The sequence below is a fragment of the Pirellulales bacterium genome (assembly GCA_035939775.1).
Classification (GTDB): domain Bacteria; phylum Planctomycetota; class Planctomycetia; order Pirellulales; family DATAWG01; genus DASZFO01.
Window position 1 is genome coordinate 1 of the sequence record DASZFO010000378.1, and the last position, 50,218, is coordinate 50,218.

Consider the following 50,218-nt stretch of genomic DNA (forward strand, 5'->3'; position numbering starts at 1 on the left):
CGTCTAGCGCCTCGTCGGCGACTTCCACTTCAAGCGCGACCGATTCCGAAAGCAAGCCCGGCGATCTGAAGCCCGCCGATTCAGCCCTTGCATCGAATGACGCCTCGGTGAATCCGTCGGCCTCCGCGAGGCCAAGTGGCGATCAACCGGCCTCCAAAACCATCGATCCGCTCGATTGGCCGAACTGGCGCGGCCCTGAGCAGAATCGAATCTCGCGAGAGACGGGGTTGATCGACCATTGGGATCCCGATCCGAAAGTCAAGGACAACAATGTCCTATGGGTCAGCGAAGAAGCGGCGGGGCGTTGCACGCCAATCGTGATGAATGGCAAGCTTTATACGATCTGCCGCCACCTGCCGGGCGACAAGCACGAACAGGAGCAGGTGCTCTGTCTCGACGCCGCGACGGGCAAAGTCCTCTGGCAGAGTCTGCGCAATATGTACCTGTCGGACGTACCTGCCGAGCGGGTCGGCTGGGCCAGCGTCGTCGGTGACCCGACCACCGGGCGAATCTACGCCTACCGCAGCAACTGCCTGATGGAATGCCTCGACGGCGAAACGGGAAAGTCGATCTGGTCGCGCCCGCTGCACGAGGAGTTCGGCTTCCTCAGCGTCTTCGGCGGGCGCACGAATTTCCCGATCGTGTTCGAGGACGTGGTGATCGTCAGCGCGGTGGAAACCGGCTGGGGCGACAAATCGCTGCCGGCCCATCGGTTCATGGCGCTCGACAAGAACACCGGCGAAATCCGCTGGTTCAACGCCGGAACCACCGAACGCCCGGAAGATACGACCTTCAGCACGCCGACCGTGGCGGTGGTCGACGGCGAGTTGCAGCTCATCGAGGGTTCCAGCGACGGCGCGGTTTGGGGATTCGAGCCGCGCACCGGTAAGCCCCTGTGGAAATATCAGATGTCGCGTCGCGGGCTGAGCTGCTCGCCCGTGGTCGATGGCGACACGATCTACATGTGCCAGAACGAAGAAAACCTCGACAACCGGACCACCGGGATGGTGTCGGCGTTCAGCGCCAAGCGGGAAGGCGTGGCGGGCGAGAGCCCCAAGGACCTCACCAAGACGAATAGCATTTGGAAAGCGCCCGGCAAGATGATCAATAAGAGCACGCAGAGTTCGCCGCTGCTCGTCGATGGCCGGCTCTACGCGCCTGACAATGCGAGCAATTTCTATGTGTTCGATGCCGCGAGCGGAAAGCAGATCAAGAAGGTCAAGTTGATGGGGGACGAAACCGTCGGCAGCCCGCTCTATGCCGACGGTAAAATCTACCTCTGCACGACCACCGGCTGGCACGTGTTCCGCCCGACGGCGAAGGGCTTGGACGTGGTGCAGCAATTCCGCTTCGATTCGAGCCTCGCCGGCGAGGTGCTCGGATCGCCGATCGTTTCGCACGGGCGAATTTACGTTCCGACGACTGACAAGCTGTTCTGCATCGGGGCGGCCGAACAGAAGCCCGCCGCCACGCCGATTCCGCCGCTGGCAGCGAGCGAAAAACCCGTTGCTACCGCCGACCAGCCGGCCCAGGTTCAAATCGTGCCGGGCGAAGTGCTGCTGACGACGGGCCAAAAGCAGCAATTCCGCGTTCGCTTGTTCAATGATCGCGGACAGTTCCTTAAGGAGGCGGACGCCGAGTTCGCCCTCGCCGGTGCCGGCCAGATTGACAAAGCCGGGTTGTATCAAGCCCCCGCCGACGGCGCCCACACGGCTACGATCGTCACGGCCAAGGTCGGCGATGCAACCGGCCAGGCGCGGATTCGCGTCGTGCCGCCGCTGCCCTGGAAATTCGATTTCCAGAACGTCCCGCTGGTCGCGAATCCCAAGACGAAAGTGCTGGAGGGCCAGCCGCCGGTCACGTGGGTCGGCATGCGGTATCGCCACGTGATCCGCGACCTCGACGGCCGCAAGGTGATGGTCAAGGTCAACAGTATTCCCAAGGGAACGCGCAGCCAAGGCTGGATGGGTCCCTACGATCTGCACGACTACACGATCCAAGCCGACGTGCGGGCGACGAGCAACCACCCGGAAAATCCGGAGAGCGGTTTGCCGGACATGGGGCTGATCGCCCAGCGTTACACGTTGGTCATCATGGGCGAGCATCAAGAACTGCAAATCCGCTATTGGCCGCCCCAGGTCGCCACGCAGTTTTCCAAGACGGTTCCCTTGGCTTGCAAGCCGGATGTCTGGTATACGATGAAATTCCGCGCGAGCACTGAGGGAGATAAGGCCGTATTGAAGGGGAAGGTTTGGCCGCGCGACGAAAAGGAGCCGGAGGCCTGGAGCATCGAGGTCGAGGACGATCGGCCGAACCTGATGGGCAGCCCCGGCCTGGCGGGCGATACGACCAACAAGGGAGCCTATTATTTGGACAACATCCAGGTTTATCCGAATGCCGATTCGACCAAGACCGCCGACGCGAAATAAGTATCAATAACCAGGGGAGAGAAAAGATGACCCGCCATCATTGGAAATATGCATTGACTTCGAGTATGGCCATTTTGCTGGCGACGTTCGGCGTCGCGCGAATGTCGCGCAGCTCCGCCGCGCTGGCTGCCGACGCCTCCGCAGCGGGCAACGCCTCCGATGAAAAGCTCCCGATCGATCCGGCGTCGTCGCAAATACGGCCCGGCGATTGGAATCAATGGGCCGGCTCTCCCATCCGCAACAACACGCCCGAGGGAAAGAACATTCCCACCGACTGGTCGGTCGGCGACTTCGATGCGAACACGGGCGTCTGGAAAAAGGAGACGTCGAAGAATATCAAATGGGCCGCGCCGCTCGGCTCGCAGAGCTACGGCAATCCGGTCGTCGCCAACGGCAAGGTGTTCATCGGCACCAACAACGGCAACGGCTACCTGAAGCGCTATCCGTCGGCAGTCGATTTGGGCGTGCTGCTGTGTTTCAACGAAGCCGACGGCAAATTCCTGTGGCAAGATTCGAGCGAAAAGCTGCCGACTGGCCGCGTGAACGATTGGCCGCTACAAGGCATCTGCTCGACGCCGCTGGTGGAGGGGCATCGGCTGTGGTACGTGACCAGCCGTGGCGAAGTGAAGTGCCTCGACACGGATGCCCGCAAGGACGGAACGACCGACGAGCCGAAAGTGATCTGGACGCTCGACATGATGAAGCAGCTTGGCGTCTCGCAGCACAACATGTGCGCCTGCTCGGTCACCGACTCCGGCGATCTGCTCTTCGTCAACACCGGAAACGGCGTCGATGAAGGGCACATCAACCTTCCCGCGCCCCACGCCCCGAGCTTCGTCTGCCTCGACAAAAACGACGGCAAGATTTATTGGACCGACAACACGCCGGGGGCGAACGTGTTGCACGGCCAGTGGTCGTCCCCTTCGTATGCCATTTTGGGCGGAGTGCCGCAGGTGATCTTCGGCGCCGGCGACGGCTATGTGTACAGCTTCCTCGGCACGAAGGAAAACGAGAAGGGCCATCCCAAACTGCTCTGGACGTTCGACTGCAATCCCAAGGAATCGAAGTATGTGCTCGGCAGCAAGTCCGACCGCAACCATATCATCGGCACGCCGACGATTTATAAGGGGCTGGTCTACGTCGGCGTCGGCGAAGACCCCGAGCACGGCGAAGGAGTCGGGCATTTTTGGTGCATCGACCCGACCAAACGCGGCGACGTCAGCCCCGAACTGGCCTTCAACATCAAGGACCCCGAGCACCCGATCCCGCACCATCGCAATCAGGCCGTAGTGAAGGAAAACGGCGAAGTGGCTCGGCCGAACCCGAACTCCGCCGCCGTCTGGCACTACGCCCAGTACGACTTGAATGGCAACGGCAAGCTCGACTTCGAGGAGATCATGCACCGCACCTGCGGCACGGCCACGATAAAGAACGACCTTTTGTTCATCCCCGATTTTAGCGGCGTCCTGCACTGCCTCGACGCCAAGACGGGCAAGCCCCACTGGGGCTACGACCTGTTGGCCGCGTGCTGGAGTTCGGCCTTGATCGTGGAAGACAAAGTCTACATCGGCAACGAAGACGGCGATGTCTTCATCTTCAAGCTCTCGCCGAAGATGGAGCTGATCTCGAAGAAAGACGACGGCACGCCCGGCGGCATCAGCATGGGCAGCGCAGTGTACAGCACGCCGATCGTGGCCCACAACGTGTTGTACATCTCGAACAAGATGTATCTTTTCGCGATCGCAGCGTCGCCGCAGATCGCGGCGAAGTGAATGACTGTCAGAACGCCATCATTCGCTTGTATTCGGCCAGGCGGCGGTCGAGGTCGCGGCGGTCGATCTGTTGCAGGCGATCGAGGCTGAAATCCTCGACGGCGAAGCTGGCCACGACGATGCCGTAGGCCATCGCCTCCTTGAGCGTGCGAGGCTCGAAGTTGTCCTGTTCGGCCAGGTAGCCCATCATCCCGCCGGCGAAGCTGTCTCCCGCCCCGGTCGGATCGACCACATCGGCGGTTGGAAACGCGGGCATGACGTAGGTCTCATGTTCGCCGAAGAACATGGCCCCGTGTTCTCCCTTTTTGATGATCACGAATTTCGGTCCCATGCGGCGGACCTTGTGGCCAGCACGGACGAGGTTTTCATCGTCGGTCAGGAGCTTCGCTTCGCTGTCGTTGAGCACCAGCCCGTCGATCCGGCGCAGGAGTTGATTGAGCTGGTCGCGCTGGATGTTGATCCAGAGGTCCATCGTGTCGGCGACCGTGAGAACGGCACCGGCGACCTGGTCGAGCACTTTCATTTGGAGCGTCGGGGCGCCGTTGGCCAAGAAGAGGAACTTGCTCTCGCGGAATTCCTCCGGCAGCACCGGATCGAACGTGCCCAGCACATTGAGATGGACCTCGAGCGTCTCGCGGTCATTCATGTTCGGCTCGTATTTGCCGCGCCAGCGAAACGTCTTTCCGCCGGGGATGATCTGCAGCCCGGAGACATCGATCCCGCGGCCGGCAAGCATCCGCGTATGCTCGCTCGGCCAATCCTCGCCGACCGCTCCAACGAGCCGCACTCCGCAGAAGAAGCTGGCCGCGTACGAGAAGAAAACGGCTGAGCCTCCCAGCACGTCGTCGCGCCGCTGGCTCGGCGTTTCCACGCTATCCAAGGCAACCGATCCGACAACCAAGAGCGGCATGGGAAGGTGGTTCTCTTAATCTGGAATCCGACGCGAATGGACACATGGCCGACGCTGCCAGCGTCGGCACAATCCGGCCCAGCGGCGAACTGCGAGGCATTATCCGGCATCTATACCGAAACGCAAGCCGGCGACCCCAAGCGACTCGCTTCGCCCCGAATCTTGTTGTAGTATGGCTCGATGCCAGACCCTATCGCCCCGTTGAATCGACACCTTGGGAAGAGACCTCCAATGAACCGCCCATTCGCCACGTACTGGTCGTTGACAACGCTTCTGATGAGCCTGTCGATTCTCATCGCCGCCGAACAGCGGTGCCGCGCCGATGGCCCCGCGGACAATGTGCCGAGCAAGGTGCGGCCGGTCCCGCCGCCGGGGATCGAAGTTCCCAAGGCCGATCGCGACGAATTGGAACAAGGCTTGAACGCGCTGGGCGATTCGGTCGAGCAATTGACTGATCGCAAAGACGCACGCATTCAGCGGCTGCTCCCCGACGTGCAAGTCTTTCAGAAAGCAGTACACGACGCGCTCACGTATCAAGAATTCTTCAGCAAGGACGACATCGGCCGCGCGAAGAAGCTGCTCAAGGAAGGGCGCGAGCGGGCAGAGCAGTTGTCGGTGGGCAACGCCCCCTGGGACACGGCGACGGGGTCCATCGTGCGCGGCTATGTCTCGCGGATCGACGGCTCCGTGCAACCCTATGGCGTGATCGTGCCGGAGTCGTACGCGGCCCATGCGATGCCGCGCCATCCGCTCGACATTTGGTTCCACGGGCGGAACGAGGATTGGGGCGAGGTGAGGTTCGTCGAAGATCATCTCCATTCGCGCGGCGAGTTCACGCCGCCCGACACGATCGTGCTTCATCCTTACGGCCGGTACTGCAATGCCTTCAAATTCGCGGGCGAGGTGGACGTGCTCGAAGCGCTTGAGTCGGTCAAGCAGCACTATCGCGTCGACGAGGACCGGATCGCCGTGCGCGGCTTTTCGATGGGGGGCGCCGCTTGCTGGCATTTCGCCGTGCATTATCCGGGGCGGTGGGTCGCGGCCAATCCGGGGGCGGGCTTCGCAGAGACCCCCGCGTTTCTTAAGGTTTTCCAGAGCGAAGATTTCCATCCGAGCGAGAGCGACCTGAAGCTTTTGCACCTCTACGACTGCACCGATTGGGCCGTCAATCTTTACAACTGTCCGACCGTGGCCTACAGCGGCGAGATCGACAAGCAGAAACAGGCGGCCGACATCATGGCCGCCGCGCTCGACAAGGAGGGGATTACTCTCCGGCACGTGATCGGCCCCGGCACCGCCCATAAATATCATCCCGAGGCCAAAAAGACAGTCGAGCGGCTCATGGCCTCGATCGTCGAGCGCGGGCGCGATCGCTCGCCGCCCACCATCCATTTCGAGACCTACACGTTGCGCTACAACCAACTCGCCTGGGTCACGATCGACGCGCTCGATGAGCACTGGGGGCGGGCGCGAATTGATATCGACGGCGCGACGATCACAACGCGAAACATTGCCGGGCTAACGTTCGACGTTCCCGCCGGCGGCTGCGAAGAGTTGGGCTTCGACGTCGCCGAGCCGGTCACGCTCACCATCGACAATCAGGAAATTGAAGGCCCGCGCCCGCTTTCCGATCGCTCGTGGTTTTGCCAGTTGCACAAGGACGACGGCGGGAATTGGGCGCTCGGCCCCGTCCCCGGCGACAAGCCGCGCAAGCGGCACGGCTTGCAGGGGCCGATCGACGATGCTTTCATGGATTCGTTTATCTTCGTGCGGCCCACCGGGCAGGAATCGCAGCCAGCCGTCGCGAAATGGGTCAAGAGCGAAATGGACCATGCGATTTACGAGTGGCGGCGGCAGTTCCGCGGCGAGGCCCGGGTGAAGGACGATTCGGCCATCGACGATGCTGACATCGCCGGCGCGAACCTTGTGCTCTGGGGAACGCCCGAGAGCAATGCCGTGCTCAAGCGAATCGCGGATAAGCTGCCGATCCGCTGGGAAGACGGTCAGATCGTCGTTGGCGAGCAGAAGTTCCCGGCCGATCAGCACGCGCTGATCCTGATTTGCCCGAACCCATTGAATCCGAGCCGCTACGTCGTGCTCAACAGCGGATTCACGTATCGCGAATACGATTACTTGAACAATGCCCGGCAGATTCCCAAGCTGCCGGATTGGGCCGTGATCGATCTGCGCACTCCGCCGGATGCACGAGCGCCTGGCAAAGTCGCCGCCGCGGACTTTTTCGACGAGCGTTGGCAATTGAAAAAGTGACGGCGAGGCGGCGAGCGTCAAAAACGCCGTAGCCGGCAAGCTTTGCCAACGGTTGGTAGACCCTGGGGAGCTAATTGGCCGGCGGCCGTTTTGATTCAGCCGCTTCTGCCTGATCGCCGAGTTGAATTATGCGCGATCGATTCGTACTTGTTTCCCTATAGTTCACACTTGCACATGGCGTTGCTATCAATTTCGGTTGACCTTGAACCTGGTTTTTGTGCCGCGCCCTCCGGTGAAACACTTGCTTGGGCTGCGCGACAGCTTGTCGATCTATTAAGCGGCGAAGGGCACGCAGTGACTTGGGTGGCTAGCGACCCGGTCAACTTACAAGCGGTCGGCTGGGCCATTGAGGCCAATTGCGGCCACGAAGTGGCTTTGTTGGCCGGCGCGGATTGGTCGGGGCAGGCCAATGGCCGGAGCCGATTTGCCACCGAATTCCTACGGCGAAAGCAACGGGCCGAACGAGCTGGGATTTCGCTCACCACCTTGGCTGTCGGCGGGGAAAATCCGCGCGAGCATTTCGAGTTGCTCGTTCGCCAGGGGATCACGGCCATCCGCGCCGATCGCTCTGCGGAGCCAAACGGCCGGCGCCACCGCGCTCCGTCGCCCGGCATCGGGACATTGCGTTACGGCCTTTGGCAACTGTCGGCCGACGTGCGGCTATCTGGCGGCGGTTGGCTATCCGAATGCATCGCCGCACGACGCATTTGCCGCACCATCGATCGCCGGATCGCGGCAGGAATCGCCGGTCACTTGGCGATCGACGCGCCGGCGCTGGCCGCACGATCCAATGGCAAGCTCAGCGCCCTCAAGACGGTGCTTCGCCACATCGAACGCCGCCAGCGCGAAGGGACCTTGCAGGTCGGCACGATTGCCGCAACCGTCGCTCGGCTCGCTCCAGCCCGAACGAGCCGCTCGGCTCAGTCGATTCTTCGCGCGGCGTAAGTGTACTCGTCACGCTCTGCGTGACGAAAGCCCTCGCGCGGCGCTTGAGGAGCACGCTACGTCGCTACGTCTGCTCTTTGAATGTAGACCAGCTAAGATATCCGAGGATCGCGGCGCACACGATCGCACCGATGTCCATCATCATGTTGGCCTTCGTGAACGGGATGCCGATCGCCAGATCCAGTCCGAACAGGCAAAAGATCAATACCGCGATCACCATTCCCAAAATGGTCAAGCCCTTGGCCATCAGATGCTTCCCCGGAGTCGGCAGTCGCGGCTATGATTCAAGCTACTTAGTATAGTTGCGCTACGAGTGATGTCATCTACCCGAATCGCCCAGTTTCCCCGGATTAAGCCGTGCTTGAAATAGCCCGATCCGACGGCGCCAGCGCACTGCCTGGCCGTTCCATTTCCGTGATTCGTTAGTCAACAGCTTACCCAGCAGATGCTTACGGCAAAGGGGGTCAGGCCTGCCGAAAAGCAGAATTGTTGAAAAACTACCGGTCAGAACCCGGTACGCCGAAGAATCAGGTGATTCCGCGTCGCCCGTCAGCGATTTCCCGCGCTTCACGGCAGCGATCCCGGATGTCGTTCCAGTCGCCGGCGGCAAGCGAGTCCTTCTTGGCGATCCAAGTGCCACCGACCGCGGCGACCATCGGGCAGGCCAGGTAGGCGGCGAGGCTGCCGGCGGTGACGCCGCCGGAGGGCATGAATTGGACGTCCGTGTGGCCATACGGTCCGGCGAGCACGTTCACGAGCGCCGGGCCGCCCAAGAGGGCCGCGGGAAATAGCTTGAGCCAGCGGCATCCGAGCGCCAAGCCACGCTCGATTTCGCTCGGCGTCGCCACGCCGGGGATGAACGGCAAGCCGATCCTCGCCGCTTCGGCGACCAATTCCGGGTTCAATCCCGGCGCCACTCCGAATCGAGCCCCGCATTTTTTTGCCGCGCGCAAATTGTCGATCGTCAGCACGGTCCCGGCGCCGACGAGCAGTTCCGGCCGCTCCTTGCTCAACCTGGCAATGACCTCGGCGGCGGCGGAGGTGCGAAACGTGATCTCGGCGACCGGCAACCCGCCCTCGATGAGCGCGTCGGCCAGCGGCAACGCCATATCGAGTCGTTCGACGGTCACCACCGGCACTACTCCGAATTGGGCAAGTGCGCGAAAAACATCGTCGGCCATAGAGTGAATCGCTCCTTGGGGCGCGTAAACGGTCGTGCTGACACTTGATCGGCGTGCGGCGCCGACGCTGGCAGCGTCGGCCGCGAACAGACGGCGTGGGCATGTGAGTGCGGCGCCGACTGCGCGAATCCATTCTTGCGCAGCCCGCGCCCCTTGTCCATCGGCAGTGCTAGCGTCGACGAATGCGGCGAACCGCAACTCGACGAGTGCGGTTTATCAGGTAAACTCGTGCTGCTTCTCTTCGCCGCAGATCAGCCGCTCGCGCCGTGTCAAGATGCAAAATGTCAAACGCTCGCCGGCGCGGCGTTCACCAAAAAATCGCCCTTTGTCGGTTCCGCGGTTTTGGAATAAAATCACCGTAGCATCATTCAGTTCCGAGATGTCATCGAACGTTCCGTTTTTATAAAGGGTCCCGCGCCGTGTTGTCCGTCCGACCCAAAGTTGCCGAGCTGGCGTTTCAAGTTTATGGTCGTCCGTTGCATCCGGAATTATTCGAGGTCCATAAATCGCGGACAGTCGAGCGCGGCGGTTACACGGCGTCGATCGCGATCACCAGCGCGGGCCACGTTGTCAGTTGGCGCTATCGCGGCTTGACGCTCACCGAAGTGGCCGCCAGCGCTCATCATCCATTGCCGCAGAAGCGGCGGCTGCTCTCCTGTCGGCTCAAGGGGGAGCGGAGCGACGGCATCGATTGCCGCGGGGGCGCTCGTTATCAGATGAGCTTTCAACTCGAGACCGTCGATCCGCAAGTCTTCTGGACTTTTCAGGAGGAGTTGACGATCGACGCGCTGCAGCACGGCATCCTGCACCGTTTTGATTCCAGCGGCCGGATGGCGATGGGAGCGCTCAGCTATATCAACATCGAGAGCCGCAGCCGCAGCCTGCTGGTCCAAGCCTTCCACACCTTCCCGGACGACTACGCGATCGTGAAGAGCCAATCGCGCTTCGAGGTTCCAAAGCTGCGGGCCGATGCGGAAGATCTAGCCGCCGAGCATTGGGAAGGCCAAGCCAAGGACGAATGACGAAGGCGTAGCCGTAGGGTGCGTCAAGGCTTTGCGCAGACGCGCCGGACGACATGTAGATTCGGCACTGCGGCGGGTTCTGGTGCGTCAGCGCGGACTTGACGCACCCTATGCCAATCGTCATTCGTGCTGCGACACTCTCTCCAGGAACCGGCCCAGCGCATCATTAAACGCGCGCGGCTCCTCCAGCGGGCTCATGTGGCCGGCGTTGCGGATCACCGCCAATTCCGCGCCGGGGATTCGCTCGGCAATGCCGCGCATTTCCGCTACGGGCGAGATCGAATCGTGCTCGCCGACGACCACCAGCGTCGGCACGTCGATGCCGGCGAGCATTTCGGTCGCGTCGGGCCGCGTGGCCATTCCATGGAGCGCGGCGGCGATTCCGGCGGGCGGATTGCCGAGGATCGCGGCCCGCGTTTGCTCGATCGCCTGCGGATGATCGCGCTGGCTTTCCGGGCCGAACAGCTTTGGCAACATGGCATCGGCCGCGGCCTTGGCGCCTTCCGCCAGCACGCGTGCAGCCAACTCGGCGCGGCCCGCCTTGGCTTGCGGAGTATCGCCGACCGCTCGCGTATCGCAAACGACGAGCCCGTCCAACCGATCCGCACATTTCTGCCAAAACTGCCAGGCGACATAGCCTCCCATCGATAGCCCGCAATAAACGATACTGTCTCGAATTCCGAGTCGATCGAGCAGCACGGCCAAGTCGTCGGCGTAGCGCCGCATGGTGATTTCGCCGCTGCATTCACCACTGCCTAGACCCCTGCCTGGTCCGCTTGCGCCGAAGCCGCGCAAATCAGGAGCCAGCACGCGATAGCGCTGCGAGAATTCGTCGATCTGCGCCCGCCACATCGAGTGGTCGAGCGGAAATCCGTGGACCAACAAGAGCACCGGCCCCACGCCGCGATCTTCAACTGCCAAGTCGACATCGCCGAGAGAGATGGTTTGCATTGGCCTACTTTCGCTGCTTCGAGGCGGCGAGCGATTTGCGATAGTCGTCCAGGGCGCGGCGAATTTGCAGAGAATAGGGATCGAGTTCCGCCGCGCGCGTCTGATACGTCACCGCATTCTCGAAATCCTTCTTCGCGGCGTAGCAATGGGCCAGCGTGTCGAGCAGCCCCCCCTCGTCGGGCCTCAATTCGACGGCCTTGTGCGCGTATTCGAGCGCCTGATCCAGGTCTCCTTCCGTATTGGCCACGAGCCACGCATACTCGTTGTAGACCGAGTATTGGTCGGGATCGTCGTTCAGTTCGACTCGAAACTGCGCGGCGGCGGCGCGAATCAGGTCGAGATTCTGCTTGCGGGCTTGCTCGTCTTGGCCCGGCAAATGGTAGATCGCAATGAGCACGTCGGCATCGTTCGGATCGGAAGCAATCGCCAATCTGAGTTGCTCGATTTGATGGGCGCGATCCTTCTTCGACTCGAATTGGCAGGCGTAGAAGTAATACATCCGCGAACGGATTGACTTCGGCGGGTGGCGCAGTTGCGAGGCCAGCTTCGTGTCCAAATCGCTGCTCTTGGCCACTGCGTCGACCAATCCTTGCAACACCTCGGCGGCCTCTTGCTCGCGCTCCTGGTCGTGCAAGATTTCGGAGAGCACCAATCGCGACTCGATCACTTCATCCGAATCCTGTTTGCCGCGGCTAATGACGTGGCGGAACTCGCGCTCGCACCACGGCCTCATCCCATTGGCCTCCAACCACCCCGCGACCGCCAAGCGCGGCTTGAGATCGTCGGCGTTCGCGCTGAGGTTGGCGCTGAGTTGAAACGCCCGCAGGGCGAACTGCTCGGCGAGTTCGTCGTTTCCCTCGGCCTTGCGGGCCTGAGCGAGCGTGTAAAGCAGCTTCGGATTGCCGGCGAATGTGCGGTCGAACCGCCTGGCCACGTCATCCACTACGCTCCAGGCCTTATTCTTGATCAACCACTCGACGAACTCGATGAGCGCCTCGGCGTCGTCATTCTGGCGATCGATCATTTTCCGCATGACGTCCAGCGCTCGATCGAAGTGCTTCTGCTTAAGCAGCATCTCGGCCTGCTGCCGCAGCAAGAAAGTCTGGATTCTAGTCTCATCATCCGGCGCATTGGGTTCGACAACGGCCAGCTCATGATTTACGAGCTGTTCCCATTGAGCGAGCGCGGCTTCCGGCTCGGCCCGGAATTGCGCGTAGGCCAGCAGCCATTTAGACGCCGGCCTGTCGCTCCCCTTGAGACTGCTCGTAATGATGCTCGCCCGTCGCGGCCAGTGCGCAGCCTCGGGCTCGGGCTGGCGGAGGACCAGGATCGCTCCTTGCTTGGAGAGCAAGGGCGAACGCTCGAACCGGATCAGGCGGCACAGCGGCTCGAGCCCCACGTCGCGCGGCGATTCCGCAAGTTGCTGCATCCGTTGCCAGCGGGCGTCGTCCGGCTGGTCGTCGTAGTCCTTCAACAGCTCTTTGACTTGCGGCGAGTCGCTGTCGTGGACCCAATCGATGCGGATCAAGCGGACCAGATAAGCGGCCCGCGACGCGATTTCGACATCGTCGTTTTGCTCAGCGGCAACCAGTTGATCGAACGCTTCGGCCCCGAGCCGGGCCAATTCCTCCTGGGCCTGCTGGCGGACTGAGTATTGTTCATCCCCGAGCTGCCGAATCAAGATCGAAATTCGACCGCCGGCCGGGTCCGCGACCGTCTTGGCATGCCCGGCGGCCAGAGCGACGCCGGCCAGCGCAAGACAGATTGATGCAGCTACCGACGGCAGTTCGCAGCGAAACAAGGACCGCGCGATCATATTTCCAGCCTCATTTCATGATGGCGGGACGGCATCTCCAAGCATACTACGGGCGAGGCGCGGCGGGCAAGTTCGAGCTGCGCTCACCCCTGCGGAGGCTCAATACCGAAATCGCGGACCGTCAGCAAGCTCGATAGTTTGTACCCTCGAGCGGCAAACGCCTCGCGGCCCCCTTCGAGCCGATCGATCACGACCACCACACCGGCCACAACGAGGCCGAATTCTTCGACCCGCGCGATCGCCTCGAGCGACGAGCCGCCCGTCGTCACGACGTCCTCGACGACCACGACGCGCTGCCCCGGCAGCACAGGGCCTTCAACGAACCGGTTCGTCCCGTGCCCTTTGGCTTCCTTCCGCACCAGGAATCCAGTCATTTGCTGACCGCGGACGCCGGCCATCGTGATCACCGCGGCCGTGATCGGATCGGCTCCGATCGACATGCCGCCGACGGCGTCCGGCAGCGGCAGATTGTCTGCCAACAGGTCGAGAATCCCATCGGCCACGAGCTTCGCTCCGAACGAATCGAGCGTCACCTGCTTCCCATCGAGATAGTAATTGGCCTTCTTTCCGGAGGCGAGAGTGAAATCGCCGAATTTCAGCGCCCGCTCGCGGACCAGCTCGATCAAAGTGCGTTTGTCGTACACGGCAGCAACGATAGGGAACCAGTCAAGAAAGAGCAATTGGGCAGTGCAAGAAGTATAGCGGCAATTTGCCGCCGGCCGCTAGCCGCAACGGTTTCAACCGCCAAGACGCCAAGCACGCCAAGAGGACGAGGCGATTGATCCGCAGATTACGCAGATTTCGCAATCAGGCAAGTCACGTCGTTGCTTGACATTTTTTGCGAGTCGCGGTTCTCCGCAATCCGAAAGAATCCGTGCGAATCTGTGTAATCTGTGGATCACCTCTTCTTGGCGTCCTTGGCGTCTCGCCGGTTTGAAAAGATCGGCCACGGATTGCCGCGATGGCTAACTTTCCGCAGTTTGGCTTTTCTGCCGGCTCGAACGAGGGTGACGGCCAGGAATAGACGATAGAGAAGGAGGGTGCCTCGAGCGCCATCTTAGCGTGCAGCCTTCGAATAGGTTTTCCTCCGCCGTCGTCACTCCGAACGTCGCCGTATGAAAAACACTTTTTTCTCGCGCAATGCCCTCAAGCTGCTGATGCTGGTGACGTTTCTGTTGCCCGTTATCTTGTTGGGGGCGAAAATCACGCTTCGCGGCAATCGCAACGACGTCAAGGAATGGCTCCCCGCCTCCTATCGCGAGACCGACGAATACAAGTGGTTTCAGAAGAATTTCACGAATGAAACATTCGTGCTCATAAGCTGGGACGGCTGCACTCTGGACGACGAACGGCTGAAGATTCTCACGGCCAAGCTCATGCCCGATCCGGCCTTGGGAATCGTCGAGAAGGGGCCCAAGCTGTTCTCGAAGCTCACCAGCGGCCCGAGCGCCATCGAGCAGATGACGTCGCCGCCGCTGAACCTCGGCGAGGCGGAAGCCACCTCGCGGCTCCGCGGCTCGATCATCGGCTCAGATCCGAAGCTGAACAACACCTGCGCGATCCTCACGCTCTCGCCCGCCGGCAAGGAACTGCCGCGCAAGGCCGTCGAAAGAATCTACAACGCGGCCCTCGAGTCGGGAGTGCCGAAGCAAGCGATCCACATGGGCGGCCCGCCCGTCGACAACGTCGCCTTGGACAAAGAAGGAGAGCGGATGCTGCTGCTCCTCGCCGGGCTGTCGGGGGCGATCGGCCTCGGGCTGTCGTGGTGGTTCATGCAAAACAAACGGCTCACGGCGATCGTCATCGCCACCAGCGTCTATAGCGCGGCGATCAGCCTGGCAATCGTCACCTTCACTGGCAACACCATGGACTCGATCCTCCTGAACATGCCCTCGATCGTCTATACGATGGGGATGTCCGGGGCGATTCACATCATCAACTATTGGCGGCACAACGCCGCCAAATACGGCATGGAAGGGGCCGCCAGCCGGGGCCTCAAGATGGCGTGGCTCCCCTGCATGCTCTCCGCCGGCACGGCGGCGCTGGGGCTCGTCTCGCTGTGCACCAGCGAACTCACTCCGATCGATAAGTTCGGGCTCTACGCGGCGCTCGGCGTGATGAGCACGCTCGCGCTGCTTTATGTCTATGTCCCCTCGGCATTGACGCTGTGGGGACCGAAGATCGAGCGGATCGATCCCGATCGCGAAATCGTGCTCACTGAAAGCCAGCAGAACCACCGTCGCCGCATGCGCTGGATCGCCGACAAGATCTCGGGGCATCAAGCGGCCATTTGGGCGTTCTTCCTGCTTTCAATGGTCGTGGTCGGCTTCGGGCTGACGCGCGTCACCACGTCGGTCAACTTGATGGCCCTCTTCTCCAAGGATTCGGAGATCGTCAAGTCGTATGCCTGGCTCGAGCACCATCTCGGTCCGCTCGTTCCCATGGAAATCGTCCTGCGGTTGGATGAGAAAGACTGCAAGCTCAGTTTCCTCGAGCGGATGGAATTGGTCCAGCGGATCCAAAAGAGGGTCGAGACGCTCAAGGATGTCGGCAGCTCGCTTTCTGCCGTGACCTTCGCGATCGACATCGGTCCGCCCAAGGGCGGCAACAAAATGGCCGGCGCCGGCTCGCGGCTCTTCGGCGGCGCGCGTACGTACCGCTCCGTGCTCAATAAACGGCTCAGCGAGCATCGCGATGAGTTCCTCAAGGGGGATTATCTCGCCGAGGACGACGGGCAAGAGTTGTGGCGGATCAATGTGCGCGTGGCGGCGCTTAAGAACGTCGATTACGGCGCGTTTGTCGAAGATATCAAGCACGTTGTCGAGCCGATCATCGCCGCCGAGCACGAGAAGGGCGTGGAAGGCATCGCGGGCGTCACGTACACCGGGTTGACGCCGCTCGTCTATAAGGCACAACACTCGCTCCTTTCCGGATTGGTCGAGAGCTTCTGCTGGGCGTTCGTGATGATCGCCGTGGTGATGGCGCTCAACTTCCGCAGCGTGAGCGCCGGATTGCTCACCATGATCCCCACGGTCTGGCCGGTGGCGATCGTTTTTGGATCGCTCGGCTGGCTGGGGATTCCCATCGACATCGGCACGATGATGACGGCCGGAGTGGCGATGGGTGTTTGCGTGGACGACACGGTGCATTATGGCACCTGGTTCCGCCGCGCGCTGCGAATGGGCATGAACCGGATCGAAGCCACCCGCTTCGCCTACGAGCATGCGGCCGCCGCCATGTACCAGAGCAATTTCGTCGTGGGCTTCGGGCTGGCGGCCTTCGGGATCAGCGCGTTCATGCCCACCCGGCGATTCGGTCTGTTGATGCTGACGCTGCTGATGTTCGGCCTGATGGCCGACTTGGTCCTCACGCCCGCGATTCTCGCCGGTCCGCTCGGCCGGTTCTTCTCGAAATGGTGGCTCAAGCCAAAGGCACTGGAGGAGCCGGTGGCCATGCCCGCCGATTCCCGGCAAGACGCGGCCCCAGCGTCGATCCCAGCCCCGCACCTTCCGATGGTCCCCGAGCCAAAGATTCTTCCACTCGCCACGGCCCCGCGCCGCCGCGACCACGGCGCCGCCAGCGGCGGATCGGCCGGGCTCGGCGGCAGGAAGTAAACAGTCACAAACATCTTCTAAATGACGAGTCGAACTTCAAAACTGTATTGACACGTTGGGTGTCATGCCCACGGCTCGGCGTGGTCATGAGCCGCAATGAGGCACGGCCACTCAGGGCAGTGGCCATCATGGCACCCATCAATTCAGCGCTGAAGCTTCACGCATCGTGTTCCATCACAACACCCGCCGGTCCTCGCGATCCAGGCGTTCGGCAATAAAGCTGATCGCGCCAGGCGCCATTTTGTTGTAGTAGTCAAAGCCGTGGCCGCCGCCGGTGGTGTCGAGATCGCGGTCGTGCGGGATTCCGAGCGCGGCGAGCTTCATCCGCAAGCGATCGGCGCTTTCGTGCCAGCGGTGGTCGGCCGGGTCGCAGCAGAACCAAATGTTCCGCGGCCAGTTCAAAGGATGAACGTGCAGCGTGGCCGTGTCTTGGCGGACGCTTTCGCGATCTTCGTACATCGTCGGCAGTGTCTCATCCCCTTCGTCCCAGCGAAGCTGATAGTCAATGGCCGGGGAGATGGCCGCAACGACCGGGAATTTCGTCGCATGCTTGAACGCCAGCCGCAGCGCTCCTTGCCCTCCCATGCTCGTGCCTAAGAGCGCCACGCGCGGCGGAGCGGCATTCCACCGCGATTGGACGTATGGCAGCACGTTCGCCACGACATGCCGTTCGGCCGTGAGCCGCGGATCAAAGTCCGGGCAAATCCGGTCGGACCACCAACTGCGGCCCGTCACCGGCGCGATCACCGGCAGGCCGTGCCGGGCGAATTCGTCCGTGAAGGCCCGATTGTCGACGAGCCGCGTCAGCCGCACCCCGTGCAAATAAATCACCGCGAACCCGCGATCGTTTCGCCGCGGCGGCTCGTAAACGTCGCACGGATGCCCGGCGATCTCGACGGCGCTCCAAGTTCCCTCGACAATGCTCATTCGCACGACTCCAACGAATCGAAAGGACGGCAGTTCATTGTGCGGGCGGGACCGCTGGGCGGCAACCCTCGCTCGGTTTAGAATGGCCGGTGCTAGGCGAATCGATTTCGTCTTTCTCATGAATGGACAGCCGCCGCGATGAAGCGACTCTTGACGACCGAACAAATCGAAGCTGGGGTCAATCGTCTGGCCGCCGAAATCCGCGAGTTTTATGCCGGCCAAGCGCTAACGATCATTGGGGTGCTCAACGGCAGCATCGTGCTTTTGGCCGACCTGATTCGCCGGCTCGATTTGCCGCTGCGGATCGGATTGGTTCAGACGAGCAGTTATCGCGGTTCCGCGACTGAGCCGGCCTCACTGCGGGTCGATTTGGGCATGATGCCCGAGATCCACGGGCGGCACGTGCTGCTGGTGGACGACATTTTCGACACGGGCAACACGCTCGCTCAGCTTGTCGCCCAATTGCGCGGAGCAGGCCCGGCCAGCATTCGCAGTGTCGTCTTGCTGCGCAAGCATGGCCGCAAGGCAGTCTCCATGGAGCCCGACCACGTGGCATTCGAGATCCCGAACGAGTTCGTAGTCGGCTACGGGCTGGACTATCGCGACGCGTATCGAAACTTGCCGTATGTGGCGGTAATGGAAGAAACGGATCTCTGAATTCGGCAGCGGAATCTACAAGGATTCCAAATCGCCGCCCGACTTTCCGAATTGTCGCGGATCTGGACGGCAATTCCGCGAATCCGCGAGCCATTCCATTCGATCGCAAGAACTTTTCTGCGATCGCTTGCCCGGCGAACTGGACATGAGTATTATCCTAGTGGACGTGGCTCATGCGACTCGTAAACCTCTTCGGAGGGAAGAAGAGTCGCAAGAGGCTGCGTCCATTTTTTATGCGCCTTGCCAGAACAGGCAATCGCGGTTCGGCTCGTTAGTTTTCGTGGCCGCGGCCAGTCACTCGTTCCTCTTGGCGGTGGGCGATTTAAATTCAACGTCGAGTGTGCGCATAAAAAACCGCGGCCGCTTGATATCTCAAGCGGCCGCGGCCATTAGTCAAACCCCTCTTCGATTGCGACGGTGGAGTCGCTGCGAGAAAAGCGCGGATCGGGCCGTGCTAGGCACTGGCCGGTGTTGATCCGGGCTTACGCTATTGGGTTGGCACCTCCGACGGAATACTAGAAGAGAGGCTTGTGTCAGAATACAAAGTCAATCCACCTAAACCGATCTCAACGGACAATTACATCGGCATCCGACTTCCTCAATGTTAATCCAAAAACGGCCGCGGGGCAGCCCTGGATTCTAAGTTTCGCTCAGATTGTGCGGCACTGCGGATAGAGCAAACGCCGTGCGCAAACCGCATTATTTCTTCTCGACGACCCAGATGTTGCGAAACACCACCGGATCGCCGCCGTGGTCCTGCAAATAGATCGGTCCCTTGGTCATATTAGCGCCCTGGGCCGGCTTCTCGTCGCCAAATGCACCGCCCGGCGTCACATGAGGCAACTCAAGATCGTCTTGCACAACGACGCCGTTGTGCTTGACGGTCGTGCGGGCGTTGCCGGTCTTCTTGCCTTCAGCGTCGAATCGGGCGGCGGTGAAGTCGATATCGTACGTCTGCCACGCAAGCGGCGGGAAACTCATGTTCACCTTTTCCTGGGCGATCTTGTAAATCCCGCCGCAATCGTCGTCCTTCCCCTCCAGGCCGAACGAATCGAGCACCTGCACCTCGTATCGGTCTTGCAGATAAACGCCGCTATTGCCGCGGGCCTGGCCGCGAGCGTCCGGCATGTAGGGGCAGCGGAATTCGACGTGCAGCGTGAAATCGCCGAACGCCTGCTTCGACGTCGCGCCATTCCAGAGCAGGTTCCCCTCGACAATCTTTCCCTTTTTCCAAGCATCGGCGCTGGTGCCATCGAACAGCACGATGGCGCCCTCGGGCGACTTGGCGCCAAGGGTTGGGCTTTGGCGCTCGACCTTCTTCAGGTCGGCGATCTTGTTGCCGTTTTCGTCGCTGATAGTCAATGTGCCATCCTTTATCGTGCCCGTGCCGTGCTCGCCATTGAATTCCGTGACGTCGCTATTGGTTTTGCCCTTGCCCTTTTGGCTCTTGTCGCCGCGCGACCAGCCGTCGCCGGGCAGACCTCCGTGGAATCCTGTGGCCTCGAATTCGTGATTGCCAAGAGCAATCACTTGCGCGCCCATCTTCATGGTTTCTTCCCCGATCTTACATTCGCCCGCATATTCTCCTTGCACGGCGAAATCGGGACCCGCCTTGGCGGGATCGGTGAACGCTTCGTGCGCCGCGCAGGCGACGCCAACTAATCCTGGCAACAGCAGCAACGACATCAAACTCATCAATCGGAACGACATGAGGGCACCTCTTGGAGTGAAATGAGCGTTAGGCAGGATGGTCGGGCAGGCCACAAGCCGCCATTGTGGCTGAGGGCCGCGCGAGTAGCAAGCGGCAGAAGGCACTACCAACCATTGCCTTTTGTCGAGGTCTTGATCCGGCAGAGGTACATGTTGGCGGCGATGTAGAGCGTCGAGCCATCGTCCCCCCAATTGCAATTGGCGGTGCGCTCGCCGGTGTCGATCCGGCCGAGATGCGTGCCGTCGGGGGAGAACACATGCAAGCCGCCCGGCCCCGTGGCGAAGAGGTTGCCATTGCGGTCGCACTTCATGCCGTCGGGCAGCCCCGGCTGATTCTGCTTGACCCATTCGCTGCTGTCGAAGAAGACGCGGCCGGGGCCAAGCGTACCGTCAGCTTTCACTTCATACGCTTTCCAGATTGGCTGCTGCGGGTCGCTCGTGCCGACGTAGAGAATCTTCTCATCGGGCGAGAAGCAAATGCCGTTCGGCCGAGCCAACTCCTTCGTCATCAGATCGATCTTGCCATCAGGCTTGACGCGGAAGACGCCGCAGAAATCGAGTTCTCGCGCCGGGTCTGCCCAATTCCTTTCTAGTCCGTATGGCGGATCGGTAAAATAAAGATCGCCATTCGATTTGTAGCAGAGATCGTTCGGGCTGCTGAGCCGCTTGCCTTGATACTTGTCGGCGATGACGGTGAAGCTGCCATCCTTTTCGAGCCGCACGACGCGCCGATCGCCATGCTGGCAAAGCACGAGCCGGCCCTGGTGATCATAGGTCAGCGCGTTCGAGCCGACCTCGCCGCCGCGCGGTGTCTTGCCGGTATAGCCCGACGGCTCGAGAAACACGCGCAGCGAATCGTCCTTCCACTGCATCGCGCGATTTCGCGGGATGTCGGAAAAGAGCAAATAGCCTTCCTTGCGATTCCAGACCGGCCCTTCGCTCCAGGCGAACCCCTGTGCCAATTTTTCGAGCTTCGCATCCTTCGGGATCAAATCATCGAACCGCGGATCGAGCCGCTCGATGCGGCCAAAGGTTGGATGATCCGGCAGTGCCTTGGGCTCGTCGGCAGCGAACGATCGGGAGCCGGCTGCGAGTGCGATCGATACAGAACTGGTCAATGCAAGCGATACGATGCGAGATTTGATGATTCGTGACATGGGATGGAGTTCCAATTTTGGAGAAGTGGGATGGAATGCGAAGAAATCAGCGGCGTCCAGGGCCGCCGCGCCGTCCGGGGGATCGCCATTCTAATTGAATAGATGCGTCGAGTCACGCGAAAGATTTTTGACCCCGGCGTCCAAATCCGCTAATCTTAGAGCATGAGTATAGCTAGCGAATCTCATCAGGCATTTCATCGGGGCACGGTGCCGATTTTCGCCATCTTGACGCCGGAGCAAACCCGCCAGTTCGCGGAAATACAGGGCGATGCCGGCTTGGCCGATCGACTTGCGGACCTAGCCGATAAAGCCAACGAAGGCGAGCTATTGGCCGCCGAGCGCGCCGAGTACGAAGCTTATATCGAAGCGGACAATCTTCTCGCAGTCTTACGCGCGGAAGCAAGATTCTATCTTGCTCATTGTGAGCCGTGATCGATGGATCCCGAGCTTCGAGCCGCAGTCCGCGAAAGGGCAGCCAATTCATGTGAGTACTGCCAGCGGCGTCAGATCGATGCGCCGTTGATCCCGCTTCAGATCGAACACATCGTCGCCCGCAAGCATGGCGGCGGCGATCAGGCAGCAACCTCACTGGCATCGATTCGGAAACCAATCAAATCACGCCGCTATTCGACCCTCGCCGCCAACATTGGGACGAGCATTTTACTTGGGATGGCTTGCGGATTATTGGCGCGAGTGCGGTCGGCCGAACGACCGTGCGAGTTCTGGACTTAAATTCGCCTACCAGATTGCGCGTTCGTTTGCCGACTCGCAACGAGTGACCCGGTCAAGAGAATCGGCGCGCCGTGCAATCGAGAGTAACGCTGATTAACTGATGCTCGATTCTCGCTCGCGCAACCGCCGTTCCGTGAGTTCGATCGCCTTGAGCGGACCGCGGGCTTTGTTCAAGGTCTCTTGATATTCGGCGGCCGGCTGGCTGTCGGCGACGATCCCGGCCCCGACTTGCACGTAAGCCTTGCGCCCTTGCACGACGATCGTTCGCAGGGCGATGCAGGTGTCCATGTTGCCGCTGTAGTCGATGTAGCCGACCGCCCCGGCATAGGGCCCGCGGCGATGCGGCTCCAGTTCGTCGATGATCTGCATGGCGCGAACTTTCGGAGCGCCCGAGACAGTGCCCGCCGGGAGGCAGGCTCGCAAGGCGTCGAAAGCGTCCTTTCCCTCGACCAATTGGCCGGTGACGTTCGAGGTGATGTGCATGACGTGGCTATAGCGCTCGATCGTCATCGTGTCGGTCACTTCGACCGAGCGATAGCGGGCGACGCGGCCCACGTCGTTGCGCCCCAGATCGACGAGCATCACGTGCTCGGCTCGCTCCTTTTCATCGGCCAGCAACTCCTCGGCGAGCCGCTTGTCTTCCTCCTCGGTGCGGCCGCGGCGCCGCGTGCCCGCCAGCGGGCGAACTGTCACCCGGCCGTCCACGACCCGTACCAGCACCTCAGGCGAGCTGCCCACCAGCGTGACGCTCGGCGTGCGCAGGTAGAACATGAACGGGCTGGGATTCACGACCCGCAGCGTGCGGTAAATCTCAAACGGATCGGCCATGATGTCCAGCTCCAGCCGCTGGCTGAGCACGACCTGGAAAATATCGCCAGCCCGAATGTATTCAACACATTTTTCGACCGCCCGCTCGAAATCGGGCTGACTGAAATTGGCCGTGCTCGGGATTTGTGGATCGCCGGAAGTGTCGATGTCGGCCACGGGCAAATCGGAGCCGGGCGCCGCCAACTCCGCGACCATCTCGTCCACGCGGCGGCAGGCGGCGGCATAAGCAGTGGCCGGATCGGTCCCGTCGAGACGGGCCATTGCCACCACGACGACCGTCTTATTGATATTGTCGAATACCACCATCCGATCGTAGAAGGCGAACGCCAAATCGGGCAGGTGGCGATCATCGGCAGGCGCGTTCGGCAGATGCTCGACGTAGCGCACCACGTCGTAGCCCGCGTATCCCACCGCGCCGCTAATGAACGGCGGCAACTCAGGGAGCCGCTCCGCTCGCAGCTCATCGACGCGCCGCTTCAATTCAGCCAGCGGGTCGGCCGATTCGAAGACATCGGTCCCCTGCGGCGTGACGATCGTGATCCGCTGCCCGCGGGCCTCGATCTGCATGAACGGATCGGCGGTAAGGAAGCTGTATCGCCCGACCTTCTCGCCGCCCACCACGCTTTCGAACAAGCAAGCGCAAGGTCCCTTATCCAGCTTGTGAAAGGCGGAGACCGGCGTCAGGCAATCGGCCATGATCCGCCGGTAGACAGGCACCAGCCGGGCATTGCCGGCCAGCTTTGCAAACTTGTCGAAGTCGGGATAATGCACGATCAACAAGATAGCAACGATTCGACTCAACGACAATTAGCCTGCATTTGTGGACAGCGTCTCATAGGTCGCCACGGGTGAGGCACCAGCAACGGATCCAATGGAGTCGTAAATCGTGCTCAGCGCGAAGCAGCTTTTAGTCAAGCAGACGGCAGAGGCGTTTCGCGGCAGGCCGGATATGCCGCTCATGGCCTCTCTCGATGGTATCACGCAGGAAGAAGCGTCTTGGCTTCCTGATGAATCGACGCCGAGCATTGAGCAGCTCGTGCGGCATATTGCCTGGGCGAAGTCGCGGTATTGTTGCCGGGGATTCGGCCGGACGATGGTGATCGTCGACGAGTATGTAGACGACAATGGCGATTCAGCCGATTTGCCGGCGGAGTTTCCTTGCGGCGCGGCGTGGGGATCCGGCATCGCAGCCGGCATTAGTGAGGCGGTCAAGTTGCTGGAGCAATCGCAGCGCATATTGACCGAGTGTCTGGAGTCGTGCTCCGACGAGGCGTTGGAACAGCCGATTCCGACTAATCACGGGAAGTCGGCGGCGCACTTCTTCTGGATCATGCTCATGCACGATCTTTATCATGCCGGACAGATTCGCACTCGCCGCACGATGTATCGAGCGACCGCGCGGCCGCCAGGCAGCATCTGACCGCACAAACCGCCTGCCCACATCCGCCACCGAGCCTGCGGACGAGTTCGGAATTCTGGCGAATTCGGCTACTTTTCGGCGACGCAAGCGACGACCTCTGGCCGTCGGTCGATGACCCTTGCGGCAATCGACGGCTGGCCGCGCCGCGCATTCGATCTATTTAAGGCCGTTCAGGTTAGGTCTGCGCGGCTAAGCGGTGTTGTCCTTGACACGCGCGGTCATGCTGTTAGAATCCCACTGGCATTCTGGCCCTAGGCCGCAGGGAAGGGGACAGTCCCCTTCTTGCTGTGTCGTGACGTTCTTCGAGCATTCTTCCGTCTAGGGCGAGAGAGAAAGAGGGAGTGCGGAGCAAAAGGGGGCAGTCCCCGGAGAAGGGGTTCCATGAAGTGTCAGAAGTGCGAAAAGCAAGCCACTTTTCACATCACAGAGTTGGAGGGGGGCAAGCATCAGGAACTCCACCTGTGCGAGGAGCACGCCCGTCAATATCTGACCCAGGGTGAAAGCGAGTCGGGCGCGGCGCCGAGTCTCGCGGGCGCGCTCGCTCAGCAATTGGCGGTCGGGCAGACTGCGGAGGAGTTGGAGAAGCTCGACAAGAAGGCCTGTCCCGTCTGCGGTATCACCTTTTACGAGTTCCGCAACCAGGGCCGGCTCGGTTGCCCGCACGATTACATCTTCTTCGAGAAAGAACTCGAGCCGCTGATCGCCAACATTCACGGCGAGACGGTCCACACGGGAAAGCGTCCCAAACGGTTTGCCGGCGGCACGCACCACAAAACCGAGCTGATCCGCCTGCGCCGTGAGATGAAAGAGTCGATCGGTCAGGAAGACTACGAGCGGGCCGGCCAGCTTCGCGATCAAATCCGCCGCGTCGAGGAATCCACCGACGAATGATGCTGCGTTTATCCGCGGTTCCTGCCTTCTTGGCGATCTAAGCTCGACATGCCGTGAATCTCAGCGATCTAACCAATACGATGGGCGAATGGCTGCGGGCCAGCGGGCCCGAGTCCGATATCGTCATGAGCAGCCGCATCCGCTTGGCACGGAACCTGGCCGAATTTCCCTTCATCAGCCGGGCGGGCGAGCAAGACCGCGCCGAAATCGAGCGGATGCTCCGCGAACGGATTCTGCAAATCCAAGCTTCCGGCGAGCTGCAATACATCAACGTCAACGAGTTGGACGGCATCGACCGGCAGTTTCTCGTCGAGCGGCAGCTCATCAGCCGCGAGCACGCGGAAAGCCACGGGGCCCGCGGCGTCGCGATCGACCCGCTCGAGCAGATTAGCTTGATGATCAACGAGGAAGATCATCTGCGAATCCAGTGCATGCACAGCGGCTTGGATTTGCAGGGCGCTTGGGAGCAAATCAATCGAGTCGACGATCTGATCGAGCAGCGCGTCACTTACGCCTTCCATCCGCGGCTCGGCTACTTGACGGCCTGCCCGACGAACGTCGGCACGGGGGTGCGCGTGAGCGTCATGCTCCATCTGCCGGCGCTGGTGATCACCAAACAGATCGAGAAAGTGTTCCGCAGCTTACAAAAGATCAGCCTCGCCGTGCGGGGCCTCTATGGAGAAGGCTCGCAGGCGATGGGGGATTTTTATCAGATTTCCAATCAGATCACGCTCGGGCGGACCGAGGCGGAACTCGTGCAACAAGTCGGCGACGTCGTTCCCGTGCTCATCGACTACGAACGGCGGGCGCGAGAGTTTCTCGTCAAGGAAAGCCAGGAAACGCTGCATGACCAGGTGAGCCGGGCTTACGGCATCCTCCGCACCGCGCAGACGATCAGCTCCGAAGAGACGATGCACCTGCTCTCCCGAGTGCGGATGGGGGTTAATCTGGGGTTAATACCCGATCTGCGAATCCCCGACTTGAACGGGCTATTCATCCACACGCAGCCGGCCCATCTGCAAAAGCTCCGCGGCGTGGAACTCGACACGGCCGACCGCAACATCGAACGGGCCCGCTATCTCCGCGCCCATCTCAACAAAGAAGACGGCCGCGGGGCGGAGAAGAATTAAACCGCTGGTGACACGGCACGTAGACGCGGGGTCTCGCCGCGCGAAGTCAAGCGGTGAGACGCCGCTTCTACTTGTCGCTAGTCCGGCGGAAACTTCTTTCTCAATTCGCGGATCACGATCTGCGGGACGAAGCGGGTCAGTTCCTCATCGCTCGCCAGCGGAGTGATCTGCTTCAAGAGCGAGCTGGAGACGTGGGTGAATTGCTCGTCGGCCATGAGGAAGACCGTCTCGATCCCGGCGTCGAGCTTCCGATTGGCAAGCGTCATCGTGAATTCGCTTTCGATGTCGGTGAGCGACCGCACGCCGCGGAGCAACACCCGCGCCCCGCATTGGCGGACGAAATGCACCGCCAGCCCGCTGAACTGCCGCACCTCGATGTTCTTGAGATGGCCGGTCGCCTGGCAAATCAACTCGACGCGCTGGTCGGGAGTGAACAGGGCTTGCTTCTCGATATTCACCCCGACCCCGACGATCAATCGATCCACCAACCGACTCGCCCGCTCGATCACATTCAAATGCCCAAGCGTGACGGGATCAAACGAGCCGGTATACACGGCAACTCGCGAATCGGAGGCGGTCATGGGAGGGCAATCGACAGTTTGAGGCAGGCTGGGTTGCCTTGGAAACACAAAGCGCCAGTTGGTTATTCTAGCTGACGATTCGGTGGGTTCACGATAAGTGAACAAATGGTTAGAATGGGCGGTGAATTGCTTGAATCGTTTTGGAGCCATCGATGTCAGCGCCCAAACAAGCACTCCTGTTTGCGAATCCCTCGGCCGACGCATCGGTGTCAGATGCTGCGTCTTCGACGTTTGTCGATAACATGTCGCTCCCGGTGCATTGCTGGTTCCGATACAGCGCCGGCTTTTCGGCGACATGGGTCGAAACGGTGATTCGACAGGCGGCAGCGCGAGGCAGCGTGCGAGTTTTCGACCCATTTGCCGGATCAGCGACGACCCTGCTCGCGGCAGAGGCTTGCGGCATGGAAGGATTGGGCGTCGAGGCCCATCCGTTTGTTTGCCGAATCGCCCGAGCCAAGTTGGCGTGGCGATCCGATCCCGAAGCGTATCAGCAAAAGATCGCTCAGTTGCGCAAGACCGCCGACGGCCTGACGCCATGTCGAGATGGTTATCCCCCCTTGATTTATAAATGCTACAGTGACGAAACCCTGGCCGAACTCGACGTATTGCGGCAGGCCTATTCGATTGTGAAGGACGATTCACCCGCCTCGGAACTCGCTTGGCTCACACTCGTGGCAATCCTGCGCAAGACCTCTCAAGCGGGGACGGCGCAATGGCAATACATCTTGCCGCGGAAACAGAAGCGATCGGTCCACGACGCTCGTTCGGCCTTCAATGCCTGCGCGCGAATGATCTATCGAGATATGCTCGAAGGTCACTCTACGATCGGCCCGAGGGCGAAATTCGTTCAGGGTGATGCCCGAACCTGCGACACGGTGCCTGACGGATTCGCGAACCTCGTCGTCACATCTCCTCCCTATCCGAACAATTACGATTACGCGGATGCAACGCGATTGGAAATGTCGTTCTTCCGCGAGATCAACGGTTGGAGCGATCTGCAGGGCGCGGTCCGAGAGCGTTTGGTTCGGTCATGCACTCAGCATGTTCCGGAACGGTCGGTGAAGCTCTCCGAAGTCTTGGCGACTCCGGAACTGGAACCGATTCGGCAAGAACTATCGAGCATCTGCGAGCAGTTGGCCGAGATCCGCAAGACGAAAGGAGGCAAGAAAACCTACCACCTCATGGTGGCCTGCTATTTTCGGGACCTCGCGCTAGCATGGAAGGCGCTCCGTCGCGTTTGCGCATCGGGTGCAAAAGTCTGCTTCGTTATTGGAGATTCTGCGCCGTATGGGGTCTACGTGCCGGTCGTGCCGTGGCTCGGCGAACTGGCCAAAGCGGGCGGGTTCGATGCATGGCGATTCGAGAAGACGCGGTCGCGGAACATCAAATGGAAGAACCGTAAACACCGCGTGCCGCTCCAAGAGGGCCGACTATGGGTTGAGGGCTGAGAATGGCACAGTCGCTCGCGCATCGTTTCGGGCAGATCGTCGGTGAGGTGAGTTATCAACCTGTCAACCAGCCCGTGATTTGATTCACGACGCTGCGACGAAGTTGACTAACTGGTCGGCTGTACTGACGGGCACGCTTTCAGTTCCTCAACGAGCCGCTCGATATCGGCCTCGTTGCAATAAGCATGTGGGCTGATGCGGAGTTTGCCGGCGCGGGCGCTGAGGAGAATCTTGCGGTCGAATAACTGGCGGCGGATGAATTGCGGGTCGCGGCCGGGCCAATCGAAGAGCACGATGCCGGACAAATGCTCGGGTTGTTCGCGATGGCTGGCAATCGTCGCCCCGGCCTCGATCAGTCGGCGGCAGGCCAGATCGGTGACGGCGAGAATCCGTTCGCCGATCGTGGCGATGTCGAGGCTCATCAGCAATTCCAGGCTGGCGTTCAGCCCGGCGAAGCCGACCATGTTCGACGAGCCCCCTTCGAAGCGCGCGGCTGAGTTTTTGAATTTCAGCTCGATGTGCGTGAAGTCGGACGAATGAGCGACGCTGTTCCAGCCGACGCCGATCGGTTGGAGCCGGTCGAGGTGCTCGCGGCGAATGTAGAACAGCCCGGCCCCCTCGGGCCCCAGCAGCCATTTGTGACCGTCAGCAGCGAAGAAATCGACTGCGCTGCGGCGGACGTCGAGCGGAAGGGCGCCGAGCCCCTGAATCGCGTCGAGAAAGAAGAGTGCGCCCCGCCGATGCGCAATTTCGGCCACCGCGCCGATGTCGTTTCGCCAGCCGCTCGCGTATCCAATCCAACTAATGGAAACGACTCGCGTTCGCTCGTCGCAAGCGTCGGCGAGCCGATCGAGATCGACGCGGCCGTCGTCGGTCGGCACGCGGCGGGTTTCCACTCCGCGGCGGGCCTGATTCATCCACGGATAAAGATTCGAGGGGAATTCGTCGGCGAGCGTGACAACGTTGTCGCCCGCCCGCCAAGGAAAACCCTCGGCCACCAGGTTGATCCCTTCGGTCGTGCTGCGGACCAGGGCGATTTCTTCCACGTCGGCGCCGACCAGCCGCGCGGCACGAGCCCGCAATGCCTCGCGCACGGCCTTCCACTCGAGCCAGCCGGCGCCCCCGAGCGCCGCCGCCTCGCGCGCCCAGGCGATCATCGCCGCGGCAGCGGGAGCCGGAAGCGGGGCGACTGCGGCATGATCGAAGTAAGCCCACTCGGCCGCGGCCGGCATCTGGCGGCGGAAGGCGTCCCAGCGAGCTTCGGGCATCAAAGCGGGATTCATTTTGCCGGCCTGCAGGTCGTTAGGTACTCGACCACGTCGACCAGATCGTCCACGGTCAGCAGCTTTTGCAGGTCGGCCGGCATGAGAGAAACCTTGACCTCCGTGTTATCGGCGATGTCGGTCTTCTTGTAGGTCTGGACGATCGCCTCGATCGTCTTGATCGAGATCGAATCGGCCGTTTCGCTCACGATGATCCCTTGCACCACATTGCCATTTTGCAATTCAAGGCGATGGGTCTCGAAGTTGTGGGCGATCGCGGCGCTCGGAAAGAGGATCGATTCGTAGAGAGCGTCTTTGGGAAACTTGCCGCCGATCTCGGAGAGGTTTGGCCCGACGTCTTTGCCGATGCCGTTGATCGCGTGGCACTTGGCGCAAGTGCCGGTGGTGTTGAACACGGCCTTTCCGTGCTCGACGTTCCCGCGGCGCTTGAGCAGCGCCGATAGCGGCGGGAGCGGTTTTCCGCCGGCCGGCTCGGGGAGCTTGAGATATTTGGCGGCCTCGGCGCGGATGCCGCTATCGCTCGCAGCTTGCAGCACTTTCGCAGCAGCATATTGCAGCTCGACCGTGATCTTGCCCTTGGCGGCGAGATTCAAGATCGCTTGCTCCCCCAGGCGGCTATGACCCAGCGCACGGACGCCGGCGCTCCGCAGCGTTTGGCTCCGCTTAGGGTCCAGAACGAGCGGCAAAATCAGATCGATAGCCGACGGCTCCTGCGTCAGCCCGAGCAGGGTCAGTAGCTTTTCAGCCGTGGCGTCGTCGCCTGCCAACGATTTCCGAAAGTGGTCGTTCTCACCGCTGCGCAAGAGATACTGCGCTGCCTTCACGCCGCGCGTGCCGCTTGAATCGGCGAGCGCCATCGCCATGAGTTCATCGGCCCGATCGCGGATATCGTATGTCATCACCAGATCGAGGAATTGGTCCGTCCCGCGGGCAGCGTCGAGCGTCCTCGCGAGCGCCATCGTGAACTGCGGCGAATCCGGCCGCGCGCCGTGCAACTGCCTGAGAGCCAAGGCGCCGATCGCCGCTTGATCGGGATGATTGGCGCCGAGCAGACCGACGAGCACGTCTTGCTTCGACGGGTCGGTGTGGAAATCGAACGCCCGGAAGTAACGAACTCGTTCCTCGAGCGTCGTCGAACGATCGAGAATCAGCTTCGCCAGGAGCGGCAGCGCCCCCTTCGCCCGGCTACGCCAAACAATGTCGCGCCCGGCGAGGCTCGTCCAGTCATCGCCAGCCTTCTTGAGCCACGCGGCGAAATAGGTGTCCCATTGCTTATCCGCGCCGATCCCGAGCGCTTCGAGATACCAACGGTCCTTGCCGTCGTGCTGCATTGCCAACTCAGCCCACAGGTTGGCTGCCGCCGGAGATTTGCTGTGCCGCAAGGCAATTGCCGCGTCGCGACGAACTTGCGGCGATGAATCGTCGACGACCTTCGCGACCAACGGGATCACGTCGAGATTCAGCTCGCGCGCCGCCCGCAGCGCCGTGATCCGGATATCGGGATTGGCATCCCCGAGCGCCGCCTCAATATGCGTGGGCCCGCGACCTTCGAGCTTGCTCAAGAGCCAAAGCGCTCGCGCCCGATAGCGCGGATTGTCGGATTGAAACAGTTTCACGAGGGCCGGTTCGGCCTGCGCGCCGGCGTCGTGCAGTTTGGTCCAGGCCAGGTAGCGCACGGCGAGGCAGGGGTTCTTGAGTGCCTCGATCGCGCCGTCGATCGTTTCGAAATCGAATTCCGGCACGATGTATTTGCTTCCCTTCGGGGCGATGCGGAAGATGCGGCCGCGGTCGGTGTCGGCCTGGGCGTGCCCTCCGACCCCCGGATCGTACCAATCGGCGACAAACAGCGAGCCATCCGGAGCAACGCAAACATCGCACGGCCGGAACCATTGGTTGCGCGTGCTCCCGAGAATATCGACGATCCGGGCCTTAAAGCCCGCCGCGTCGGTCGTCACCGGATACGCACGGACGATGTTCCGCCCAGGGTCGGTGTGAATCACCTGATTCTGAAACACCTTTGGAAGCAGGTCTCCTTCGTAGACGAGGATGCCCGCTGGCGCCCCGGCGCCGGTTTGCAGCAGGTTCGGGACGACGCCCGGATCGGTGAGATGCCAGTGCCGGAGCGGAATCTCGTTGGGCTGGCCGAGATACGGGATGCCCCAACTGGCGCCGGTCATTTCGTCGGTGTAGCCGAAGTTGCCGTGCTCCATTACATAGTTGATGCAACAGCCGCGGTTGCCATCGTCGTCGTTGTCGGATTGCCAGAGTGTGCCAAAGCTGTCGACCGCTACTTCGTAGTTGTTGCGAAAGTTGTGGGCCAGCACCTCGAATTGGCTGCCGTCCGGATTACAGCGGAAGACCATTCCCTGGCGATACGGCCGGCCACGGTCGTCCACCTCATTCCCTTCGAGATCAATGATCGGTTTGTCATTCTTGTCGTGGACGCGCTGGCCGACGTTGCCCATGTTCCAATACAGTTTGCCATCCGGGCCGAACACGAAGGCATGCGCCCCATGATCGTGCTGCGGCTGACCGGGGTTCTTGAAGAGCACTTCCTTCTTGGCGGCTTTGTCGTGGCCGTCGCCCGTGAACTCGAAAACATTCGGCGTGCAGGAAACGATCACTTTGTCGCCGAGGACGCACACGCCCAAGGCCGCGTCGACGTCGCGACCTTGATAGAAGGTGGTCGCCTTGTCGGCCTTCCCTTCCCCCTTGGTGTCTTCGAGGATCAGGATGCGGTCGCCCGCCTTGCGCAGCCCATTATGGCCCCGATAGTTTTGCACGTCGCAAATCCAGACCCGCCCCTGGGCGTCGATATCCATGTCGGTCGGGTTGGTCATCATCGGCTCCGAGGCGAAGAGCGTCACCTCGAGCCCTTCGGCGGCATCCAGATAGCTCGTCGCCTTGGCCGGATCATGATCGATCGCACCGGAGCGAGTCGTCGCGTCGGCGGCATCAACGGTTGAATGATTTGCCAGCGCGGCGAGTAGTACCGCAGATATTGAGACGCGACTCGCGATTGTCATGAAGAAGCTCTACGGACTGATGTGTCTCGGTGGGATGGGACAAGCATGAATATATTCAACCGCGACTCGCGTGACAAACTTGAAGGAAACCGCCTCTCGGCGGCTGCGCAGTCTTCCTAAACCGGACAGCTTATGAGGCTTATAGCGACTTTTCAGGCAAAATGCGCGCGGCGGTTGCTTGCCGCTCCCGGCAGGGAGTGACATAATTGAGTTGGCAAGAGGCTCAGGCGAATCCGTCAATCCCGCAGAGGAGATATTTTATGAGTCGGCTACTTGGTATGTTTGCGGCGGGCGTGTGCGCGTTTGCGACCTTGGCAATCAGTAGGCCGACCGCGGCGCAGGAAGTGATCTATTCAAGCTATTACGCGCCGACGGTCTCCGCGCCGGTGGTCGCGAACTACCCCGTGACGACGGCCTATTATGCTCCGGCGCCGGTCACGACCTATTACGCACCGACAACGGCCTATTACGCCCCGCCCATGACGAGCTACTATGCTCCCACGACGACTTACTACGCTCCGGCGACAACCGCGTACTACGCTCCGGCGACGACTGCCTATTACGCTCCAGCCCCGGTGACGAGTTATTACGCACCGGCGCCGGTCAGTGCGTATTATGCTCCGACGCCCTACGTCGCCGGTTATGCGCCGGTTTACGTGCGGCCGAGAGTTTACGTGCCGGGTGAGCCGGTCCGCAACTTCTTCCGGGCGCTGTAAAGCGTTCCGCAATGGATGAACAGTCAGCAAGCAAGCCCAGGCACAAAGTGCCTGGGCCTTTTTATGCGCGATGCGCACAGCACACTAGCCCGACGCGCGAGCCAGGGACCCGTTCGCATTCCCTCGCTCGCGCGTCGGGCTAGTGGTGCAAGTTGCTCAATCCAGCTTCTCGGCTTCGATCTTGGCGGCTTGCGCGGCGCGATGCTCGCGGAGCTTCTCGCGCAGCTCGGGCCGTGAGTTGCTGAGGATCGCGATCGCCAAGAGCGCGGCGTTGATGGCCCCCGGCTTGCCGATCGCCAACGTGCCGACTGGGATTCCAGCCGGCATCTGCACGATCGACAACAGCGAGTCCAATCCCTTGAGCGATTGACTTTCCATCGGCACGCCGAGGACCGGTATCAGAGTGAGCGCGGCGACGACGCCCGGCAGATGCGCTGCCCCGCCCGCCGCGGCAATCAGCACCTCGATCCCGCGGCCGGCGGCAGAAGTGACGAAATCGGAGACGCGCTGCGGAGTGCGATGCGCGGAAGCAACGAGCGACTCGTGCGGCACGCCAAATTGCTTGAGCGTTTCGGCCGCGTGCCGCATCGTTTCCCAATCCGATTTGCTCCCGATGACGATGCCCACCAACGGGCCGGCAGCCTTTTCCATCGTTCGATTACCTCGGAGGGCTTGTTTCGCGGGTCCAAACGTGTATTGAATGTACCATGACGAAATGAGAACCGCCAAGACGCCCAGGCCGCCAAGTAGCGGGTTTCTTTCCAATGTGAAGTGTGCCGAGTCGCGCGATGACCGACGTTTACAAAGTCCGTTCGATAGGGCAGGCGCCGAGCGCGATGCGTCGCGCGGCCGATGCCCTGCGCCGCGGCGGACTTGTCGCTTTTCCGACGGAAACCGTTTACGGTCTCGGCGCGAATGCGCTCGATCCGGCGGCCGTCGCGCGAATCTTCGCCGCGAAGGGGAGGCCGGCGAATAATCCGCTGATCGTGCACGTGGCGAGCGTCGAACAAGCCCGCGAACTGGCAGCCGGTTGGCCCAAGACCGCCGAGCGATTGGCAGCACGATTCTGGCCGGGGCCGCTGACGCTCGTGCTCCCCAAGCAGCCGATCGTGCCGGAACTCGTCACGGCCGGCGCGGCGACGGTTGGACTGCGGATTCCGGCGCATCCGATCGCTCGTGCGTTGATCGAAGCGGCGGGAGTGCCGATTGCCGCCCCGAGCGCCAATCGCTCGAACGCGATTTCGCCGACCACGGCGGAGCACGTGCTGAAGAGCCTCGGCGCGGAAGTCGATATCGTGCTTGACGGCGGGCGAACGAGCGGCGGCCTGGAATCCACTGTGCTGGATTTGGACTCCGATCCTCCGCGGTTGCTGAGGCCAGGATTGGTTGGGCCGGCTGAGATCGAGCTGTGGATCGGTCCGATCGCTCGAACGGCGCCGACGCCGCACGATCCACCGCAGCCGTTGGCATCGCCTGGCCAACTTCCGCGGCATTATTCGCCGCGAGCGCCGATGGAATGTTGCATGGGTGACGGGCGAGCGCGCGTCGAAACATTGGCGCGGGCTGGGATTCACGTCGGCTGGTTAACCTTGGCCGTAGGCGATCGTGATACGCTCTCCGCTGGCGGGAGTGCGCATAATGAGGGGGAAGAACCGCCGCGCGACGTTACTATCGTTCCCATGCCGGCTGCTCCAGCGGACTATGCCGCTAAGCTGTACGCCGCCTTGCACGCGCTGGACGATGCGGGCATCGAGCGGATCGTCGTCGATATGCCTCCGGATACCGAGCCGTGGTTGGCAATCCGTGACCGCCTGCGCCGCGGCTCGATCGGATAGAATAAATGGCTATGCTCATTCACGCCGTGGGTCGATCCGATTTGCCGCCGCTTAAGATGCCGGAGCGGTTTCGCACCGACGTGGCCTATTTCATGACGCCCGCGGGCAGGCACGGCGTGCCCAAATTGCCGTCGGGCGAGTATTGGATTCGGCTCGACGACGCTACGACATGGCTGGACGAAGGAGTCGTGGCCGTCGTCTCACCGTTGGACAGTGCGAATACGATCGAATTCGAAGTGACCGACGAGCAAGAGACCTGGCTCCGCTGGATGGTGAGCAATCAAGTCGAGCATGTGCGACTTGCGTAATGCGGCAGCGGGCGCGGCCAAATATGGCTGCCCAGTTCGTGGCCATTTCGCAGCCTGTGCTGAGCGGCTTTCGGGCGATAGAATTATCGTCTCTCTGTTCCGATCCATTTGATTTATCGAACGCATATTTCATCCGATGCAGACACACGTTCCGATCCAACGCGCGTTAATCAGCGTCAGCAATAAACTGGGGCTGGCCAATTTTGCTCAAGGCCTCGCGGCGGCTGGCGTGAAAATCTATAGCACGGGCGGCACGCGCCAGTTTCTCGAGAAGGAGGGCGTCGCCGTCGAGGACGTGAGCGCGTATACCGGCTTTCCCGAAATGATGGAAGGCCGGATCAAGACGCTGCACCCGAAGATTCACGGGGGCATCCTGGCCCGCCACGATCGGGACGACGACCGCCAATCGGCCGCCGAGCACGGAATCGTCACGTTCGAATTGGTCGTCGTGAACCTCTATCCATTCGAGGAGACGGTCGCCCGGCCCGAAGTGGCCGATGCCGAGGCGATCGAGCAAATCGACATCGGCGGACCGAGCCTGATTCGGGCGGCGGCGAAAAACCATCGCTTCGTCGCCGTGGCCACTGCGCCCGAGCAATACGCGGAACTGCTCGAGCAAATATCAGCCACGGGCGGCACGACGCTCCCCTTGCGGCGGAAGCTGGCCACGACCGCGTTCTTGCGCACCGCGCATTACGACAAGGCGATCGCCGAATACTTTCTTACAACCGCCACAACCGACGCCGAATTCCCGCCCCGGTTACAGCTCGATTTGGATCGCAAGAAGGTGCTCCGCTATGGAGAAAATCCACACCAACGCGGCGCGCTCTATTCGCTTGCGGGCTGCGGCGATGTGAATCTAGTTGCCGCGCACCAGCTTCACGGCAAGGAGTTGTCCTACAACAATTTGCTCGATCTGGATAGCGCGCTGGCGATTGTCCGCACGATGCCCGGCGCCGGGGCCGTTGTGATTAAGCACAACAACCCGTGCGGGGCAGCGACGGCGGCGAGCCTCGCGGTGGCGATGCGGCGGGCGCTCGACGGCGATCCGGTAAGCGCCTTCGGCTCGGTGATCGGAGTGAACCAACCGCTCGACGCGGCGACGGCCGAGGTGTTTTGCGAGCCGGATCGATTCGTCGAGGCGATCGTCGCACCGAGTTTCGAGCCGGATGCCGTGGAGATTCTCACCACGCGGCCGAAGTGGAAGGCGAATGTGCGGCTGATGGAGGTTGGTCCGCTTGAGGTCGAACGGGCGGCATGGCAGGTTCGCCAGATCGCGGGCGGAATGCTCGTTCAAGCGCCCGATTCTGCGGACGATCCCGAAAGCGAGTGGAAGGTGGTGACCGAGGCCCAGCCGAACGCCGAGCAAATGGCCGATCTGCGTCTGGCCTGGCTCCTCGTGCGGCATGTGAAATCGAACGCGATCACGATCGTGAAGGATGGAATGCTGATCGGCGCCGGAGCCGGGCAAATGAGCCGCGTCGATTCGGTCGAGATTGCCGTCCGCAAGGCCGGGCCGCGAGCGGTCGGCGCCGTGCTCGGGTCCGACGCCTTCTTCCCATTCGCCGATTCGATCCCGATGGCCGCGGGGGCGGGAATTACGGCGATCCTTCAGCCCGGCGGCTCGCGCCGCGACGAAGACGTGATCGCCGCCTGCAACGCCCACGGCCTGTCGATGGTTTTCACCGGAAGAAGGCACTTCAAGCACTAGGGGCGCGGGGTTCGGGATTCGGGACCCGGAATGCACGTAAAGACGGCGGGGAATCGGGTATAATGGTAGTTGCCAATCCGGGACTCGCCTCTTGGCTGGGGCCCACGTGTTCCCGAGTCCCGAGCCCCTAGTCCCGAACTCCGAACATCTTGTCCTCCGTTCTCGACAAAATCGTCGCCAGCAAGTGGCGCGAGATTGAGCAGTTGAAGGTCGAGCGGCCGCTGACCGTGCTGCGCGATGCGACGGCCGCTGCCCCGCCGCCGCGCGATTTCTTCGCCGGCCTCGCCAAGCCGGGACCGATCCGCCTGATTGCCGAAGTGAAGAAGGCCAGCCCGTCGGCCGGGGTGATCCGCGACCATTTCGATCCAATCGACGTGGCCATGACCTACGAGCGGCACGGGGCGACGTGCTTGAGCGTGCTCACCGATGGCCCCTATTTTCAAGGGAGTCTGGCGGACCTCCGCGGTGTGCGCGAGGCGGTCGACTTGCCCGTGCTGAGGAAGGACTTCATCCTCGACGAATATCAGCTTTATGAAGCCCGCGCGGCCGGCGCCGACGCGGTGCTGCTGATCGCCGAATGCCTCGACGACTGCAACTTGCGAAAGCTCCACGATCGATCCGTGGCGATGGGGATGTCGCCGCTGATCGAGCTGTACGACGCCGAGAATATCGAGCGAGTGCTCGCAGCCGGGGCGACGCTCGTGGGAGTCAACAACCGCGATCTTCGGACTTTCAAGACCGATATCGAACATACGCTACGGCTCCGGGAGCGCGTCCCCGAGGAATGCGTGCTGGTCGCGGAAAGTGGAATCCGGACTCGTGCCGACGTGCTCCGCTTGGAGGCAGCCGGGATCGACGCAGTCCTAGTGGGAGAAACACTGATGTCGAGCCGCGACATCGGCGCCGCCGTCGATTCGTTACTGGGAAGAGTTTAGCCGATGTCAACTCGATTCGTGCTGACCGCCGTGCTGGTTCTTGCAACCATTGTTTCGAAAACGCGAGCATGTCCATTCTGCAACGCGGTCAAGCCGACCCTCGCCCAGCAGCGCGACGCGGCGGTCGCGGCGTTCGTCGGCGAGCCGATCGATAAACCGAGCGGCTATCGGCCCGCCACGCAATCGTTCGAGATCCATCGCGCGCTGAAGAGCAAGGACCTGCTCGGCGCCGGGCCGCTCAGGCTTGCGCCGGACTTGCCCGTCAAGGAGGGTTCGCTGGTGCTGCTGCTCGGCAGCGGCGCCGCGGATGCCCGACTCAGGGATTTGCAATGGACGGCGATCCAGCTAGACGAAACGGCTTATGCCTACGTCGTGCAATCGCCTGACTTGCGGCAACCGAGCGCGAAGCGCTTGGCCTTCTTTAGCCGATACCTCGAGCATGCCAATCGGTTGCTGGCCGAAGACGCCTATTTGGAATTCGGCCATGCGACTTACGATCAAACGGCCGAGGCGGCGGACCATTTGGCGATGAGCGACCTGCGCCGCTGGCTGGCCGATCCGCAAGTTCCCCCTGAGCGAAAGGGCTTTTATTCGCTGGCGCTGGGCTTCGCAAAGACCGACACGGATCGCGAGCAGAATCGCAAGCTGCTTCGCGAGCGGATCGTAGCGCCGGCCAACGATTTTCGCGCCGGGTTCGACGGCATTCTGGCCGGATATCTGCTGCTGGACGGCGCCCGCGCGTTGAAGCTGATCGAGTCGCGTTATCTAGCCGATCCGAAGGCGGCCGACGGGGACGTGCGCGGCGCGCTCAAGGCGCTGCGGTTTTATCACGATTTCGGTCACGGCGTTGGGCCGAGGCAAATCGCCGCCGCCGTCGCGCGCGTGCTCGACCGTCCCGAGTTTGCCGCCGAGGCAATCACCGATCTGGCGCGGTGGGATGATTGGGAGTTCGCGGCGCAAGTGGCTTCGCTCTACGAGCGGAAGGATTATGCCGATCCTTTCGTGCGCCGCTCGATCGTCGGTTATCTCAAGGTCTGCCCCTTGCCGCAAGCCGCCGCGGCGCTCGATCGACTTCGCCAGCTCGACCCGAAGGGCATTGGGGAAGCGGAGAAAGTGTTGTCGGTTTTCACCGGCAAATAGCCGTCAATCCCCGTCTTTCAATCCCAGGCGGGCCAGCCATCGCCCGCGCGTCGGCTTCTTCCCCGCGTCGTTCCCGGAGCCGGCGGTCGAGTCTCCTTCGTTGACCTGCTTGGCTCGCTCCGCTTCGTAGGAGGCCAGCTTTTCCTCGACCTGGGCGCGGTCGCGAGTGATCTTGGCGCGCTCGACCGAGATATCGATCTCGGCTTGCCGGAGCTTCGATGTCCATTCCTCTTGGAGTTCTGCCAGCTTCCGGCGTTCTTGCTGAATTAGCTCGTCTTGATCGAGCACGCCGGCAATCGCGGATGCCCCGACGGCGACCGAGCCGATACTGCCGCTCTGTTGCGAAAGGAGCAGCTTCAGTTCGGCGAGTTCGTGGTCTTTCTGCGCGATCACCTCGTTGGTCATCAGGATCGTGTTCTCGATCGTCGCGCGCTCGGCGGCCTTCTCCGGGCTCGAGTCGGCGTCGGCCTCGAGCGACTCGATCATCTGTCGCTTCATCATTTCCCAGTTTGGGCTGTCGCCGGCGACGGCGACGGCGGGGCGCGCGCCCGCTGATTTCAGCCCAACTAGCGCTTCCTCAAGTTCTGCGTTTTTCCGCTTGAGGCTCCGCACGTCTTCAACGGCCATCTCGAAGCGCCGCTGCAATTCGTCCTGTTGTTGGAGGTCGCCTTCAGCCGGTTTCGATTCCGCATCGGCCAGCCGCGCGATCAGCGCCTCGCGCTCGGCACGGAGTCCTTCCAGTTCGCTTTGGTCGGCGGCGCCGGCGTTGGAACGCTCAGACAACTCGCGCTCGGCGCATTGATGGGCCGCGGACAGTCGTTCGTGGGCATGCAGCAATTCGTCGTAGGCCTGTTGAAGCTGGCTGTCTTGTTCGCGCAGCTCATCGAGGGAGCGTTGCAACGCGGCTTGGGCTTGTTCGAGGGCGGCCTGGCGTTGGCGCAGCTCATCGATGGTCTGTTGACGCTCTAGGTTGGCGCGGCAGAGCGCTTCGTATTCCTTTTGCAGCGTCTCGCGCGATTGCCGCAATCCGGCAATCTCGCCGGCGGTGCTTGCCGCCGCAGCCTGGGCCAACGCCAACTCTTTCGTGAGCGCATCCAACTCACCGCGCAGACGATCGGCTTCTTCCGATCGCTGTCGGGCGAGCTGTTGCTCGCGGGCTTCCAACTGCCGCTTGGCCGTGTCGAGCGCGGTCTCCCTTTCCGCTCGGTCGCTCTGGTGCTGGCGGACATCTTCGCGATGTTGAGCGAGCTTCGCGTCCAGCTCGTCTGAAAGGCGCCGGAGGTCCTCGCGGTCGTGACCGAGCTTCTGCTCGAACTCGGCCTTTTGCTTTCCAAGCTCCTCGCGATCATGGACGAACTTTGCTTCCAATTCCGCTTTTCGGCGGCGGACTTCCTCGCGCTCGTGATTGAGCCTTTCTTCAAGATCGGCGCGTTCGCGTTGGAGTTGCTTCGAAGCTTGATCGAGGCTCTGCCGCTGACCGGCTTGAAGCAGCTCGACGTCGTGACGGAGCCGGTCGAGTTCGCGCTGCTGCGAAGCGCGCTCCGCTTTGAGTTCCTGGGCTATTCTGCGGCGCTGGGTCTTCGTTTGCTCGCGAAGCAACTCGAGCTGATCGTGCTCGTAGGCCAGTCGTTTCTCCAGTTCCGCGCAATGAGCCTGACGTTTGGCGATCTGCTCGGCTTCGACGCCGTGTTCCTCTCGAGCCAGCTTCAGGTCGCGTTCGGCCTGACGGAGCTTGTCCTCCGCGGCGTCGATCTCGGCTTGCCGCGCGTGCATCTGCTCCTGTTTTCGGCAGAGTTGCGCGGCGGACTCGCGCTCGGAGGCCAAGCGGCGCTCATGCTCGGCCAGCTCCAGCTTCGCGCGATTCAGTTCTTCGGTTTGACGGTTGAGAAGTTGTGCTTGCTCGTGCAACTCCTCGCTGGGGAACTCGGCTGCGGGGTCCGTTGCGACACCCGCCTGCGCGAGTGCCTCGAGCTGGGTGGCCAGGTGAGTCTCGACGTTTTCGAGCCGCGCCCTCTGGGCGGCTAGCAACTCCTCGACCCGCCGTCGCTGGCGATCGATCGATCGACCGGCGCTGCTCCCCCGATTCTTCGCCGGGCTGGCCTGAGATACTTGCTCTTCCATGGTTGCCAATGCAGAAGAAAAACGGAATTGCCGGTCGATCGCGCGAAGCGTCTCCGCGCGACGACAGTCGAATGGCCTACCGCCGAAAAAAGATGGGAAGACAATGTGCCTTATTTTCCTATACGTCACGGGGGCGGCCGGGTCAAAGACCGCGAGACGCGGATTGACGACGGGAGCGGTTTTGACGGTTTTACCGAGCGCGCGTCGCTCGGAGAATGACAGGTTGACCCGGTGGCAACATGACCGGGCCCTATCATCCCTTCTGGTTCACCACGTTCTCCGGCATGTCGCCGGCGAGCGCGGCCGCCACCTGCCGGGCGGCGCGAGTGCGGAGGTTTTCGAGCGACTCGATCGAGACGAACGCGGCGTGCGGCGTGACGATCACTCGCGGATCGTCGTAGGGGGGTTGGCTCAAGTCGGGCGGTTCGGGGTCCTGCACATCGAGCGCCGCGCCGGCCAGCCGACCCGCGGCGAGCGCCGCGGCCAGCGCGTCGGCGTCGATCAATCCGCCGCGAGCCGTATTGATGAGATACGCGGTTGGCTTCATTCGCGCGAGTTGATCGGCCCCGATCAAGTGCCGCGTCTGCGGCGTGAGCGGCAGATGCAGCGAAACGTAGTCGCTCCGTTGGAGCAGCTCGTCGAGCGGGCACCACTCGACCTCGTCGAGCAAGACGGGGCGAGTGCGCCCGGTCGCGAGAATTCGCAGCTTGATCGCAAGCGCCTTTTCGGCTAGTTTTCGTCCGATTTGGCCGAACCCTACGATCCCCAGCGTTTGACCTTCGATTCGGCGAAGCAACGGGCCGGCCTGCAATCGATACTGCCCGCGCTTCGTCTCGCCATGATAGTACGCGATTTTGCGGGCGAGACCGAGCAGCAATGCGAGCGCATGCTCGGCCACTTCTGTCAAGCAATAGTCCGGCACGTTCGTGACAATCATCCCGCGGCGGGTGGCGAACGCGACGTCGATATTGTCCAGCCCGATTCCCAATCGCGCGACGATCCGGCATTTCGGCGCGGCGGACAGAACCGTCTCATTCACGCGCGCCCAATTCGTCATGATCGCGTCGGCATCGGTCGCCTGCTTTGCCAACGAGGCGGCATCGCTCTGTTTCGCGATGACCAGTTCAGCATCCACTTCGGCCAGAACTCGCCGTTCGATCTCCAGATCGGGCCACGCATAATCCGTAAGCAGAACTTTATATTTCGGCATCGATGTAAGGCACGCTGCGCATGCCGTCCTGGAGAGCCAATGTTTTCTTCGGCACGCACCGCGTGCCATAACTAACTGCAACGGGGCCGTCGCCGATCGCTCCAGGTTAAACGATCCAATTGAAACCTCAAGCCGCGTTTCACGCGATGATTTCGATCGCGCCTGGTTCGACGAACAGCAGCCGCGCCGAGATTCGCTCGAGCGAAAGTGCGGTCAGCGCCGACATCGCGCCACGGTAGGCTTGAATCTGCGGGCGGTAGAAACCGACTCGCTCAATAATCGCAGCTTCATCGCTCACCGCATCGGTCTTAAAATCGAGGATATCGACCGCGACCAGCCGGTCGCCGCGATAGAACCTCGTCACGCGGTCCACCATGCCAAACACCAGCGAATTCTCTTGGCGAACGACAAACGACCACTCACGATAGAGCTTCTTCGTCACGCTGTCGCCCGTTAGCTCGGCGCACACGTCCGCGGCGAAACCCAGTGTCGCTGGATCGAATCCCTTCTCGGATAGCGCGGCTGCCACGACTGGCCGCTCGAGCATGGCTCGAAAGCGCTTGATCTCCGCGGCCAGATCGATCTCGGGCGTCGCCAGCCTGGCCGCCAGCCGCAACAGATCGGCATCGCCGGGAACGCCGTCTTCGAGCCAGCCAATTCGCTCAAACCAGGCATGGACGATCGATCCTCGCGTCATTCCGGCGACGGATTCCAAACGCAGATGGCGTCGGAGATCGACCTTCCCGGCTCCCTCCATTGCGGACGGGGTTCGGTAGTCGAGCCCTCGGCGACGCCGGCTGCCGGGGCGAAGTTCGAGGTGCAGATTCTCGACGAGTGGCGCAGCAGTGCGTTGATCCATCTCCTTTCCCTTTGGGAGAGGGTTAGGGTGAGGGGATGTGGCGATCGACCGTGATTCGCCCTCACCCCTGTTCGACAAGCTCACGGCAGGCTGGCCCTCTCCCGGAGGGAGAGGGAGGTTTTCAGAATCAGCCGCCCACCTTGCATCGCCGTGCCGGTAGAGCGTCGTCTCCGGCTCGGCCGCTTTTCCTCCGGCCAGCGCGCCGCGGAGCAGGCCCGCGTAGGTCTTGGGCCAGGTCTTCTCGTTCTGCCGCGACGGGGCGATGATCATATCGAGCGCGTGAACGGCGCGGGTCATCGCTACATACAGCACGCAGAGAGATTCGTTGACGATTTGATTGGGCCACTCGGCAAACATGCGACGGAACTCGGCGGGCAACAGCCTTTGGACGGTCTCGCCTGTGTAGCGGCAGACGCGGCGAATCGGTTCCAGCGCCGTCGGGCGATCGACCACCACACGCGGCGTTTGACGCCCCTTCAAATTCACGTCCAGCTCGGGCAGCACGACGAAGTCGAACTGCAAGCCTTTCGCCTGGTGGACCGTCATCACGCGGACCTTCGCGGCCGTCGGATCCTCGATCCGCCGCGAATTGACCTCGGCGATGAATTCGTCGGTGCGGCGGATTCGCCCATCATCGAGAGCGTACGCCAATTCGACCAATTGCAAGAGGCGACTCAAATCGCGAGGTCCGCAGAACGGGGCCAGTGACTTGACCCAATCGTAAATCGTTCGTCCGTAGCCGTCTGACGCCAACCGTTCGCGCATTTCAAGCGCCAATTTCCCGGCCAAGGCCTCATCGTCGAATCGCTCGAATCCCACGGCCGGGCCTAGCGGCGACGCAGCCACGTGGAATCGGGCCGCCGTGTCCCCAGGGTGATCGGTCAGCTTGAGGAGCGAAAGCACGAGTTGCACGGCGACGGAATCCGTCAGCGGATTGCCTCCTTCTTCGCTCGCGAACACCTTATGCTTGCTGCGCAGCTCGAAAATCATTTTCGCCACGACCTCGTTCCGCCGCACAAGAACCCCCATCGTGCGCTCGGGATTCTGACGAGCGATCTCGGCGACGTGCCGGGCCGCGAATTCCAGCGTGACAATCCCTTGCTTCTCACCTTCTCTGGCCGCGGGCGCGACAAGCAATCGGCATCGCCCCGCCAATTCAGTTCGTGCGGTCGTATGGTGCGCAAAGCGATTCGCCCACGCTTTGGTTACCTCGGGAAACCCATCGACCGCCGGGTTGGCGGCTAGATCGGAAAAGACGCGATTGACCGTGTCGATCACGACTTGCGCCGAGCGATAGCTTTCGACTAACGAACCCTGGGCCACGCCGGAAAGTTGCGTGACGGCGGAATCGAAGATTTCCGCGACTCCGCCGCGCCAGCCGTAAATTGCCTGCTTCACGTCGCCGACGCAAAAGAACGATTGACCGCCACCAGGCGCCGTCACGCGCCGGGCGAACGGAAGCAGCACTTTCCATTGCGCAAGCGAAGTGTCTTGGAATTCATCCAACAGTAAATGCGACACGGGTCCGTCGAGCCGATAAGCCAAGCCGTCCAAGTGCCGCTCGGTAAACGCGTCGGCCAGAATCCGCGTCACGTCGTCGAACCGCAGCACTCGCCGCGCCGTCTTGAGCCGCTCGTACGCCGCGTGAAAATGCGAAAGCATCCGCCAGGTCCCTTCCGTCTGGTCCGCCAAACGCGCGACGAGGACTCCGCGGGCGTGCTCGATCAGCGGCCGATAGGCCTCGGCCACGTGCGGCTCGATGATTTTTCTCGAATAGGTCTCAGCGCCGGCCGAAATCGCGCAGGCAAGTCCTTTGCTCAGCAGCACGTCCCAATCCTGCCGGTCGGCGTTGGCGAGATCGCTGATTCGGGCTTTCTCGAAGTTCTTGTCCGCAAAGGCAGGCAGGGTGGCCAATTGGGTGAGCGCGTCGGCTAGCGCGGTGGCATCCAAGCGCGGCGGTCGGCCGAGAGTCGCCCAGGCCTCCGGCGGAGCGTCCAGAAAGACGTCGTGCATCGCATCGACGGCGTCCATGATCTGCCGCGTCACCGAGCGCGTGGCCTCGCCCTTGCTCAACAGATGCACGAGCCGCACGCAGTCGTTCGAGTCCGTCTTTTCGAGCAGCTCTTGAATCGCCTCCTCGCGCAATCTCCGGTCCTCGAGCGTTTCGACGATCCGCCAACCGAGCGGCAGACCGAGTTCCAGGTTGAAGCTTCCGGCCATTTGCACGAAGAAGCTGTCGAGCGTGCCGATTTGCAGCCGGTGCAACTGCTCGACCAGACCGCGCAACATGCGCGTGCATTCCGCCGGATTCATGTTCGAGCGGCCCAACTGAGGAGCGAGTTCGGCCAGTCGCGCGGCGTCGTCAAAGGCTTCCGCCAACCGAGTCAACACCCGCTCGAGAATCTCTCCGGCGGCCTTGCGCGCAAACGTGGCCGCGAGAATCTGATCGGGGGAATGCCCAGCCGCCGTCAATCCCAGATAGCGGTTCGACAGTTGAAATGTCTTCCCCGTTCCCGCCGATGCGCGGATGACGATGTGCGGAAAGGCGTTCTTGGCGGCGGTCATTCGGCCTCCGGATCCGGATCGCCGGCCGTGCGGCCGGCAACGCCGAATTGATCGTCCTGGCAAATGGCGGCGAACTCCTCAAAGAAATCCGGCGGCGAAGCGGCCATCGGGAATTGGCCGAGACGGATCCCGCGCACGACCTCTTCCGCCATGCGATCGGCGGCGGCCAACTCCTCGGCAGTCCACGCGGCCAGTTCAAACCCGGTCTTTTCAAGAGCTTTAGGAATCAGCACGTAACCCAACTGCACGTCGCCGTTGATTTCGAGCGCTTTGACGAGATGCCGATAAAGCGGCAATTGCAGATCGACCCATTCTCCGTGCCGCCGATGCACGGCGTCCGGCGTTTTCGCCGTTTCGGAAGACTTGTAGTCGAGCACCGCGTGCCGGCCGTCACGCTCGTTGAAATCGAGGCGATCGATGCGGCCACGGAGATAGACCGGCACGCCGTCGACCGGAAACGGCGCCTCAACGTCCAACACGTCGCGCTCGACGACTTTGATCTTCCATCCATCGCGGCGCCACGCCGCTTGTCGGACGGCGAACTCCGCGAGTCGCAGCTTCAGCAATTCAATCTGAACTCGCACCGCGGGCATCGGCGATTCGCCGAACTGCCGCGCTTGCAATGTGCCGAGAGTCAGGAATAGCTGCTGGCGGATTTCCTCGGGCGTCTCGGAGTCGCGCACGGGGTCCTCGCCGAACATGCGCAAAACGTCGTGCAGCAGCGTGCCAAACTGGCCGCCGTCCAGCTCGGGCGCCGAGTCGTCCAGCGCCCGCAATCGCAACCGGTGTCGCAAGTAGTAGCGATAGGGGCAGGCAAGATAATCTCGAAATTCGGTGACTTTCAAGGATTCGATGTCGCCCGGCGACGAGTCGATGGCCGGAATCGGCAGCGCCGAATCCTCGCGCCCGGGCCGCAACCCAGCGGCCAGCACCCTGCGTCGCCGAACTTCGCTCGGTCGCCGGAACAGCGCGACGGTTCGCCGGGCTAATTGGCTGTCGTCGCAAGCAAAGAGCAACCTGCTGGGAATCAGCGGACCGCCGTCGGCCGACCGCCGACCGGCAATGATCCGCAGCTCGGCTCGCGATGCCCCAAGCAGGGCCAGGGCATAGGCGTCGCGGGCATACCTCCGCTGGTCGTCTTCCAGACCCAGCCGCCGGCGCAGCGAGTTGGGCAGGAATCGGTCGCCACTTCGCGAAGCTGGAACGATTCCTTCGTTGAACCCCGTGACGATCATTGCCGGGGCGTCGTTCCAAGGCAATTCCAGCCAGCCGAGCAACTCAATTGCAGCCGAATCCGAGCGCGGCGGGATCGTTCCTCCTTCCAAACCGCGGAGCACGATCCGCAGTGCCTGAGCGCCGGTCACGAGCGGCGAAAGCTTTTCCGGAATCGCAACGTGCGCCTTGAGCACATCGAGGATCTGCCGGCAGGCAACGAGCACGGTCCGATCCGCCTCCGTCTTTTCGTCCATTGGCCGGCCGCCAAAGACCTGACTCACGATTTCGAGCGCCGGCTGCGCCCACTGATCGAGTGGCTGCGGCTTTCCGCGCAGCGGCGCCAGCAATCCGGCAAGCGCCCCTTGAACTCGTCGCACGACGTGCAGTGAATCCTCGTCGAGCGGCCAATTCTCTGGCACCCGCGCGGGCAAATGAGCTGAGAAATAGGCATCGAACGAAGCGAGCCAGTCGCGTTCCACCCTTTGGTCGCGGAGCCAGACCGCAACGGCCGGATGCCGCACGAGCGACGCGAGATCGCGAAACCGGCCGTGCTCCAAATAATCGGCGGCTTCGGCCAACAGTTGGTGCGGTCCGCTCCGTTCCAACGGCGCACCAACACTATAGCGCACGGGCAAGCCCGACTCCTCAAGCCGCTGATCGACATAGGGCGCAAGCCGCGTGTCTGGCACGCCGATCACGATCTCTTCGGCTGAGTAACGTCCGTTGAGCGCGGCGAGAGCGCGGATCACGGCATCGGCCTGGTCCGCTGGCCCGTCGGCGATCTCGATTTGCTTGTCGGATAGCGGCAATTCCATGTCCTGCCACTGCTCCGGACGTAAACCGCCGTGCTCGTCGAATCGTCCCGCAAGTTCGGACGGTGCGAATACCAGCGCCGTCGCGCGCTCGGCGACTTGATCGAGCATCCGCCGCTGAGCCCGATTGAGATCGACCAGCCCGATGAGCACGATCCGTTTGTTGGTGCGGCATTCGCGGTGATCGATCGCGTAGAGCCGCGCGGTTTGCTTGTCCCAGAGCTGCAACTCATCGAGCAGCCGCAAATAGCGCCGCTCCAAATCGGCGAGCAGCTTCCACCGCTCCGCCTCGTTGAAGCCGTCACACTCCGCGGCTTTCTCGAGGACCGCCGCGCAATCGACCCCGTCGGCCGACAACTCGCAGTGGAGATCGGCGAGCATCTTCCCCAGCGCTAGCCACGCCGGCAAATCATCCGTGCCGGGCAGATTGCGGACCAGCGGGGCGAGTTGCTCGCTTTTCATCCCTTGCAGTACCTTGACCCACGCCAGTTGCTGCACAAGATCGGAGGCGAACGGATGCTTTGCCTCATAGAGCAACTCGGGCAGGCTGCCCGGAGTGACGATCTGCGGAGGTGCGAGAACCAGCCCCCGCTCGGCAGCTTCTTCGACCAGCAATTCGAGCAACCGCCGCCGCGCCTGACCGCCCGGCAAGCAGACGATCACGTCGCTCAGATCAAGGTCGCCCTTTCGAGTTCCCTCTCCCTTTGGGAGAGGGTTAGGGTGAGGGTGCCGCGTCTCTACCTCTCGACTCCTCTCTCCGCCATGCCAAGTCGCAAATCTCTCTACAAACCATCGCGCAGCCTCAGGCAAGGCGGGTTTCGACCAATCGATCAACTCCATTTCGATCGGCATCGCCGGAGCCGCGTTCGAGAATGCGATCAGCCACCTGGCATGTACATACCTACAGGCTATCGCGGCTTCCCGCGTTTCACAAGAGCGAGGCCAAGGCTTGCCTCACTTCGTCGCGCGCCGTTCTTTCAAAGTGCTTTGGCCTTCGGCTTTTCACGCTGCGCAGGCTTGACAAATCGCCCGCGTCTTTCCGAGGGACGCTTCGATTTGCGTACGCGACGGCCATAGTGGGTTGAATTCTGATCGCCGCATCGAGATCTTGGCGTGCGCCCTTCGCATCTCCCAAATCCATTTTCGCGCTACTACGATAGAAATAGGCCGCTACGCTCTGGGGACAGAGCCGAATTGCCTCATCGAACTTCGGGATGGCGTCCTTTGGCCGATGTGAGTTGAGCAGCGCGCTTCCGCGCTGAATCGCGGCAAGAGCTTCATCTGACTCGGCGTTGTTCTTGACCGAGCAACCGACCAGCCCGCCGACTGCGAGAATTACTGCGACGGCACGATGCAAAGCGCTGCATATCATTTCACTCTCCTTGCTGCGTTTCCGCGGCTTCCAATGCGCGGACGATCTTTTTTACCGTTATGACATTGGGCGCGTGCTTCGCATGTTCGAGGCGATTCAGGGTCTCGACGCGCACGCCAGCTCGATTGGCCAATTCAACTTGAGAAAGCCCCGCGGCTCGGCGGCGACGGAGTATCTTGCGCGCTAGAACCACGCGCGCCGCTTCGACGGCTGGATAGTTTCCGTGCGCATCCGCGGCAGGTAGCGGCGGCTCAGTCGAGTCGCTCACTTTCGTCCGCATTCGTTCATAGACAGCTTCGGGAAGAATCACGTATCGCTGACCCGCCAACGTCACGGTCGTAATCTGATCGTTCATCCGCTAATCCTCGTAAAAGCTGAACTATCCGTTGCGCTGGCGTCCGTGTCAAGATTCTTGACACGGACTCCGCAGCCGCTCTTTCACGATTACTTTTCGGCTCAGAGTCCGTATCAGGAGGCCCGTGTATGGCAATTATCTATGGCGCGATAGCTGCGTAGATTGTACAACTTAGGCAACAGCGGTTTCGACTTTGTTTCTGCAAGGAGGAATCATCATGGACCCATTGCCCAAGTTGGATCGGGAAGCGTATCGCGAGCGGATGCGTGCGGAGGTGGATCGGGTACTGAAAGAAGTGGCGGATGCCATCGACGAAGCGCCGCGGGGCCGAGTGATTCGCGACAGTGAGGAGCGGGCTCGGGACGC

37 protein-coding genes are annotated in these 50,218 nt (G+C 61.8%); 18 read left to right on the forward strand and 19 right to left on the reverse strand.

Annotated elements, in window-relative coordinates; genetic code table 11:
• Together VGY55_24940 and VGY55_24945 are read left to right on the forward strand one after the other, a co-directional pair.
• Positions 1 to 2,429: PQQ-binding-like beta-propeller repeat protein (locus VGY55_24940; GenBank protein ID HEV2973237.1), on the forward strand; the 2,429-nt coding region annotated here is incomplete at its 5' end.
• Between the two features lie 26 nt (positions 2,430 to 2,455).
• The gene (locus tag VGY55_24945) at positions 2,456 to 4,201 is read left to right on the forward strand and encodes a PQQ-binding-like beta-propeller repeat protein (GenBank protein ID HEV2973238.1); all 1,746 of its coding nucleotides are present in this window, start codon (positions 2,456 to 2,458) and stop codon (positions 4,199 to 4,201) included.
• 7 nt (positions 4,202 to 4,208) lie between these two features.
• Here VGY55_24945 and VGY55_24950 read toward each other — a convergent pair whose 3' ends face one another.
• Positions 4,209 to 5,111, reverse strand: coding sequence for a PfkB family carbohydrate kinase (locus tag VGY55_24950; GenBank protein ID HEV2973239.1), 903 nt, complete (start codon positions 5,109 to 5,111; stop codon positions 4,209 to 4,211).
• A gap of 231 nt (positions 5,112 to 5,342) precedes the next feature.
• Here VGY55_24950 and VGY55_24955 point away from each other — a divergent pair, with 231 nt between their 5' ends.
• Together VGY55_24955 and VGY55_24960 are read left to right on the forward strand one after the other, a co-directional pair.
• Positions 5,343 to 7,379 (forward strand): prolyl oligopeptidase family serine peptidase, encoded by a 2,037-nt coding sequence (locus tag VGY55_24955; GenBank protein ID HEV2973240.1) that lies wholly within the window; start codon positions 5,343 to 5,345, stop codon positions 7,377 to 7,379.
• Positions 7,380 to 7,673: 294 nt separating this feature from the next.
• Entirely contained in the window at positions 7,674 to 8,324 is a 651-nt protein-coding gene (locus VGY55_24960) for a hypothetical protein (GenBank protein HEV2973241.1), read from the forward strand.
• A gap of 64 nt (positions 8,325 to 8,388) precedes the next feature.
• Here the strand turns inward: VGY55_24960 and VGY55_24965 are convergent, their stop codons facing one another.
• A complete protein-coding gene (locus tag VGY55_24965; protein ID HEV2973242.1) occupies positions 8,389 to 8,571 on the reverse strand; it encodes a hypothetical protein in 183 nt (60 codons plus the stop codon).
• A gap of 280 nt (positions 8,572 to 8,851) precedes the next feature.
• Entirely contained in the window at positions 8,852 to 9,505 is a 654-nt protein-coding gene (gene eda, locus VGY55_24970; protein ID HEV2973243.1) for a bifunctional 4-hydroxy-2-oxoglutarate aldolase/2-dehydro-3-deoxy-phosphogluconate aldolase, read from the reverse strand.
• A 419-nt stretch (positions 9,506 to 9,924) separates the two neighbouring features.
• Between eda and VGY55_24975 the strand changes: the two genes are divergently transcribed.
• Positions 9,925 to 10,527: a DUF2617 family protein gene (locus tag VGY55_24975; GenBank protein HEV2973244.1), complete on the forward strand. Its 603-nt coding sequence runs from the start codon at positions 9,925 to 9,927 to the stop codon at positions 10,525 to 10,527.
• A 120-nt stretch (positions 10,528 to 10,647) separates the two neighbouring features.
• Here the strand turns inward: VGY55_24975 and VGY55_24980 are convergent, their stop codons facing one another.
• The 3 genes from VGY55_24980 to pyrE form a co-directional block, all read right to left on the reverse strand.
• Positions 10,648 to 11,478 (reverse strand): alpha/beta fold hydrolase, encoded by an 831-nt coding sequence (locus VGY55_24980; protein HEV2973245.1) that lies wholly within the window; start codon positions 11,476 to 11,478, stop codon positions 10,648 to 10,650.
• 4 nt (positions 11,479 to 11,482) lie between these two features.
• A complete protein-coding gene (locus tag VGY55_24985; protein HEV2973246.1) occupies positions 11,483 to 13,279 on the reverse strand; it encodes a hypothetical protein in 1,797 nt (598 codons plus the stop codon).
• Positions 13,280 to 13,377: 98 nt separating this feature from the next.
• On the reverse strand, positions 13,378 to 13,938 hold the full coding sequence (pyrE, locus tag VGY55_24990) for an orotate phosphoribosyltransferase (protein HEV2973247.1): 561 nt from the start codon (positions 13,936 to 13,938) through the stop codon (positions 13,378 to 13,380).
• Between the two features lie 471 nt (positions 13,939 to 14,409).
• On the opposite strand from pyrE, the gene VGY55_24995 reads away from it, so the two are divergent.
• Positions 14,410 to 16,908 (forward strand): MMPL family transporter, encoded by a 2,499-nt coding sequence (locus VGY55_24995; GenBank protein ID HEV2973248.1) that lies wholly within the window; start codon positions 14,410 to 14,412, stop codon positions 16,906 to 16,908.
• Between the two features lie 174 nt (positions 16,909 to 17,082).
• Here the strand turns inward: VGY55_24995 and VGY55_25000 are convergent, their stop codons facing one another.
• Entirely contained in the window at positions 17,083 to 17,835 is a 753-nt protein-coding gene (locus tag VGY55_25000; GenBank protein HEV2973249.1) for an alpha/beta hydrolase-fold protein, read from the reverse strand.
• 138 nt (positions 17,836 to 17,973) lie between these two features.
• On the opposite strand from VGY55_25000, the gene hpt reads away from it, so the two are divergent.
• On the forward strand, positions 17,974 to 18,492 hold the full coding sequence (gene hpt, locus VGY55_25005) for a hypoxanthine phosphoribosyltransferase (GenBank protein HEV2973250.1): 519 nt from the start codon (positions 17,974 to 17,976) through the stop codon (positions 18,490 to 18,492).
• A gap of 699 nt (positions 18,493 to 19,191) precedes the next feature.
• Here the strand turns inward: hpt and VGY55_25010 are convergent.
• Both VGY55_25010 and VGY55_25015 read right to left on the reverse strand, forming a co-directional pair.
• Positions 19,192 to 20,202, reverse strand: coding sequence for a DUF1080 domain-containing protein (locus VGY55_25010; GenBank protein ID HEV2973251.1), 1,011 nt, complete (start codon positions 20,200 to 20,202; stop codon positions 19,192 to 19,194).
• Positions 20,203 to 20,306: 104 nt separating this feature from the next.
• A complete protein-coding gene (locus tag VGY55_25015; protein ID HEV2973252.1) occupies positions 20,307 to 21,359 on the reverse strand; it encodes an SMP-30/gluconolactonase/LRE family protein in 1,053 nt (350 codons plus the stop codon).
• A gap of 225 nt (positions 21,360 to 21,584) precedes the next feature.
• Between VGY55_25015 and VGY55_25020 the strand changes: the two genes are divergently transcribed.
• A complete protein-coding gene (locus VGY55_25020; GenBank protein ID HEV2973253.1) occupies positions 21,585 to 21,791 on the forward strand; it encodes a hypothetical protein in 207 nt (68 codons plus the stop codon).
• Positions 21,792 to 22,184: 393 nt separating this feature from the next.
• Here VGY55_25020 and trpE read toward each other — a convergent pair whose 3' ends face one another.
• On the reverse strand, positions 22,185 to 23,690 hold the full coding sequence (trpE, locus tag VGY55_25025) for an anthranilate synthase component I (GenBank protein ID HEV2973254.1): 1,506 nt from the start codon (positions 23,688 to 23,690) through the stop codon (positions 22,185 to 22,187).
• Positions 23,691 to 23,805: 115 nt separating this feature from the next.
• Here trpE and VGY55_25030 point away from each other — a divergent pair, with 115 nt between their 5' ends.
• From VGY55_25030 to VGY55_25040, 3 genes are all read left to right on the forward strand, one after another.
• On the forward strand, positions 23,806 to 24,339 hold the full coding sequence (locus VGY55_25030) for a DinB family protein (GenBank protein HEV2973255.1): 534 nt from the start codon (positions 23,806 to 23,808) through the stop codon (positions 24,337 to 24,339).
• A gap of 381 nt (positions 24,340 to 24,720) precedes the next feature.
• Positions 24,721 to 25,230, forward strand: a complete 510-nt coding sequence (locus VGY55_25035) for a UvrB/UvrC motif-containing protein (GenBank protein HEV2973256.1) — start codon at positions 24,721 to 24,723, stop codon at positions 25,228 to 25,230.
• 80 nt (positions 25,231 to 25,310) lie between these two features.
• On the forward strand, positions 25,311 to 26,360 hold the full coding sequence (locus VGY55_25040) for a protein arginine kinase (GenBank protein HEV2973257.1): 1,050 nt from the start codon (positions 25,311 to 25,313) through the stop codon (positions 26,358 to 26,360).
• Between the two features lie 77 nt (positions 26,361 to 26,437).
• Here the strand turns inward: VGY55_25040 and coaD are convergent, their stop codons facing one another.
• The gene (gene coaD / locus VGY55_25045) at positions 26,438 to 26,941 is read right to left on the reverse strand and encodes a pantetheine-phosphate adenylyltransferase (protein HEV2973258.1); all 504 of its coding nucleotides are present in this window, start codon (positions 26,939 to 26,941) and stop codon (positions 26,438 to 26,440) included.
• A 152-nt stretch (positions 26,942 to 27,093) separates the two neighbouring features.
• Here coaD and VGY55_25050 point away from each other — a divergent pair, with 152 nt between their 5' ends.
• Positions 27,094 to 28,389 (forward strand): DNA methyltransferase, encoded by a 1,296-nt coding sequence (locus VGY55_25050; protein HEV2973259.1) that lies wholly within the window; start codon positions 27,094 to 27,096, stop codon positions 28,387 to 28,389.
• 107 nt (positions 28,390 to 28,496) lie between these two features.
• On the opposite strand, the gene VGY55_25055 is transcribed toward VGY55_25050, so the two are convergent.
• A complete protein-coding gene (locus VGY55_25055) occupies positions 28,497 to 29,657 on the reverse strand; it encodes an aminotransferase class V-fold PLP-dependent enzyme (protein HEV2973260.1) in 1,161 nt (386 codons plus the stop codon).
• Between the two features lie 11 nt (positions 29,658 to 29,668).
• Positions 29,669 to 32,698 carry a PVC-type heme-binding CxxCH protein gene (locus VGY55_25060; GenBank protein ID HEV2973261.1) on the reverse strand — a complete coding sequence of 1,010 codons (3,030 nt, stop codon included), beginning with the start codon at positions 32,696 to 32,698 and terminating at the stop codon, positions 29,669 to 29,671.
• 260 nt (positions 32,699 to 32,958) lie between these two features.
• Here VGY55_25060 and VGY55_25065 point away from each other — a divergent pair, with 260 nt between their 5' ends.
• A complete protein-coding gene (locus VGY55_25065) occupies positions 32,959 to 33,414 on the forward strand; it encodes a hypothetical protein (GenBank protein ID HEV2973262.1) in 456 nt (151 codons plus the stop codon).
• A gap of 156 nt (positions 33,415 to 33,570) precedes the next feature.
• Here the strand turns inward: VGY55_25065 and purE are convergent, their stop codons facing one another.
• Complete coding sequence (gene purE / locus VGY55_25070; protein HEV2973263.1) at positions 33,571 to 34,065, reverse strand: 5-(carboxyamino)imidazole ribonucleotide mutase; 495 nt, start codon at positions 34,063 to 34,065, stop codon at positions 33,571 to 33,573.
• Between the two features lie 137 nt (positions 34,066 to 34,202).
• Here purE and VGY55_25075 point away from each other — a divergent pair, with 137 nt between their 5' ends.
• The 5 genes from VGY55_25075 to VGY55_25095 all read left to right on the forward strand — a co-directional run bounded on the left by VGY55_25075 (position 34,203) and on the right by VGY55_25095 (position 39,343).
• Positions 34,203 to 35,249, forward strand: coding sequence for an L-threonylcarbamoyladenylate synthase (locus tag VGY55_25075; protein HEV2973264.1), 1,047 nt, complete (start codon positions 34,203 to 34,205; stop codon positions 35,247 to 35,249).
• 5 nt (positions 35,250 to 35,254) lie between these two features.
• Complete coding sequence (locus VGY55_25080; GenBank protein HEV2973265.1) at positions 35,255 to 35,557, forward strand: hypothetical protein; 303 nt, start codon at positions 35,255 to 35,257, stop codon at positions 35,555 to 35,557.
• Positions 35,558 to 35,693: 136 nt separating this feature from the next.
• Positions 35,694 to 37,268 carry a bifunctional phosphoribosylaminoimidazolecarboxamide formyltransferase/IMP cyclohydrolase gene (gene purH, locus VGY55_25085; GenBank protein ID HEV2973266.1) on the forward strand — a complete coding sequence of 525 codons (1,575 nt, stop codon included), beginning with the start codon at positions 35,694 to 35,696 and terminating at the stop codon, positions 37,266 to 37,268.
• A gap of 149 nt (positions 37,269 to 37,417) precedes the next feature.
• Positions 37,418 to 38,203 carry an indole-3-glycerol phosphate synthase TrpC gene (gene trpC / locus VGY55_25090; GenBank protein HEV2973267.1) on the forward strand — a complete coding sequence of 262 codons (786 nt, stop codon included), beginning with the start codon at positions 37,418 to 37,420 and terminating at the stop codon, positions 38,201 to 38,203.
• Positions 38,204 to 38,206: 3 nt separating this feature from the next.
• On the forward strand, positions 38,207 to 39,343 hold the full coding sequence (locus VGY55_25095) for a hypothetical protein (protein ID HEV2973268.1): 1,137 nt from the start codon (positions 38,207 to 38,209) through the stop codon (positions 39,341 to 39,343).
• Between the two features lie 3 nt (positions 39,344 to 39,346).
• Here the strand turns inward: VGY55_25095 and VGY55_25100 are convergent, their stop codons facing one another.
• From VGY55_25100 to VGY55_25120, 5 genes are all read right to left on the reverse strand, one after another.
• Positions 39,347 to 41,464 (reverse strand): hypothetical protein, encoded by a 2,118-nt coding sequence (locus VGY55_25100; GenBank protein HEV2973269.1) that lies wholly within the window; start codon positions 41,462 to 41,464, stop codon positions 39,347 to 39,349.
• 253 nt (positions 41,465 to 41,717) lie between these two features.
• Positions 41,718 to 42,674 (reverse strand): C-terminal binding protein, encoded by a 957-nt coding sequence (locus tag VGY55_25105; protein HEV2973270.1) that lies wholly within the window; start codon positions 42,672 to 42,674, stop codon positions 41,718 to 41,720.
• A 139-nt stretch (positions 42,675 to 42,813) separates the two neighbouring features.
• The gene (locus VGY55_25110) at positions 42,814 to 46,098 is read right to left on the reverse strand and encodes a UvrD-helicase domain-containing protein (protein ID HEV2973271.1); all 3,285 of its coding nucleotides are present in this window, start codon (positions 46,096 to 46,098) and stop codon (positions 42,814 to 42,816) included.
• Positions 46,095 to 48,977: a PD-(D/E)XK nuclease family protein gene (locus VGY55_25115; protein ID HEV2973272.1), complete on the reverse strand. Its 2,883-nt coding sequence runs from the start codon at positions 48,975 to 48,977 to the stop codon at positions 46,095 to 46,097. Before VGY55_25115 ends, VGY55_25110 begins: the two co-directional genes overlap by 4 nt.
• Before the next feature lie 521 nt (positions 48,978 to 49,498).
• Positions 49,499 to 49,852, reverse strand: coding sequence for a helix-turn-helix transcriptional regulator (locus tag VGY55_25120; protein HEV2973273.1), 354 nt, complete (start codon positions 49,850 to 49,852; stop codon positions 49,499 to 49,501).
• Between the last annotated feature and the right edge of the window lie 366 nt (positions 49,853 to 50,218).

Excerpts from the sequence above, each read along its gene's own strand:
- VGY55_24945 (HEV2973238.1), top strand. The coding sequence starts at position 2,456 with ATGACCCGCCATCATTGGAAATATGCATTGACTTCGAGTATGGCCATT.
- VGY55_24950 (HEV2973239.1), bottom strand. The coding sequence starts at position 5,111 with ATGCCGCTCTTGGTTGTCGGATCGGTTGCCTTGGATAGCGTGGAAACG.
- VGY55_24955 (HEV2973240.1), top strand. The coding sequence starts at position 5,343 with ATGAACCGCCCATTCGCCACGTACTGGTCGTTGACAACGCTTCTGATG.
- VGY55_24965 (HEV2973242.1), bottom strand. The coding sequence starts at position 8,571 with ATGGCCAAGGGCTTGACCATTTTGGGAATGGTGATCGCGGTATTGATC.
- eda (HEV2973243.1), bottom strand. The coding sequence starts at position 9,505 with ATGGCCGACGATGTTTTTCGCGCACTTGCCCAATTCGGAGTAGTGCCG.
- VGY55_24980 (HEV2973245.1), bottom strand. The coding sequence starts at position 11,478 with ATGCAAACCATCTCTCTCGGCGATGTCGACTTGGCAGTTGAAGATCGC.
- VGY55_24995 (HEV2973248.1), top strand. The coding sequence starts at position 14,410 with ATGAAAAACACTTTTTTCTCGCGCAATGCCCTCAAGCTGCTGATGCTG.
- VGY55_25000 (HEV2973249.1), bottom strand. The coding sequence starts at position 17,835 with ATGAGCATTGTCGAGGGAACTTGGAGCGCCGTCGAGATCGCCGGGCAT.
- hpt (HEV2973250.1), top strand. The coding sequence starts at position 17,974 with ATGAAGCGACTCTTGACGACCGAACAAATCGAAGCTGGGGTCAATCGT.
- VGY55_25010 (HEV2973251.1), bottom strand. The coding sequence starts at position 20,202 with ATGTCGTTCCGATTGATGAGTTTGATGTCGTTGCTGCTGTTGCCAGGA.
- VGY55_25015 (HEV2973252.1), bottom strand. The coding sequence starts at position 21,359 with ATGTCACGAATCATCAAATCTCGCATCGTATCGCTTGCATTGACCAGT.
- VGY55_25035 (HEV2973256.1), top strand. The coding sequence starts at position 24,721 with ATGAAGTGTCAGAAGTGCGAAAAGCAAGCCACTTTTCACATCACAGAG.
- VGY55_25040 (HEV2973257.1), top strand. The coding sequence starts at position 25,311 with ATGGGCGAATGGCTGCGGGCCAGCGGGCCCGAGTCCGATATCGTCATG.
- coaD (HEV2973258.1), bottom strand. The coding sequence starts at position 26,941 with ATGACCGCCTCCGATTCGCGAGTTGCCGTGTATACCGGCTCGTTTGAT.
- VGY55_25050 (HEV2973259.1), top strand. The coding sequence starts at position 27,094 with ATGTCAGCGCCCAAACAAGCACTCCTGTTTGCGAATCCCTCGGCCGAC.
- VGY55_25055 (HEV2973260.1), bottom strand. The coding sequence starts at position 29,657 with ATGCCCGAAGCTCGCTGGGACGCCTTCCGCCGCCAGATGCCGGCCGCG.
- VGY55_25060 (HEV2973261.1), bottom strand. The coding sequence starts at position 32,698 with ATGACAATCGCGAGTCGCGTCTCAATATCTGCGGTACTACTCGCCGCG.
- VGY55_25065 (HEV2973262.1), top strand. The coding sequence starts at position 32,959 with ATGAGTCGGCTACTTGGTATGTTTGCGGCGGGCGTGTGCGCGTTTGCG.
- purE (HEV2973263.1), bottom strand. The coding sequence starts at position 34,065 with ATGGAAAAGGCTGCCGGCCCGTTGGTGGGCATCGTCATCGGGAGCAAA.
- VGY55_25075 (HEV2973264.1), top strand. The coding sequence starts at position 34,203 with ATGACCGACGTTTACAAAGTCCGTTCGATAGGGCAGGCGCCGAGCGCG.
- VGY55_25080 (HEV2973265.1), top strand. The coding sequence starts at position 35,255 with ATGGCTATGCTCATTCACGCCGTGGGTCGATCCGATTTGCCGCCGCTT.
- purH (HEV2973266.1), top strand. The coding sequence starts at position 35,694 with ATGCAGACACACGTTCCGATCCAACGCGCGTTAATCAGCGTCAGCAAT.
- VGY55_25095 (HEV2973268.1), top strand. The coding sequence starts at position 38,207 with ATGTCAACTCGATTCGTGCTGACCGCCGTGCTGGTTCTTGCAACCATT.
- VGY55_25100 (HEV2973269.1), bottom strand. The coding sequence starts at position 41,464 with ATGGAAGAGCAAGTATCTCAGGCCAGCCCGGCGAAGAATCGGGGGAGC.
- VGY55_25105 (HEV2973270.1), bottom strand. The coding sequence starts at position 42,674 with ATGCCGAAATATAAAGTTCTGCTTACGGATTATGCGTGGCCCGATCTG.
- VGY55_25110 (HEV2973271.1), bottom strand. The coding sequence starts at position 46,098 with ATGACCGCCGCCAAGAACGCCTTTCCGCACATCGTCATCCGCGCATCG.
- VGY55_25115 (HEV2973272.1), bottom strand. The coding sequence starts at position 48,977 with ATGCCGATCGAAATGGAGTTGATCGATTGGTCGAAACCCGCCTTGCCT.
- VGY55_25120 (HEV2973273.1), bottom strand. The coding sequence starts at position 49,852 with ATGAACGATCAGATTACGACCGTGACGTTGGCGGGTCAGCGATACGTG.